Genomic DNA, 52,417 nt, shown 5'->3' with positions numbered 1-52,417 from the left:
CTCGCGAATGCGGTGTATCAGTCAAAAATTCTTGTCTGACGCACCGCATTCGCGAGCAAGCCCGCTCCCACATCTACTTTGTACTGGCCATAAACTTGTACACATACTTGTAACTATCGGTGCCATTTATATGTGCAATCCATATTACTCCGCACCAAAACGTAACACTCCTCTCCCCACACTCTATGCCTGTTGAATAGAGTGCTTTTCTGGCAAAAAATTAATTCCTGTTTAAGCGGTCAATTTATATCGCTTTAGATTCAACCGGTTATTAATCAAATCCGCTAAAACGAAATTAACCACAGTTTCCATAGATCAAAAACTGGCACGCAGTTGGCTTAGGGTGAAATGCGCTTTGTATACAATAAATACAAAACTTACATACACTTTGCCATCCGCCGCTTTGCTGCAGATGCGCTGGAGCCTGCCGGAATGCGTACAAGCCTCTCGAATCCCGTCGCACTGGATCTGCCCTCCTCCCCCCTGAGCCCCGGCCCGTTGGTGCTCAGCCCGCGCCTGCACAACAAGGACCTGGCGCCCACCAAGGCCGAAGGCCGACGCTGGGGGTGCTACAGCATCTTCGCGCTGTGGACCAACGACGTGCACAACATCGCCAACTATTCGTTTGCCATCGGCTTGTACGCGCTGGGCCTGGGCGGCTGGCAGATCCTGTTATCCCTCGGGATAGGCGCCGCGCTGGTGTACTTCTTCATGAACTTGTCGGGGTACATGGGCCAGAAAACCGGCGTGCCGTTTCCGGTGATGAGCCGCATCAGCTTCGGCATTCACGGCGCGCAGATTCCGGCGCTGATTCGCGCGGTGATTGCGATTGCCTGGTTTGGGATACAGACCTACCTGGCTTCGGTGGTTTTCCGCGTGCTGCTGTCGGCGATTCATCCCGGGTTTGCCGAATACGACCACAACGCTATCCTTGGCCTGTCGACGCTTGGCTGGGCATGTTTTGTCGCGATCTGGTTTGTGCAGTTGGCGATCCTTGCGTACGGCATGGAAATGGTACGCCGCTATGAAGCGTTCGCCGGGCCGGTGATTCTGGTCACGGTGGCCGCACTGGCTGGCTGGATGTACTTTCAGGTCGGCGGCAACATTGCCTGGTCGATACGCGAGCCGCTCAGCGGTGGTGAAATGTGGCGCAATATCTTCGCCGGCGGCGCGTTGTGGCTGACCATCTACGGCACGCTGATCCTCAATTTCTGCGACTTCGCCCGTTCCTCGCCGTGCCGCAAAACCATTCAGGTTGGCAACTTCTGGGGCCTGCCGGTCAACATTCTGGTATTCGCCGCGATCACCGTGCTGCTATGCGGCGGGCAATTCCAGCTCAATGGCCGGGTGATCGAGAGCCCGACCGAAATCATCGCCGCCATCCCGAATACCTTCTTTCTGGTGCTGGGTTGCCTGGCGTTCCTGATCGTCACCGTGGCGGTGAACATCATGGCCAACTTCGTGGCACCGGCGTTTGTGCTGAGCAACCTGGCGCCCAAGTACCTCAACTTCCGCCGCGCCGGGCTGATCAGCGCCACCCTGGCGGTGCTGATACTGCCGTGGAACCTCTACAACAGCCCGCTGGTGATTGTGTATTTCCTCTCCGGGCTCGGCGCGCTGCTGGGGCCGTTGTACGGGGTGATCATGGTCGATTACTGGCTCATCCGTAAAAGCCGGGTAGATGTGCTGCAGTTGTATAGCGAAGACCCGAACGGCGTTTATTACTACAGCCGCGGGGTCAATTTACGTGCGGTAGCGGCGTTTGTTCCTGCGGCGCTGATCGCGATTCTGCTGGCGCTGTTGCCCGGTTTCGCCAGCGTTGCACCGTTTTCCTGGATGTTTGGCGCCGGTATTGCAGGGCTGCTGTACCTGCTGATCGCCGAGCGCCAGCCGTTCTACGCCGATGTCAGCGGCGAAAGCATTGCAGTCGATAACGTCAGTCATTAATCAAGGACACTCCATGCGTATCCTCGTGGTCAACGTCAACACCACCGCATCCATCACCGAAACCATCGCCCAGCAAGCGCGAGCCGTGGCCGCGCCGGGCACCGAGATCGTCGGGCTCACGCCGTACTTTGGCGCGGAGTCGGTGGAAGGAAACTTTGAAAGCTACTTGGCGGCCATCGCGGTGATGGACCGGGTGATGGCCTACGACCAGCCGTTTGATGCGGTGATCCAGGCCGGTTATGGCGAGCATGGCCGTGAAGGCTTGCAGGAATTGTTGAATGTGCCAGTAGTGGACATCACCGAAGCCGCGGCCAGCACGGCGATGTTTTTGGGGCACGCTTATTCGGTGGTCACCACACTCGACCGGACCGTGCCGCTGATTGAAGACCGGCTGAAACTCGCCGGCCTCTACCAGCGCTGCGCTTCGGTGCGCGCCAGCGGCATGGCGGTGCTGGAGTTGGAAGAAGACCCGCGGGCGGCGATGGAAGCCATCGTGCGCCAGGCCGAACTGGCGATCAGTGAAGACAAGGCCGAAGTGATCTGCCTGGGCTGCGGCGGCATGGCGGGGCTGGATGAGCAGATTCGGTATCGCACCGGCGTGCCGGTGGTGGATGGCGTGACGGCGGCGGTGACGATTGCCGAATCGCTGGTGCGGTTGGGGTTGTCGACGTCGAAGATCCGAACCTATGCGACACCTCGGCCGAAGAAAATCATTGGCTGGCCGGGGCAGTTTGGGCGGTAGACCGCATCGCGGCCATCGCGGGCAAGCCCGGCTCCCACAGTTGATCGCGTTTCCAGCTTGAAACGCACTCCCCTGTGGGAGCTGGCTTGCCTGCGATAGCGGCACCTCGGTCCCCCGCCATGATCAAACCGCACTGAATCGCTGGCCCAAGCACTGCTCTGCAAACCGCTCAATGATGAAGTCCACAAAAGCCCGGGTCTTGCCGGGCAGCAGTTTGTGTTCGGCGTAGTAGATGGAAATGTTGCCGTCGTCGACGTACCAGTCAGGCAACACCCTCACCACCGCGCCACTGTCCAGAAACGGCACGGCCATCGGCATGCTCACCAGCGCAATACCCAAACCCTGGGCGCTGGCGCAGCAGGCGGCTTCGGAGTCGCTCATGGTCATGCCGGGCCTGAGCACCAGCGGGCGATGCTCGCGCTCCAGGCTGGTGAGGTGCCAGGAGCGCACGCGGCCGGTTTGCGGCGAGCGGATCAGAATGCCCAGGCAGCGCGACAGGTCTTCGGGTGTTTGCACGTTTGGGCGTTGTGCCAAGTAATCCGGCGACGCTACCAACACCCGATGCGCCGGCGTGAGCTTGCGCGCCACCACGCCTTGGGGCAGCTCAAAACCACCGCCGATCGCTGCATCAAACCCCTGGCCGATCAGGTCCACTTGGCGGTTATCGAAATGCCAGTCCGGGCTGATGTCCGGAAACCGCCGCATGAACTCCCCCAGCAACGGCACGACGTAACGATTGCCGAACACGGTGCCCATGCTGACCTTGAGCGTGCCCACCGGGCGCCCCTCGGCGCTGGCCAGGTTAGCCACCGCATTCTGGATGGTGGTGAGGCTGCCGCTGACTTCGTCGAGAAACAGCTTGCCGGCTTCCGTCAGGGTCAGGCGACGCGTACTACGCTGGAACAGCCGAACGCCCAGGCGTGCTTCCAGCTTGGCGACGCTTTTTCCCACTGCCGCCGGTGTCAGGCTCAAGTGCCGCGCGGCCTCGGCGAAGCTGCCACCTTCAGCGCTGCGCACAAAGCATTCGATACTGCCAAAGCTCTCCATACCGCCCCACTCTAAACTTTTGGTTTACACAGACTATAGCAATCACGGTCTACCGGGGCGCGGCGGTGAAGTCGATACTCGGTTTCAACAACAAGGCACTCCGCCTTGAACGACCAGGAGATCGACATGACCACACAAGACCTCAGCGGCAAAATCGCCTTGATTCAAGGCGGCTCCCGCGGCATCGGCGCCGCCATCGTCAAGCGCCTCGCCGCGCAAGGTGCAGCCGTCGCCTTTACCTACGTCAGCTCGGCGGCCAAGGCTGAAGAACTGCAAAACAGCGTGATCAGCGCTGGCGGCAGAGCCCTGGCAATTCGCGCCGACAGCGCCGATGCCGACGCGATCCGCCATGCCGTCAACGCCACCGTCGAAGCCTTTGGCCGCATCGACATTCTGGTGAACAACGCCGGCGTGCTGGCCATCGCGCCGCTGGAAGACTTCACGCTGGAAGATTTTGACCAGACCCTGGCGATCAACGTGCGCAGTGTGTTTATTGCGACTCAGGAAGCGGCCAGGCATATGGGCGAAGGCGGCCGGGTGATCAACATCGGCAGCACCAACGCTGAGCGCATGCCGTTTGGTGGCGGTGGGCCCTATGCGATGAGCAAGGCGGCGCTGGTGGGGTTGACCAAGGGTTTGGCGCGGGACTTGGGGCCGCGTGGCATAACGATCAATAACGTGCAGCCAGGGCCGGTGGACACCGACATGAACCCGGCGAACAGTGACTTTGCCGAAAGCTTGATCGGGTTGATGGCGGTTGGGCGGTATGGGCATGTGGAGGAGATTGCCAGCTTTGTGGCGTACCTTGCAGGGCCGGAAGCGGGGTATATCACCGGTGCAAGCTTGACCATTGATGGTGGTTTCAGCGCCTGAGCCAGCATGGAAGCTGGCTTGTGTGGGATCTGGCTTGCCTGCGATGGCGGTGTACCAGGGCCAGATGTATGGCTGACTCACCGCCATCGCAGGCAAGCCAGCTCCCACATTTTTTTGACTGCGTTTTGATCAGGGAAGTGGCGGCAAGCCATACGCAGCCAGATCAAAGTCCGCCAGTTTGCGGATGATCTGGTCAGCATGGTCGTACTTGCTGTCCGCCATGGCCTCATCCGGCACGGCGATCGCCGTCATGTTGGCGGCTTTGGCGGCGGTCACGCCAAACGGCGAATCTTCGAACACCAGGCAATCCTCGGGCGCAACGCCCAAGCGGCGGGCAGCGGTGAGGAAGATGTCTGGCGCAGGTTTGGCCGCGCCTACTTCAGGGTCATCCGCCGTGACAATAGTGCCGAACAGGCTAAACCACTCGCGGTGCTGCGTGGTCTTGTGGCCAAACGAATTGCGCGACGAACTGGTGCCCACGGCAATCGGAATGTTGTGCGCGTGCAAGTGCCGCACCAACGCTTCAGCGCCGGGCATGCCCAGCGCCTTGGGGAAACGCTCGCTCATCAGCGGCTCGCGAATCGTCAGAAACTCGGCCGAGGTGATCGGCAAGTCCAGCGCCTTGACCACGTAATCGGCCAGGTCCTGCGCGCCGCGCCCGATGATGTGCTGCTTGATGCCCCAGTCGTAGGTACGGCCGTAACGTTCGGCGATGATCTGCGTGACTTCGGTGTAGATGCCTTCGGTATCCAGCAACAACCCGTCCATATCGAAAATCACGGCCTTGATCGGACCGACTGCAGTACGTGGTGCATTCATCACAACAAAACCCTGGGCGAAGACTAAAAGGATTCAGCACAATAACGGCCGCGCTTACCGCCAGGCAACCCTTTAGACTGTCTGCCTGCCCTTTCGAAGTGCCCGCGATGCTCTACCGCCTAGCCGCCGACAGCCTGGTGCTGTTTCACCTCAGCTTTATCCTCTTCGTGCTGTTTGGCGGGCTGCTGGCCCTCAAATGGCGGCGCGTGATGTGGCTGCACCTGCCCGCCGCTGCCTGGGGCGTGGCGGTGGAAGTGTTTCACCTGCCCTGCCCGCTGACCCGGTGGGAAAACCTGTTTCGCTACCTCGCCGGGCAAGACGGTTACGGCGGTGGCTTTATCGAGCATTACATCCTTGCGCTGATCTACCCGGCCGGGCTGACCCCGAATATTCAATTGGTACTCGGGGCCGTTGTATTGCTGATCAATATAGCGGTGTATGTGCGCCTGATCCGACGCGCTTCGGCAAGCAGCCCAAACCACCACAGTTAGCGCATCCGCTAGCCACCCGTTTAACCAGCCACCCAGGGAAGGTTTGCTGCATTACGTACAGGATTGAGACAGCTGCGCTGGTGAAGAATCAGACTCCCTCATTCCGTTCGCAGACGCACCCATGTCCGAAGCCTTTGAAGTCCCCAGCCCCCACGAAAAACACGTCGAACACACCACCGAACATGCCCACGGCCGTGGTGACAATTTCGCCAGCCGCATCGCCGTAATGACCGCGCTGATGGCCACCCTCGGCGCCATGCTCAGCTATCAGGCGGGCTCCACCGAAAGCGAAGCGGCGATGGACAAGAACAACGCGGCCATCATCAAGACTGAAGCGGCCAACCAGTGGAATTACTACCAGGCCAAATCCAGCCGCCAGAACCTGGCGGAACTGGCCACGCATATTCCCGGCGTGGACGCGGCGCATTACAAGGATGAGATCGAGCGCTACAAGGGCCAGAAGGAAGAGGTGCGCAAACAGGCCGAGAAGCTTGAGGCAACGTCGAAGGAATGGGATGAGAAATCGGAAGCAGCGCTGCACCAGCACCACCGTTGGGCACAGGCGATGACCGCGATTCAGATCGCGATTTCGCTGGCGGCAATTACGTTGTTGACGCGCAAGGAATGGTTGAAGCGTATGTCGTATTCAGCCGGCGGCGTGGCCATGGTGTTAGGTGGTTTGGCTTGGCTGCACCTCTGACTGACTGAACGCGGTCAAACATGTGGGAGCTGGCTTGCCTGCGATGGCGGTGGTTCAGGAGCAAATGTGCAAGCTGACCCGGCGCTTTCGCAGGCAAGCCAGCTCCCACATTGGCTTTGCGGTGTTTTGGGAGTTGGGCTCGGCCATCGCATCGCTATATAGTGAAACGCCTAACGATCAGCGCAGCTTGAGTGCGAGGAACGCACGGTGAGTGCACAACCCGCATGCCAGGCTGTGGATTCCGGAAACCAGATCGCCCACCCGAGCAAGCCTTACGGCGCTTTTTACGAAGACTTACTCGCACAAGGAAACCCCATGGAACACTCCACCCAATTCCCCGAGCTGTTGTTTTCATACGGCACTCTGCAAGACAAAGCCGTACAACTCGCCAACTTCGGCCGCGAACTGGTCGGCCAGCCAGACGCGATGCTCGGCTATTCGCAAAGCTTTGTCGAAATCACCGACCCCGACGTACTCGCCACCAGCGGCAAGACCCATCACCCCATCGTCGCGCCCGCCACTGAACAGGCCGCCAGCGTTGAGGGCATGGTGTTTCAGATAAACGAGCAAGAGCTGGCGGCGGCGGATGCCTATGAAGTGTCGGACTACAAGCGGGTGTCGGTCGCGCTGGCGTCGGGCCTGACCGCGTGGGTGTACGTTCAGGCGTAAAAATGAAACTTTCGGATAATTGATTTCAATCTGCTATTGCGGCGATTAAAGTGGCGCCCCCTTCGAGAAGTGGATCTCGATTTTTTACCCATGGAGTTACCCCGTGAAGTACATCAGTAAAGTCGCTGCAGCCGCTGTTCTTGGTTTCACCCTCGCTGGCTGCACCGGCACCGCCATCAAATCCCCGCAATACGACCGCAGCCAATACACCGTGTTGGGCCACAGCGAAGCCAGCGCCACCGGCATCATGCTGTTCGGTCTCATCCCGATCGGCCAGAACAGCCGTTTCGTGCGCGCCCAGGATGCTGCTATCAAGGCGAAAGGCGGTGATGCACTGATCAACACTCAGGTGCAGGAAAACTGGTTCTGGGCGTGGGTACTCAGCGGCTACACCACCAGGATTTCGGGTGATGTGATCAAGCTGAAAACTGCGCAGTAAGCGTCATGGTTTGAAAAGTGCCGGGCATTGCCTGGTGTCTTTCTGGTGAGCGATAAAGCGCTTATTCAGAAATGAGAAAGGGCGGCCAAATCGGCCGCCCTTTTGCTTTGTAGAATGCTGCAATTGTTCCAGCGCCAGCCCCCTCCATGTCAGGTTCAAGCCTCAGGTGCCGAGGTGCGCATGCCAGAAGACCAAATCCATCAAATTGAGCAATGTCCTACACACCACTCAGAAGCGTAGGTCTGCCGCTTAAAAATCGCGAAGCTTATAGTCGCTCGGTCGCCCACAGGGCGATCGGGTTTGGCGACTCGACTACAAGACGGAATGCAAACGACGTTATTTCAGGCGATTGGCGTTTTTAGCCGTGGCTCATGAAAAAGCTTCGTTGTTATTTATCTTTGTCTTAATGGAGTCATTCATGAACCAATACATAGCCCTCACCAGCAACGACAGCGCCACCCCAGCCCTTTTTGTCGATACCACCGTGGCACTGGAAATCCTCCTCGACGCCGCAAGTTATCGGCTTCGTGCCGTTACTCAAGTGCTTGAAAACCTAGCACTCCGAAGTGAAATAAGCAGTGATGCGGTGGTCCTCAATGACTTTGCCCTGCTGTGCTCAATTCCGCTGCGCGATGGCTGCGATTTGCTGGATGTAATAGGACAGCGGATGGACACCCCGCAGACCTGAAAACGCTGCACTTCGCTCTAAAGCCGTGAAAAAAAAGGGGCTGATTTATCTATTCGCACAAGCGCGAACTCAAATAAATCGGCCCCTTTTTCAGTCGCAGGAACGCATTATGTTTCGAGGGCTTCCCGCAACTGATGCTCAACTCGGTTGCGCCCCAGTTTTTTGGCGCGATACAGAAAACAGTCGGCTTTTTCCAGCAGATCCATCGCTACCAATACGCCACGCTGGTGGCTGGAAATAACGCCTGCGCTGATGGTGAGCCTGCCAGCAGCGCTGCCAACGTGTTCAATTTTTGCAGCCTCTATCGCTGACCGCACTTGCTCGGCAACCTTCACGGCACCCGCAAGTTCTGTTTCTGGAAGCAGGATTACAAACTCCTCCCCACCATACCGGGCAGCGAGGTCGGCTGGACGATTTATATTTTTATCTATTAACGCTGCGACTTGCCTTAAGCATTCGTCGCCGACTACATGGCCATAGTGGTCGTTATATTGTTTGAACCAATCTATATCGATAAGGATGAGCGCTATGCTGTTTCCAGTGCGGCACGCTCTCGACCACTCTTGCGCCAGTGTCGCGTCAAAACACCTGCGGTTAGGTAACCCCGTAAGGCTGTCTGTTTTAGCAATGTGCTCCAAATTACCATGCGCAAGACGCAGCTCTTCTTCTGCCCCCAACAACCGTTGAATTTGTCGATAAAAGAGAAAGCCCAGGCTGGTCAGCACGACCATTATGAGCACCACCATAATCGATGCCTGATAGACGTACGTCCACCACGTTGCAAACACTGAGTCTAACGACAACCCTGCGGCAGCGACGATCGGGAGCCCGCGTATGCGGCTATAGGCATAGACCCGCTCTACGCCGTCCACGACGGACGTCAGGGTTGCTGTTCCGCTGTCGCTGTTTATTAAATATCGACTGTACAGCTCGCCTTTGGTGATATTAGTCGTCATTAGCGCGTCAATCATTGGTCGACGGGCCAGCAAATCGCCGCTGTTCAAAGCAAGCAGTATCACCCCTTGCTTGTCGACGTCCAAACGCTCAAAGAAACGTTGAAAGTATGCGACGGGTAACGTCGCCAAAACCACGCCACTGAAGCTGCCATCCGGGTATTCAGTTCGGCGGCTGACCGGGATAATCATGTCGCCAGTGGTGCGGCTTAAAATGACCTGGCCTATATGAATGGCCGTGCCAGGATGGTTTTTGTGGTAGATAAAATAGGAACGATCGCTGTTGTTCTTTGTGACCGTCTCCGAGGAAAACGAATTGACTACCCAGTCGCCGTTCTTATCGTAAATAAACAACCCTTGAATTCCGTCGATTGCCTCAACGTTGTCGGCCATTACTTTGGATAAACGAAGCCTCTGTTTGGCATCAAGTTCGTCATTTTCAACACGCTCTGCAAGGTTGCTGAGAATGTTCTCCGCCTGACGCAAGGTATCTCGAGCCTGCTGCTCGGAAGCCCGAACAATGTTGTGGACGGCAATTTTGGCATTTGCCATTCGTTCGTCCGCAGACTGCTTCAACTGCCAGGCAATTGCGCAAACCAGCATGACACAGACCAGAAGGATGAAAGCGATCAGGCCCACAGAGAGCGCTTTGGGTGTTAATCGACCAGACACGAACATTTTGGTTTTCATCAAACTCTTCTTAGTGTCGACGTGCTGAACCTGACGGTGAATATTTTCATTCACCAACAGCCAGGTTGAGCGTTCCCACGGCAATCAGGATACCGAGGCAATATGGGCTTAATAAGCCCATATTGCACGCTATGAACTAAGCAAGGCCAACGTTACGACACTGCTGGGGTGAGCATAGCCGGAACAACGGTGGGAGTTGGTACACCATCACGGGCCGTCTTTATTCCAAGGCACGCCGGTGTCTACGATCCCCGATGCAACCACCCGATTTGAATGGATACTCGAGGCGAGTCGTCTGGCGTTGCAGGACCAGCTCTCACAGTCATCCCTTGAACGGATTGAACGCTTCAAGAACGCCAGGAAAAAAAGCAATTCACGCTATAGACGACTGGTCTATTCGTTGATATTGTCACTGCACGTTCACTCGCCAGCAGGTCATTGTGATGAAAGCCCGCATCAGTCTATCGCCCTTGCATCCTCCTTAATGCTGAAGGTTCACCCGGACAATGCAGGTATCAACGAACTAATTAGACGCCCCACTAAGCAAGTGTTTTGAACACCGCCTGGCCGTTGTTTGCGCAACGGCATGACCACAGTACAGCCCACTGTAACCACCCGAGAACTGCGCTTATCCACCGATAGCGCAACGGGCGGCTTTTGCCTGGAAATGTCGCCCCCTAATTCACTGGAGCATCAAAACATGAACACTCTATGTACCGCCCGGCCGGTCGCCGCATATCAGGCTTCGGGCACAAAAGTTACTCAGCGTATCCACTTTTCCACTCCGGTTAATCAAGCGGAATTTGCCGAGAAGCCTCAAGGCCTTTCGATCACCCTCGCTGTCCTCTGCATCGTATTGGTGGCCCTCACACTGCGTCCCGCCATTGTTTCCGTCGGTCCGTTGATGCCTGGTTTGCTTCAGACTTTTGCGTTGTCGCACACCCAGGCCGCGCTGCTGACCGCCATTCCGACCTTGCTGATGGGCTTGCTGGCACTTCCCGTTCCCTGGCTCGCCCGCCGCTTCGGTCGTGACCGCGTCATTCTGGTAGCCCTCGCTGTACTGTGTGTCGCAACCGGGCTGCGCGCCTTCGTGGGCTCCATCGGGTTGCTGTTTCTCAGCACCGTAGGCGTCGGCGCAGGCATCGCAGTGGCCGGGGCCTTAATAGCCGGTTTTGTCAAAGCCAGCTATCCCAAGCAAGCCGCGATGCTAATGGGTGTATACGCCACCGCTCTAGCGCTTGGCAGCACCGTTGCCGCGGCACTCACCGGGCCATTGGCGGTTTGGGCCAACAATTGGCGAGTCAGTGCGGGCTTCTGGGCACTACCGGCGGTGATCTCGTTCGTCGCCTGGCTGTATATCGAACGCAAGGGACGCAGCGCTGAGCAGAGCAACATCACCACCACTCCACACAGCATGCCGCTGCGTAACCCGACGGCGTGGCTGATTGCAGTATTTTTCGCCTGCAACAATTTCATTTTCTATGCGTACATTTCCTGGATTGCTCCGATGTACGTTGATTTCGGTCGTACGCCGACGTCTGCGGGGTTAGTCCTGGCGAGCTTTACCCTGGCGTTTATGGTCGCCAACCCTGTGTTTGGATTATTGAGCCGAAACGAAGATCGGCGCGTGCTTTTAGCCGTGAGTTCAGGTATCGCACTCTTGGGCATAATCGCGACAGCAATAGCACCGCAGGCAATGCCTTTTGTGATGATCCCGATTATTGCGTTCGGGACGGGTGGGGCATTCACTTTGGGAATGACGTTGCCGTTGGACAACACCAAAACCTCAGGAGAGGCAAACGCGTGGAACGCGATGATATTGTTGTTCAGCTATGTTGTTGCAGCGGCAGGACCTTTATTGATGGGGTATTTACGAGACTTCACTGGCAGCTTCCACCCGTCTCTTTGGCTCATGGTGGGCGTAAGTTTGGTGATGGTGGTGCTCACACCGTTTCTGCAGCCGTATCGAGCACGCAGTAATGTTGTCTCTACGGTCGCGCTGCAACAGGTACCTGCTTAATGAGGGGCGCGATAAATGTGCAGGGTGCCATGACTCTGTCAACGCGCCTTTTCCATGATTCCTTAAGCCCCCGGCACATCGAGCCGCCAGGAACACGTACGCTTTGCGGGCTGATCGAGTCGGCCGGGGTCTTACCATCGACTCTCGGTCACGCGTCAGTGAGGTCGGCTATTTTTGTTGCCGATTGCCACTGAAATCTCTCAAATCTCTTACCGGCTCGAGTGCTTGCCAGACTCAACTCTGCGTCGCGAAACCTAGTCGCGCCCGCAACCCAGTGTGCTTTTCGCGATGTCTCATTCGTTTGAAATAGCCATGAGAAAAGCCGCGCAAAAAACTTTAAAATAACTGTAGACGACCGGTCTAATTGACCCTACAGTAGCCACACATTCACCCACCCAACAAAAGGAACACAGCGATGAACACCCGGACCAAGCTGGCTGCACTCATCTCCTCATTGGCGTTCATCGCCCATGTCGGCATCGCCGCCGCCCAGGACACCGCCGCGAGCGCACCGGCCAAAACCGTGGTGCTGGTTCACGGCGCCTTCGCCGACGGCTCGTCCTGGAACAAAGTGATTCCCCTGTTGCAAAAAGCCGGCTTGAAAGTCGTCGCTGTGCAGAACCCGCTGGACTCCCTGGCCGGCGACGTAGCGTTCACCAATCGCGCTATCAACGATGCCGACGGTTCGGTCGTGCTGGTGGGGCATTCCTGGGGCGGCGCGGTGATCACCGAAGCCGGTAACAACGACAAAGTTCACTCGCTGGTGTACGTCGCGGCTTTTGCTCCAGATGATGGTCAGTCCGCACTGGATACCGTCAAGGGCTATCCGAAGAGCTTGGGCCAGTCCTCTTTCGTCAAGGACGCGGCGGGTTATGTAAAAGTCAGCGATGAAGGCGTTGCCAAGTATTTCGCTGCGGATCTGCCACGCGAAGAACAAGTACTGGTGGCCGCCACCCAAGGCGCCCTGAACAGCCGCGCACTGAGTGAGCCGGTCCAGCACGCGGCTTGGCACACAGTCCCCTCGTTCGCCTTGATCGCAGGTAACGATGCAATCATTAACCCGCAACAGGAGCGGGATCAGGCCAAGCGCATGCATGCGGTGTCGGTAGAAGTACCCTCGAGCCACGTAGCGATGCTGTCCCATCCGCAACAAGTCGCGGACCTGATCATCAAGGCTGCCAAGTGATTTAATGCTGCCTACTTAATAGACGACCAGTCTAGTTGCAAGGCAATTGAATACATGCGGATCACCCGCTAAACCGGGGTTCGTCCATCAAGACGTGCAGATCCTGATTTCCCGACTCAATCAACTCAACATCATCAATTAAGGAAAAACACCATGCAAACGCTCTATACAGCAGTCGCTACCGCAACCGGTGGCCGTGATGGCCGCGCTGTTTCCAGTGACAACATTCTCGACGTAAAACTCTCCACTCCAAAAGCACTCGGCGGCGCCGGTGGCGAAGCTACCAACCCGGAGCAACTGTTTGCCGCGGGCTACTCGGCCTGCTTTATCGGTGCGCTGAAATTCGTCGCCGGTCAGAGCAAGCGCAGCATTCCTGCCGACGCTTCGATCACGGCTCATGTCGGCATTGGCCAGATCCCAGGCGGTTTCGGTCTGGACATTGACTTGAACATCAACCTGCCGGGTCTTGAGCAAGCCGACGCACAAGCGCTGGTGGATGCAGCTCACCAGGTTTGCCCCTATTCCAACGCCACTCGCGGCAACGTTGATGTGCGATTGCACGTAACCGTCTAACTCCACTGACCAGGAAGGATATGAACATGAATACTGTTGGCAAAATTTTGGCTGGCTCGCTTGTTTCTTTGTCGATCGGCAATGCTTTCGCAGCGACCGACACTGGCGTTGAGCACACCACCCAAGCGTTCCTCGATGCACTGAATGCCGGGACCGGCAAACCCATCGAGCAGCTTTCACCCAAGGATGCGCGGGCTGTTCTGACCGGAGCACAAGCCTCGGTCAAGCTGACCCTCCCCAAAGCGGATGTCAGCCAGAAGACAATTTCGGTCGATGGCCAAAACATCAGCCTGACCATCGTGCGTCCGGCAGGCGTGAAAGGCACGCTGCCCGTGTTCATGTACTTCCACGGTGGCGGTTGGGTGCTGGGCGACTACCCGACACACGAGCGGCTGGTGCGGGATTTGGTCGCGGGCTCCGGTGCTGTGGCGGTGTTCGTCAACTACACGAGCTCACCGGAAGCGCATTACCCGGTTGCAATCAACCAGGCCTACGCAGCAACCCAATGGGTGGCTGAACACGGCAAGGAAATCAACGTGGACGGCAAACGCCTGGCCGTTGTGGGTAACAGCGTCGGCGGCAACATGGCGGCCGTCGTCAGCCTGATGGCCAAGGACAAGGGCACCCCGGCAATTCGCTATCAGGTGCTGCTGTGGCCGGTGACCGATGTCAACTTTGATACCGGTTCCTACAACCAGTTCGCCGAGGGCCACTTCCTCACTCGCAACATGATGAAGTGGTTCTGGGACAACTACACCACGGACACTGAACAACGCGCCCAGATCTACGCATCCCCCCTGCGCGCAACCTTGGATCAGTTAAAAGGGCTGCCACCTGCTCTGGTGCAAACCGCCGGTGCCGACGTCCTGCGTGACGAGGGTGAGGCTTACGCTCGCAAACTGGATCAAGCCGGCGTGCCGGTCACCGCGGTTCGCTACAACGGCATGATTCACGATTACGGTCTGTTGAACGTGGTCAGCCAGGTCCCAGAAGTACGGTCTGCGATGTTGCAAGCATCGCAAGAGTTGAAGGCTCACCTTAAGTGACAGCGGTACTGGCCGGATGAGTCTTGACTGCCTCGCCTGCCCAGAATGCCGACATTAACTCGGTGATTTTCACCACCACACCTGCAGAGGCTTGAACATCATGAACTGGTAATCGAAGCACTCATCCTCCATGAAATGCCGACCTTTATGGTCGGCTTTTTCGTTACCCGCCTGAGAGTCCACTGCGTGAGCATCACTGCCAATCCGCTGTATGACGCGCGTAAAATGAAACTCTTAGTAGACCGATCAACTATTAGGGACTACCATTTCTCTATGAATATTCCAAAGACTCGCGAAACATCCGACGTCCGCCAGGGAATACTCGATGTAGGCCAGCGCATAATGGCCGCCAAAGGGTATTCCGCCGTGGGCCTGAACGAGATCCTGGCCACCGCCGGTGTGCCTAAGGGCTCCTTTTATCACTATTTCGGTTCCAAAGACGCGTTTGGCGAAGCCATGCTCGAGAGCTATTTCGAGGCCTACCTCGATGATATCGATCGCACGCTTGCTCAGCCCAACCTGACGATGGCGCAGCGGCTACTGAACTACTTTCACCTCTGGCAGGACACCCAGTCCTTTCATGATTGCCAGGGCAAGTGCCTGGCGGTGAAGTTGGGCGTGGAAGTTGCCGACCTGTCCGAAGCCATGCGTGCTGTGCTCATGCGAGGTACGGCCGGGATTGCCGATCGCCTGGCGAACGCCATTGAGATCGGTGTGGCTGAGGGTTCACTGACCATCACCGGTAACCCTCATGACGTCGCGCAGAGCCTCTATCAATTGTGGGTCGGGGCCAGCGTTATGGTGAAGATCACCAAGAGTGTCAAACCCTTCGACACTGCGATGGCAATCACCCGCCAGATTCTTAACCTGCCTTGATTCATGACGTGAGCAGTGTGTCGCTCATCGCGGCGCTGCAGTGCACTGCTCACAGTCATCTCCAACATTAATTTATCGCCTTTTCGCTGCTTCTCTGTCCCTGGTAACAACCCTCGGAAAGCGTCACGCGAAAAAACCTTAAAATAAGTGTAGACGACCGGTCTAGTTGATCTTAGAGTAGCCACACATTCATCTACCCGACAAAAGAGATACCGCGATGAACACCCGTACCAGGCTGGCCGCACTCATCTCCTCATTAACGTTTGTCGCCCATGTCGGTATCGCCGCCGCCCAGAACACCGCCGCAAGCGCACTCGCCAAAACCGCGGTGCTGGTTCACGGCGCTGCCCAGTAATTTAATGTTGCACACCATATAGACGACCAGTCTATTTAATTCGCTCGAAAATTTGTCGTGATCCCACGATCCCACACTGAAAACAGGACGCTCAACATGAAAATTCTTATGGTACTGACCTCCCACGACACCCTGGGCAACACGGGCCGCAAGACCGGTTTCTGGCTGGAAGAGCTGGCAGCCCCCTACTACGCCTTTCTAGAAGCCAACGCCGACATCGTCCTGGCCTCGCCAAAAGGCGGCCAGCCACCACTGGATCCGAAAAGCAACGAGCCATCGTTCCAGACCGACGTGACCCGCCGCTTCGAGAAAGACGCCGCGGCGACCGCACAGCTCGCCAACACCGTGCGGCTGGACAGCGTTTCGCAAGCTGATTTCGACGCCGTGTTCTACCCAGGCGGCCACGGCCCACTGTGGGACCTGGCGGAAGACCCTAAGTCGATTCAACTGATCGAAGCATTCCTGGCTGCCGGCAAGCCTGCTGCCCTGGTGTGCCACGCTCCCGGCGTACTGCGCCACGTGAAAAAGCCTGACGGCACTCCGCTGGTCGCTGGCAAAAAAGTTGCTGGTTTCACCAACACCGAGGAAGAGGCGGTAGGCCTGACCAACGTCGTGCCCTTCCTGGTTGAAGACATGCTGATCGCCAATGGCGGCGTCTACTCCAAGGGCGCTGACTGGTCCTCCTACGTCGTCAGCGACGGCCTGCTGATTACCGGCCAGAACCCGGGTTCTTCCACCGAAGCCGCTCAGGTCCTGATCGCCAAGCTGAACTCGCTCAAGGCCTGAGCCCGCCCCCACGGGACTTGTCTTAGCTATCCGCAGCCCCATCCGGGACTGCGGTGCCAGCCACTCGATACCCTGGAGGCACCACGATCACGTTCAATCTGGAACGCATCAAAGCCGCCGGCTGGCTTAAGGAGCCAACTACATCGGTGATCAGTGGGTAGCGGCGGATCATGCAATGTCTACGGTGTCATTGACCCGGCCACCGAAGCACAATTTGTACAAGCTTCCTCGGGTTGTGCTCGGCAATATGAGCGGTGGTGAAACTGATAGTTATTTGCTATCGAAGCCTAAGATTTGATGAATTTGTAGATATCATTTCGATGATCAATAATCCTTCCAAGCCGACTAGCCGGCAGCTCCACGTCCGACCTGAGAGAGATTGAGCATGAGCCAGAACAAAGTCCTTACAACCGCCAGCGGTGCTCCCGTTGCAGACAACCAGAATTCCCGTTCCGCCGGCCCACGTGGCCCCTTGCTGCTCGACGATTTTCACCTGATCGAGAAGCTTGCTCACTTCAACCGTGAGAATATCCCCGAGCGTCGCGTACACGCCAAGGGCTCGGGTGCTTACGGCACCTTCACGGTCACTCAAGATATTACGCAGTACACCAGCGCCAAGCTGTTCGACTCCGTCGGCAAGCAAACCCCAACCTTCCTGCGATTTTCCACCGTCGGTGGTGAACGTGGTTCGGCTGATACCGAGCGCGACCCACGTGGTTTCGCCCTGAAGTTCTACACCGAAGAAGGCAACTGGGACATCGTGGGCAACAATACCCCCGTGTTCTTCATTCGCGACCCATTGAAGTTCCCCGACTTCATCCACACCCAGAAGCGCCTGCCGCAAAGCAACTTGAAGAGCGCGCAGATGATGTGGGACTTCTGGTCGCACTCCCCAGAGGCGCTGCACCAGGTCACTATCCTGTTTTCGGACCGTGGTATCCCTGATGGCTATCGCCACATGCACGGCTTCGGCAGTCACACCTACAGCCTGATCAACGCCAAGGGCGAGCGTCACTGGGTCAAGTGGCACTACAAGACCAAACAAGGGATCAAGAACCTGGCACCGGCTGAAGCTGCACGCCTGGCCGGTACTGATCCGGATTACGCCCAGCGCGATCTGTTTGGTGCGATCGAGCGCGGTGATTTCCCGAAATGGCGCGTCTGCATTCAGATCATGACCGAGGCCCAGGCCAACGCTCATTACGAGAACCCTTTTGACGTGACCAAGACCTGGTCGCAGAAGGAGTTCCCATTGATCGAAGTCGGCGAGTTGGAACTGAACCGCAACCCGCAGAACTACTTCGCTGAAGTCGAGCAGGCTGCGTTCGGCCCAAGCAACATGGTTCCAGGTGTAGGCCTGTCGCCAGACCGTATGCTGCAAGGTCGCGTTTTCGCGTATGCGGATGCTCACCGTTACCGCGTCGGTACCAATCACCAGCAACTGCCGGTGAATACCCCGCGCAACCCAGTGAACAGCTACCAGCGTGATGGTTCGATGGCCTTCGGCAGCAACGGTGGTGCTGCGCCTAACTACGAGCCAAATAGCTACTCGGATGCACCGAAGCAGGCGCCACAGTACGCAGAGCCGGCATTGGCCCTTGGCGGTGCTGCTGATCGCTACGATCATCGTGAAGACGACGATTACTACAGCCACGCTGGCGCGCTGTTCCGCCTGATGAATAATGAGCAGAAAGCCTTGCTCACCAACAACATCGCCGGCGCGATGGCCGGGGTTTCCCGCGACGTGGTTGATCGTCAGCTGCAACACTTCTTCCGCGCTGACCCGGCGTACGGAGAAGCTATCGCAAAGGCATTGGACGCACAGGCTAACTAGCCTTAACGAAAAGCAAAACCGCCCTCATCCGGGCGGTTTTTGCGTTATTCAAACAACTTTTATAAGAATGCCTTCGCTTTTATCGCGCACGCGGCGTAATCAAATCTGACGCCAAAATCCAGCCCTGCACTTCTTCCCCCACCCAGCCAACCCAACGCGCGCCCAGCGAGACTGATTTAGGGACGGTACCTTCGTCGATGTACCTCTGACGGCCCAGACCACGATTAAAAAAGAATAGTTCGTACGATGGCAGGCTTAAGGGGCCCTCGAAGCGGACCGCGCGAAATCTGAGAGGGGGGACAAATGGGGGGGACAAAATCATCAGACAAGAAAAAGCCCCGTAAAACGGGGCTTTTTCTTAATAATGTGGCGGTGAAGGAGAGATTCGAACTCTCGATACAATTTCTTGTATACACACTTTCCAGGCGTGCTCCTTAAGCCACTCGGACACTTCACCGTATCTCGTCAAACCAGTTCAGTCTGTCGAGGCGCGCTAATGTAGTCGAAAGCCTTTCTGATGGCAAAGGTTTTTTTTAGAATTTTCATGCGCTTAGACGGCTATGCCGTGACGCGCCCGGCGAGGGCGTTGATTCTGCCATTCTCCGGCATCGGCGGCAGGTGTTTGGGGCGGTTGCTGCGCCCTGCCCAAGGGTGTCTATGCTTGGGGATGCAGGAAAAGTCTGACTGAGCAGTCAGTCACGGCGCTTTACCGGGGCGGGCGTGGTGGGTAACGTCTGCGCATGCATGCCTATAAACAGCCTCTCTATAACAAGCCCTACAAGGAACCGCGTCATGAGTGAGTTGATCTCCTACCACCTCGAAGACGGTATCGCGACACTGACCTTGAGCAACGGCAAGGTGAATGCCATTTCTCCGGCGGTGGTCGCTGAGTTTAATGCGGCGCTGGATCAGGCCGAGAAGGATCGGGCGGTGGTGATCATCACTGGCACGCCGGGGATTTTGTCGGGTGGTTATGATTTGAAGGTGATGACGGCCGGGCCTAAAGAGGCGATTGGCTTGGTGACCTCCGGCTCTACGCTGGCGCGTCGTCTGTTGTCGCATCCGTTCCCGGTGATTGTGGCGTGCCCTGGGCATGCGGTGGCCAAGGGCGCGTTCCTGTTGTTGTCGGCAGACTACCGGATTGGCGTGGAAGGCCCGTTCAGCATTGGCCTGAATGAGGTGGCGATTGGCATGACCATGCACCACGCCGGGATTGAGCTGGCGCGGGATCGCCTGCGCAAGTCGGCGTTTCATCGTTCGGTGATCAATGCGGAGATGTTTGACCCGCAGGGCGCGCTCGGCGCGGGCTTCCTCGATAAAGTGGTCGCTCCCGAAGAACTGCCCGCGGCGGCGCTGGAAGCGGCGCGTCAGTTGAAGAAAATCAATATGAATGCGCACAAGCACACCAAATTAAAAGTACGCAAGGCGCTGCTGGAAGCCTTGGACGATGCAATCATCCAGGATCAGACTCACTTCTGAATCGATTCCTACATCAGCTATGCCAAAGCCCGACCTTGAGTCGGGCTTTTTCTTACAACTTAATCAGAAATGGCCGTAGCCGCTCTGGCTGGGCTGTGCTGGCACTTGTTGAAACATATGCTTAAACATCGCCTATCTCCCACGTCAGTCGGGGCAATTGCCGAATACAGTGCACAACCGTACACTGCGCCAAATTTTGTCCCGACGGGCTGTGTCGATGCTTTTTGTGTTTCGTATGTTGTTGATGGGCCTGCACTTTATGCTCGCCGGTGTGCTGGGCGTGCTGCTGGGGATTTGTCGGCCGTTCAATCCGGATAACGGTCGCCTGTGCGCGCGCCTTTATGGGGTGCCTGCGATGTGGTTGTTGCGGCTGAGGGTTAAGGCGGATGTCGATTCGCTGCGAAACAAGCCCGGCAGTTGCGTGATCATTGCCAACCATCAGTCCAACTACGACCTGTTTGTGCTGGGCACCGTAGTGCCTTACCGCACGGTGTGTATTGCCAAGAAGAGCCTTAAATGGGTGCCGTTGTTCGGCCAGTTGTTCTGGCTGGCGGGCAATGTGTTGATCGACCGGGGCAATGCGCACAAGGCGCGTCGCGCGATGTTGACCACCACGCATACCTTGCAGCATGAGGACACGTCGATCTGGGTGTTTCCGGAGGGCACGCGCAACCTGGGCAAAGGGTTGTTGCCGTTCAAGAAAGGCGCGTTTCATATGGCGATTGCGGCGGGTGTGCCGATTGTTCAGGTGTGCGTGAGCAATTACGTCAACCATATGCAGCTGAATCGCTGGGACAGCGGTGATGTACTCATACGTTCGTTAGCGCCGATTCCTACGTCTGGCATGACTGCAGATGACGTGCCTCACTTGATGCAGCGTTGTCAGGAACAGATGGATGAATGCATCCAGGCAATGGACCGCGAGTTGCAAGCCGCTTGGATGCCGGCGCGCTTGTAATTTGGGGGGGCTTCGCACCCCGGCGCAAGCAAGCTTGCTCGCCACAAAAAACGCGTCTCTACCACCGTAACAACGGAACGTCATTCAGGCTAAGCTGCCCAACATCAGTCCTCCCAACAAGAAGCGATCAGCACCATGGGTAGAGTTGTTGCGGCAGCTGTCTACAGCGCCGGTAAGAAAGTCACGGATATCACCCTCGACGAGGGCGCAGCGTGGGCTGCCAAACCCGGTCACTTTGTGTGGATCGGCCTGGAAGAGCCCGACGCCCAGGAGCTGGCCAACTTGCAACGCCAGTTCAACCTGCATGAGCTGGCCATCGAAGACGCCCTGGAAAAACACAGCCGCCCGAAGCTTGAAACCTTCGGCGACGCACTGTTTATCGTCACCTATTCACCGGTGCGCGAGAACGGCAAGCTGGAGTTTATCGAAACCCATATCTTTGCCGGCAGCGGCTACATCATCACTGCGCGCAACGGGCATTCGGCGTCCTACGGCTTTGTGCGCCAGCGCTGTGAGGCGCGGCCGCTGTTGCTGGAGCATGGGGAAGATTTCGTACTCTATGCGCTGCTGGATTTCGTCACCGAAAACTACCAGCCAGTGAGCGAGGCGATACACGCCGAGATCGATGAGCTGGAGCGTAATGTGCTGTGCAGCTCGCTCAGTGAACGCGACATCCAGAAGATCCACGGCCTGCGCCGCGATGTGCTGCGGCTCAAGCGTTATGTGGCGCCAATGGTAGAGATCAGCCAGGAATTGCAGAAACTGAGCTTTCCGTTTATCGACAAGAACATGCGCCCGTATTTCCGGGACGTGCAGATCCACGTGACGCGGCAGATGGAAGACCTCACCACCCTGCGCGATATCGCCAGCCAAACCATCGAGATCGGTGTGTTGCTGGAGGCTTCGCGGCAAAGCGTGGTGCAGCGCAAGTTCGCCGCATGGGCAGCAATTTTGGCGTTCCCCACGGCGGTGGCGGGGATTTATGGGATGAACTTCCAGAACATGCCCGAGCTGCAATGGCACTACGGCTACTTTGCGGTGCTCGGGTTTATTGCGGTGGGCTGCACCAGTTTGTGGGCCAGCTTTAAACGGTCGGGCTGGCTTTAAGCGCCAGCTTCCGGCTTGTGCGCCACGAAGCGCATCATCCACTCCGCCACGGTGGCGCCGTGGTGGTCGCGCTCAAGGCTGGCGACACCGTGGGTGTATACCTTTTCTCCGAGGGTTGTCTGAAGAATCTCCAGCAGCTCGCGGGAATAGTCGTGGACGAATTCCGGGTGGCCCTGGAAGCACAGCACTTGGTCTTCGATGTGGTACGCCGCAAACGGGCAAAAATCGCTGGAGGCGATAACTGTGGCGTTTTCCGGCAAGGTGGTGACCTGGTCCTGATGGCTGATCAGCAGGGTCAGTTCTTCCACCACCGGGCTCATCCACGGCGCCTTGGCGTTCAGTTTGTAGTCATGGATGCCCATGCCCCAGCCTTTGCTGGCGCGCTCGGTTTTGCCGCCCAACAACAGCGCCAGTAACTGGTGACCGAAGCAGACGCCGAGCAATTTGTCACCGCGTGCGTAGCGCTCAAGCAGGTAGGTTTTGAGGGTTTGGATCCACGGATCGGTGCCGAAGGAATCGGCCTTGCTGCCAGTGATGAGGTAGGCGTCGAACACTTCATCATCCGAAGGGTATTCACCCTGCACCACGTTGTAGACCACAAACTCGGCGGCAATCGGCTGTTTGGAAAACAGACGCTTGAACATCTGCCCGTACCCTTGGTACTGATCGATCAAACCTGGACGCAGGATATCGGTTTCCAGGATACAGACGCGTAGCGACATAAAAAATACCTGACACGGTGATGGGAATAATGCACACCTCAGAGCCTGCCTTGAAATACCCCTGCAAAGCAAGTCCCAGTGGATGCTCCCACATTTTGATCATCGAAAGGCTTCTCCTCGTGCGGCCTTCTCCAGCAACAGCGCCGGCGGCGCGAAGCGTTCACCGTATTGCTCGGCCAGATACCTCGCCCGCGCGATGAAGTCGTTCAAACCGTATTGATTAATAAACTGCAACGCGCCACCACTCCACGCCGCAAAACCAATGCCGAAGATCGAACCCACGTTGGCGTCAGCCGTGGACATCAACACGCCCTCCTCCACACAACGCACGGTTTCAATCGCCTGGATAAACAGCAACCGGTCACGCACATCCTGCGGCGATATCTGTTTGCCGGGTTGTTCGAAGCGGGCTTTCAGCTCGGGCCACAGGTGTTTCGGCCCGCCCGCCGGATAATCATAAAACCCGCCGCCCGCCGCTTTGCCTGCGCGGTTGTACTCGTTCACCAGCAGATTGATCACCACTGTCGCCGGGTGCGCGGGCACCGCCTTGCCTTCGGCCTGCAGATCCTTCGCCGTTTGCTGTCGGATATGGCTCATCAAACTGAGTGACACTTCATCCGACACCGCTAAAGGCCCCACCGGCATACCCGCCTTGCGCGCTTCGGTTTCGATCATCGGCGCGGCCACGCCTTCGCCGAGCATGGCGATGCCTTCGTTGGTGAAAGTGCCAAACACCCGAGAGGTAAAAAAGCCTCGGCTGTCGTTGACCACGATCGGGGTTTTGTTGATTTGCAGGACGAAATCGAAACCTCGGGCCAGGGTTTCGTCGCTGGTCTTAGCGCCTTTGATGATTTCAACCAACGGCATTTTGTCGACCGGGCTGAAAAAATGCAGGCCGATGAATCTGGCTGGGTCGGGCACCGCAGTCGCCAAGCCGCTGATGGGCAAGGTCGAGGTGTTGGAGGCGATTACCGCGTCGGCACCCACCACGCTTTGCGCGGCCGCCGTCACGCTGGCTTTGAGTTCACGGTCTTCAAACACGGCCTCGATGATCAAGTCGCAGCCGGCCAGGTCGGCAACAGAGGCCACGGGATGAATCCGCGCGAGAATGATTTCGCGCTGTTCGGCGGTCATTTGCCCACGGCTGACTTTCTTGTCGAGCAACGCGGCCGAGTGCGCCTTGCCCTTCTCGGCGGCGGCCAGGTTGATGTCTTTGAGCACCACCTCAACGCCCGCACTGGCACTGACATACGCGATGCCCGCGCCCATCATGCCGGCGCCCAGCACGCCGACTTTGCGCGTGACATAAGGCGTGAACCCTTTGGGCCGCGAGCTGCCCGCGTTGATTTCATTGAGCTGGAACCAGAAGGTGCCGATCATGTTTTTTGCGACTTGGCCGGTCACCAGCTCGGTGAAGTAACGGGTTTCGATCAGGTGTGCGGTGTCGAAATCGACCTGCGCGCCCTCAACCGCGGCGCAGAGAATTTTCTCCGGCGCGGGGAAACAGCCATTGGTTTTACTGCGCAAAATCGACGGCGCGATGGCCAGCATCTGCGCAACTTTTGGGCTCGACGGTGTGCCGCCTGGAATCTGATAGCCCTTGTTGTCCCACAGCTGTTTAGCCTCAGGATTGGCCAGAATCCAGGCGCGGGATTTGGCGAGCATTTCGTCGCGGTTCAACGCCAACTCATCGATCAACCCCGACTGCAACGCCTGCTGCGGCCGGACCTTTTTGCCTTCGAGCAAATACGGCAAGGCCTTTTCCAGCCCCAACAAACACACCATGCGCACTACTCCGCCGCCGCCCGGCAACAGCCCCAGCGTAACCTCGGGCAACCCCAGCTGTACCGACTTGTCATCCAGCGCGACGCGGTAATGGCACGCCAGGCAAATCTCCCAGCCGCCGCCGAGTGCGGCGCCATTGATCGCGGCCACCACCGGCTTGCCGAAGGTTTCCAGGCGGCGCAGTTGCGACTTCAGTACCACCACGCCGTCGTAAAAATCCTTGGCGTGCGCCTTGTCGACCTTGATCAGTTCATTGAGGTCGCCGCCGGCAAAAAAGGTTTTCTTCGCCGAGGTGATGACCACGCCGGCAATATTTTCTTTCTCCGCTTCCAGGCGCATGACAGTGGCCGCCATGGCCTCGCGGTACACACCGTTCATGGTGTTGGCGCTCTGGCCGGGCATGTCGAGGGTCAGCACCACGATCTGGTCCTGGCCTTTTTCGTAACGAATGGCTTCGGTCATGACAACTTCCTTGGGCTCAGAGGCGTTCGATGAGGGTGGCGATGCCCATGCCACCGCCGACACACAGAGTGGCCAGGCCGTAGCGCTGCTGGCGCATTTCCAGTTCGTCGAGCAGCGTGCCGAGGATGGCGCAGCCGGTGGCGCCCAACGGGTGGCCCATGGCGATGGAGCCGCCGTTGACGTTGACACGCGCGGCGTCGATGCCCATGTCTTTGATGAATTTCAGGACGACAGAAGCAAACGCTTCGTTGACTTCGAACAGGTCGATGTCTTCCACGCGCAGGCCGGCTTTGGCCAGGGCTTTGCGGGTGGCCGGCGCTGGCCCGGTGAGCATGATGGTGGGGTCGGTGCCGGTGACGGCTGTCGCTACGATCCGCGCGCGCGGTTGCAAGCCGAGTTCGCGGCCCTTGGCCTCGGAGCCGATGAGCATCAGCGCAGCGCCATCGACAATGCCGGAACTGTTGCCCGGTGTGTGCACGTGATGGATGCGCTCCACATGGCTGTAGACGCGCAACGCGGTGGCGTCGAAACCCATCTGGCCCATCATTTCAAAGCTCGGCTTGAGTTTGCCCAGGCCTTCGAGGGTGCAGTCGCCGCGGATAAATTCGTCGTGGTCGAGCAGTACGATGCCGTTTTGGTCCCTCACCGCGATCAGCGATTTATTGAAGGAACCGTCTGCGCGTGCCCGTGCCGCTTTCTGCTGGGACTGTAGGGCAAAGGTGTCGACGTCGTGGCGCGTGAAGCCCTCCAGGGTGGCAATCAGGTCCGCACCAATGCCCTGGGGCGTGAAGTGGCTGTGCAGGTTGGTTTGCGGGTCAAGCACCCAGGCGCCGCCGTCGCTGCCCATGGGCACGCGGGACATCGACTCGACGCCGCCGACCACCACTAAATCCTCAAAGCCTGAGCGCACTTTCATCGCGCCGAGGTTCACCGCTTCGAGGCCCGAGGCGCAGAAGCGGTTGATCTGTACACCGGCGACGCTGATGTCCCAGTCCGCGACCAGTGCGGCGGTCTTGGCGATGTCGGCCCCCTGGTCGCCCACGGGGGTGACGCAGCCGAGGACGATGTCATCCACCTGGTGCGTGTCGAGGTCGCTGCGACCCGCCAGCGCCGTGAGCAGGCCCGCCACCAGATTGACCGGTTTGACGCTGTGCAGGGCGCCGTCGGCCTTGCCTTTACCCCGGGGCGTGCGTATCGCATCAAAGATCAAAGCTTGGGTCATGACATCCTCGAACCGCAGTGCGTGTTCTTCTACCTTAGGCCCGATTGACACGGTTTCAATGACGGATGCGCTCATCTGTTTTGACCCCCACGCTCGGACGAACGGTACTCAGCTAAGGGAAAGTGCTGATTAATCGTTTTAGCTGTCTAGCCAAGGCATTGGCGCCAACATGGCGTTAAGCCTCATGCCCTTTTAAGTCGAAATGCTGATCAGCTGATATGAAATGGATCTAAGCCACAAAGAACGAGGGCTCTAAGGTTGAATCAGTAAGAGACTGCTGCCGGGTTTTGCTGGAGCGGTTGTAAGAAAAGTGCAACGTCACATCGCGATACTGAATTTATCCGACACGCGTTTGACGCTCAGGAATAACAACAAAAGGCAGTCAGCCATGTTCAAACAATCAAAAGTACGTCAGGCGGGACTTATTCTCTTCGCCACCACACTGATTCTGATCTTGCCCAATTTAACCAAGATTATTGGGTGACGACTCGCGCCTCACCTTCTGTGCACGCGTTGCACCAGAACTACAGCTTTTGACAGCACCTGCCGGGACGTTGCGAATAGCGGTCCTGTTGCAGGGGCTGTCTTTTTACGTGCAGATTTCCGGTATCGTGGGCCTCACCGCCACTTCGATCCGGGCTCTCTCTTGAAATCCACCTTCGCCTTTCTCGCCTTGCTGATCGCCCTTCCGGGTTCGGCCGCGCAGTTGACCCTTGAGCTGGACCACAGCAGCAAAACCTGGCAAACCGCCGAGTTGCTGGCGCGCAAGGATGTGCAGACGGTGCAGGTCCCTGATGACGTTTCCTACAAGCGCACCATGACGTATCGGGCAGTGCCACTGGCCGCTCTCTTGCAGGGCCTGAAGCCTGTGAACCATCTGCAAGCCGTTGCCCTCGATGGTTTTGCCGCTGAGCTCAGCGCTGCGCCGTTGCTGCAAACCCACGGCGCCCGCGCGTGGTTGGCGGTGGAAGATCCGGCCCATCCGTGGCCTGCGCTGGCGGACGGCAAGCCGAGTGCAGGGCCGTTTTACCTGGTGTGGACTGACCCAAAAGCCGGAAATATCAGCCCCGAGCAGTGGCCGTTCCAGCTGTCGAGGATCAAGCAGATGAAGACGGTGGCCGAGCGGTTTCCGGCGTTGCTGCCTGACCCGACATTGGCCGCGAATGATCCGGTGAATCAGGGTTTTGCGGTGTTCCAGAAGAACTGCCTGGCCTGCCATCGCTTGAATGGCGCCGGCGATGCGCAAGTGGGGCCGGACCTGAATGTGCCCTACAACCCGACTGAATATTTCAGCGGCGATTTTCTCAAGCGTTACATCCGCGACCCGCAGAGCCTGCGGCACTGGCCGCAGGCGAAGATGCCGGCGTTTGCGGCCAGTGTGTTGCCGGATGGCGAGCTGGATTTGCTGGTGGGGTATTTGAAGCATATGGCGGGGCGCAAGCAGCAGCCCTGAAAAGCACACCACCCACTGTGGGAGCTGGCTTGCCTGCGATAGCGGTGGGTCAGCTGCATCTGTATCAACTGGCAGGCAGCCATCGCAGGCAAGCCAGCTCCCACATTTGGCCTGCTTCGTTCTGGAGATTATTGCTGCTGGACTGAAATCACCGGCGTCGGCGCCACAAACACTTTCGCATGCATCTGCTCATGCCCGCCGCCACGGCGCATGCCGCGCACCGGGCACGCGTCGAGGTAATCCAGGCCCACGGCCAGCTTGAGATGCCGTTCCGGGCGCGCCAATTGGTTGGTCACGTCAAAGCTGTACCAGGCGTCATCCAGCCAGGCTTCGGCCCAGGCGTGGCTGGCGAGGTGCGCGGTGTCCTCAGAGTACAAATACCCCGACACATACCGCGCTGGAATCCCCAGGCTGCGCGCGCAGGCCAGGAACGCATGGGTGTGGTCCTGGCACACACCCGCGCGCCCGGCGAAAGCCTTGGCGGCGCAGGTGTCGACCTCGGTGGCGCCGGGTGTGTAAACCATGGCTTGGTTAAGCGCGTGCATCAGGTCAATTAACGCAGTGCGGTCACGCCGCTGATGGCAATGCTGCCCGGCAAAGCCACGCAAGGCTTCGTCGGGTTCGGTCAGGCGTGTGCTGCGCAGGAACGGAAAGGCGGACTGGCTCTCGTGTTCCGCCTCGCGCAACTCGTCAATATCCACTTGGCCACGGGCGCCGATGATGATTGCGTCGTGGGGCTCGTCCAGGGTCAGCACGTGCAGGATGTTGCCGAAAGGATCGACTTGCGCGCGCACCGGGCGCGGCAGGTCAAGTTGCCAACTGATGACACGCTGGCGCTCGCTGTCGTGGGGCGTGAGGCGCAGGTACTGAATGCTCGCACGCACCTGGTCTTCGTAGTGGTAGGTGGTTTCGTGGCTGATGGAGAGTCTCATGCGGCCTCCAGGTAGGAACTGTAGATGGCGTCGCCCAACTGGCGCACCAAGGGGATAAAGTCGGTCAGCCAGGCGTGCAGGCCTTCCTCGAGAATTTCGTCGATCGCGGTGAAGCGCAGACGCGCGTCCATTTCGGCGGCCAGGCGCTGGGCCGGTCGGCCATTGAGGCCGGGCAAGCTGGCGAGGATCTGGTCGATCTCTTCGCTGCACGCCCTCAAGGACCGCGGAACGTCGGCGCGTAACAGCAGCAACTCCGCCACTTGCCGGGCGCCAGGGGCGTCGCGATAGATTTCGGTGTAGGCCTCGAACGACGACAACGCACGCAGCAAGGCGCTCCACTGATAGTAGGCGTGGGCTGTGCCGTCGGTGACGGCAGCGGCCTGGTCGCCGGCCATTTCGTAGCGCGCATCGAGCAGGCGCAGGGTGTTGTCGGCGCGTTCGATAAACGTGCCCAGGCGAATAAAACGAAACGCATCGTTACGCATGATGGTGCCGTACGTGGCGCCCCGGAACAGGTGCGAGCGTTCCTTGACCCACTCACAGAACCGGCTCATGCCGTAACGGCTGAGCCCTTGCTGGGCGATGTCACGAATATCCAGCCAGGTGGCGTTGATGTTTTCCCACATGTCGGCGGTGATTCGCCCACGCACCGCATGGGCGCTGGCCCGCGCAGCGCCGAGGCAGCTGTAGATGCTCGCCGGGTTGGCGGCATCCAGAGCAAAAAAGTGCAGCAAACGTTCGGCGTCCAGTTCGCCATGACGCTCGTGGTAGTCCTCCAAAGTGCCGGTGATCAGCAGCGGCATGGCCAGTTCGTGCAAGCCATCGCCACGCCCGTCCTGAGGCATCAGCGACAGCGAATAGCTGACATCAAGCATGCGCGCGAGGTTTTCCGCACGCTCCAGGTAACGCGACATCCAGTACAAATCCGAGGCAGTTCTACTCAACATGGCATCAGTCCTCGACCACCCAGGTGTCTTTGGTGCCGCCGCCCTGTGACGAATTGACCACCAGCGAACCTTCACGCAGGGCCACGCGGGTCAGGCCACCGGGCACTACGCGGGTTTCCTTGCCGGACAACACGAACGGACGCAGGTCGATATGGCGCGGTGCAATACCGTTTTCGACGAAGGTCGGGCACGTGGATAAGCACAGGGTCGGCTGGGCGATATAGGCGTGGGGTTTGGCTTTGATGCGCTCACGGAAGGCTTCGATTTCCGCCTGGGTGGATGCAGGCCCCACCAGCATGCCGTAGCCGCCGGAACCCTGGGTTTCCTTGACCACCAGGTCCGGCAGGTTGGCCAGCACGTGGGACAACTCGTCGGGCTTGCGGCACTGAAAAGTAGGAACGTTCTTCAGAATCGGCTCTTCATCCAGGTAAAAACGGATCATCTCGGTAACGAACGGATACACCGACTTGTCGTCCGCTACCCCGGTGCCGATGGCATTGGCCAGTACCACATGGCCCGAGCGATAGGCCGCGAGCAGGCCGGGCACACCGAGCATGGAGTCCGGGTTGAAGGCCAGCGGGTCAAGAAAAGCGTCGTCAAGACGGCGATAGATCACGTCCACCGCCTTGGGGCCGTCGGTGGTGCGCATGTACACGCGGTCGTCGCGCACGAACAGGTCGGCGCCTTCCACCAGTTCCACGCCCATCTCTCGGGCCAGGAACGCATGTTCAAAGAACGCGCTGTTGAAACGCCCAGGGGTCAGCACCACCACGCTGGGGTTATCCAGCGGGCTGGCGCTTTTCAGGGTGTCGAGCAGCAGATTGGGATAATGGTCGATGGGCGCAATGCGCTGGGCGGCGAACAGTTCGGGGAACAAGCGCATCATCATCTTGCGGTCTTCGAGCATGTAGCTGACGCCGCTCGGTGTACGCAGGTTGTCTTCAAGCACGTAGTACGTGCCGTCGCCATCGCGTACGAGGTCGACACCTGATACGTGGGAATACAGGTCACGGTGCAGGTTCAAGCCCTGCATCGCCAACTGGTATTGCTCGTTGGCCAGCACTTGTTCGGCGGGAATGATCCCGGCCTTGATGATGCGTTGCTCGTGGTACAGGTCGGCGAGAAACATGTTCAGCGCCTTGACCCGCTGAATGCAGCCGCGTTCGACAATTTGCCATTCACTCGCCGGAATGCTGCGCGGGATGGTGTCAAACGGGATCAGCCGTTCGGTGCCCTGCTCATCGCCGTAGAGGGTGAAAGTGATTCCGGCGCGGTGGAACAGTAAATCGGCCTCACGCCGACGCTGCGCGAGCAACTCGGGAGGGGTTTCAGCTAACCAGCGGGCGAACTCGCGGTAATGGGGGCGGACTTGCCCTGCCCCGTCGTACATTTCATCGTAATAAGTGCGGATCATGCCGAACTCCTTGTCACCCGGGCGAAAGAACCATCGCAAGGCCCGTGCCAGCGGCATAAACACTTAAGAATCAGTGAGTTGAATAAAGGCGAAGATTTCATCGCACCGTCCTGGTGCATGGAATGCCCGCCGTCGTACCCCGCGCTTCATCCGAAGGCGGGTTTTGACTATCAACAGCATAGTCAGAGTTGATTTCACTGCCCGGTTGCACCTGCGGATAATCACCAACATCTGCTGAAAAGGATGCGTCCTACACCTTCAGCGCACCGATCTTCCCTTTAGGCCACCCTCTTTGGGTGGCTTTTTTTTGGTGCAGAAAAAGTTCGCGCATGGTCCGAATACCTTTCCACTACAGATACAAAAACGGCCGACCCAAAGGTCAGCCGATACGCTGCGTTGCTCATAAAATCCAGCTACATGGGTAACCCACGCACCTCCTGCTTGACGCCCCATCCTTCGATGATTCCGCCCAGCGGCTCGACCACCGCGCCAAAGTCTTGCTCAAAGTCTCCTATGCCGTCGTAGGTGGCAGACATGATTTTGCTCAGCTCCAGGTACCAGGCGCCGTCATCGCGCGCGCTGACCTGGGCATTCAGTGACTCTCCACGAAACCGACCCGCAGCCCTGCGCGCGCATTCCTCATCCGGGAAAATGGCGTAGAACTCGATGGGGTGGAAACGCGAAAAGTCGAAGCCGCCTTCTTTCATGCGGCGCAGAACGTTGGTGCTGATGTCTTCTTGATAGGCTGTGCTCATGAAACGTCCTCCTCAAACTGATGGATAGACTTTCCGTGCTTCCCCGGCCCGCGCCCTACTGGCGCGGGGCTGCGACATTGACATCGCTTGGGGCAATAACAACACCGAGGGAAAACAAGCATGTAGCTGACAAGACCAGACCTTAGCGATTCATTCGCTGATCTCGATTGCAGAGTAGCGCGAAGCTATCACCTCCACCAGAGGGGTTTGGAGGGTAGTCAGCGAATGTTCAGGCGGCGGGAGAAATGTCGATGATTTCAATGCTGTTCTGATCCTTGAGGATCTTGACGGTAGGCTCGGATACACGGTCTTCCAGATCATTGAGATCCAGCTCTGCAGCGACCGGCACCAACTTGTTGCGAATCATGTGCGCAGCATCTTCGAGGCTGGGCTTGTTTTCGCAGGTGAACTGCTCCACGGCCTGAACGCCATGATCATCAACGAAGGTAATTTGCCACTTTTGCATCGGTGCCTCCTCGAAAAAGCCCGCGTGTGGGCTCACATGTATCTGGACCTTGAGGGATCGGAAAACGTTCCACTCAAGGCCCGAAGCTGCGGACCCTATGCGCTTATTTTTCAGCGTGTTCCTTCAAGGCTTTCAAGGTGTTGAACGGTGCGTCCACCACAAACTTGTTCGCCAGCCACGACGGCACGCTGCCACCTGGCTCGGTGTGTACCTGATAGGTCACTTCGGTTTCCGTGGGGCTCTTTGGCACCAGTTTCCAAAACCCGTCCACTTGGGACACACGCACGTAGCCTTTCTCTTCCGGCTGGTAGGTCGGCACCTCGAGCAAGGTGCGAGTCACGCTGCCATCAGCGCCTTTGGTGGTGGTGATTTTGAGGATCGAATCACGATTACTCACGGGGAACGGCGCATTGAACTGGGAATAGGTGTAGCTGACGTCGCCTTCGTGTTTCAGCAGCTTTTGCGATTTGCACTCGTGAATCCAGGAACAGGCGCCGGCCACATCTTCCTGCAGCGCGATGATCTTGGCCATGGGCGCCTTGATCACGGTCACACCGCGATAAGCCTTGTACTTGGAGCCGGCAACTTCACTCAGCGAGACCTTGATACCGTCCTCATCCTTGGCGACCTGCCAGTCTTCAGCCTGGGCAGTGGCGGCAAACAACAGCGTAAAACCGCACACCACAGCCACTCGTTTCAGCGAACCCATTGTTGTATTCCTTATTGTTGAAGTTCCAATCGTAAACCCCATCAAGCCGCCGTCATTTGCTCCCACCAGCCGATCAAGCGGATCGCATCGGCCTGGTCGGTGCCACACACATCCAGATCCGCCTTGAAGTTACTGCACACCGCGGGGCGTTCCGGTTGACCAAACAGCTGGCATAGCTGTTCGACCGACAGGTGCAGGCAGCGTTCGCCGGCAGGTTTGCCCTGGGGCATTCCCGGCAGCGGTGAACTGATGGAGGGGGCGATGCAGCAAGCGCCACAGCCTTCACGGCATTTCATGAACAGCAGGTCCTCGACGACTCAATAGGGATGGCCGGGCTAGGGTACGCCCTTAAACAGCCGTTTTAAAATGGCCTGACAGACGTTTTTCGCACAAAAGAAATGTGACTGACCGGTCTGCGACAGATGGTCGATGGCTCTCGTCATCGTTGGGAAAGGTTATCGCTTGAATTCGAAATCCAGCGCCGCGCCTTCCACTTCTCGGCGCTCATCGTTACGCAATTGCAGTTTCATTTCATTGCTGAGCAAGCGGCCGTTGATCTGGAACGCGCTGTTATCGTTTGGCTTATCGCCAAACATCGGCGGCAACAGCGGCACGCTTTTGGGTTTGGGCATGGTGCCAATCGGTTGCAGGTGCCGGACCATGTCCGAGGGCAGGGACAGGTCCAACTGTGCCGGTGGCAGCTTGGTCTGGGCCACTTCACGGGCCGATTTGGATTTGCTCGCGATAGGTGCGCGTTTCTTCACCACGGAGGCTTTTTTCTTGGCTGCCGGGGCTTTTTTAACCGGTGCCGGTTTCTTCGCGGGAGGCTTCTGCTGGGTGCTCGACGCTGGCTGGCTATCAGCCACAGGGGCTGCCGCCAACACGGTGCCGACGTTACACAGGCTTAACAGGCCAATTACCACAGCAGCACGAAAAATAGAGGTCATATCGCCAACAGCATTAACGGCAGAAGGCCACATGCTCGCTTGTTGTGCGCGGCATGACAAGTCTGGAGATTATTCAGCAGTCGAGAGTGTCCCCATTACGCGCCTCAAAGGCCGGCTGCCGTTTCCAGGCATAACTGGCTGGCGAGCATTCCCAACGTCATCAGCGCGCGCTCTGCCTCGCGGTTCCACGGCGTACCGCAGTTGAGGCGAATACAGTGATTGAACTGTTCTGTATTACTGAATATTACGCCAGGTGCAATGCTGATGCCCTGCTGCAGTGCGCGCACGTGCAGTTCCTGGGTATTGACCCTTCCCGGCAAACTGACCCACAGGATGAAACCACCGGTCGGCCGGGTCATCTGCGTGCCCTCGGGAAAATACTGCTGCACCGCTAACTGGAAGGCGCTGAGGTTTTTACGGTACTCCTGACGGATGTAGCGCAAATGCCGGTCGTAGCCCCCGTTCTCCAGGTATGCCGCGACGCCCATTTGGGTGACGCTGCACGCTGAGTGGGTGCTGAACATCTGTAGCCGCTGGATTTCCTGCTGGTACTTGCCGGCAATCATCCAGCCGATGCGAACGCCGGGGGACAAGGTCTTGGAAAAGCTTGAGCAGTAGATCACCCGGTCAAGGCGGTCATAGGCTTTCAGGGCCTTGGTGCGGCCGAGTTCGAACATCAATTCGCCGTAGATATCGTCCTCGACGATCTGGATATCGAAGTCCGAGGCCAGCCGCAGCAGTTGTTTCTGACGTTCTTCAGGCATGGTCGCGCCCAACGGATTACTCAGGCGCGTGGTCAGTACCAGCGCTTTGATCGACCACTGGTTGGCCGCCAGTTGCAGGGCTTCCAGGCTCATGCCGGTGGCCGGGTCGCTGGGTATTTCGATAACTTTGAGGCCCAGCAGGTCGGCCAATTGCAGCAACCCGTAATAGGTCGGTGATTCAGCGGCGATCAAGTCGCCGGGGCGGGTCAACACGCGCAGGGACATCTGCAACGCATCGACGCAGCCGTGGGTGATCACCACTTCGGACGGGTCGACCACGACGCCGGCATCACGCATGCGAATCGCCACCTGACGACGCAGCGGTTCAAACCCTGGGCTGAACATGTAACTGAATGCCCGTGGGCTCTGAAAGCGCGTGACCTTGGCCAGTTGCTGGTGCAGTGCGCGCACCGGCAAATAATCGACGCTCGGCACGGCGGCGCCCAGCGGGAACACGCCTTCGCGGCGCGACTCGACCAATACCTGCTGGATGATGCTGCTGCGGGTGACCAACCCCGGGCGTTCAACGCGTGCGATGTCGGGCGTGGGCGCCGTGAGCGCCGGCGTCTGGTGCACGTAGTAACCCGATTGCGGCCGCGCCCGGATCAGCCCCTGATCTTCCAGGTTGGCGTAGGCCTGCAACACGGTTGCGTGGCTGACGTTGAGCTGAGAGCTCATCTTGCGCACCGAAGGCACACGCTCGCCGGGTTGATAGACACCGCGTCGGATGTCTTCAGCCAGTTGCTGGGCGATACGTTGGTAGAGCAACAGATTGGTCATGACGCAGCACTCGATTTCACGGGTATTTTATTTTTGTGTGAAACATACCGGCACAGTTTAGAAGTGTACGGGGACAGTTGCCACAATAGTCGAGCGCGGGCGGCAGTGATAGAAAAAACTGTAAGGGTACGGGCATGAAAAACCCGATCAGCGATCGGGTTTGCTTTGGGTGGGAGCTGGCTTGCCTGCGATAGCCGCAGCTCGGTACATCTGGCGGACCGAGGCGATACTATCGCAGGCAAGCCAGCTCCCACAGTTTTTGTGTGCACGAGCGCCTAGCGAGCAGCGCCCAGTTGGCCTTTTTCGTCGGAGAAGACGATCTCTACCCGACGGTTCTGCGCGCGGCCCCGCTCGGTGGCGTTTACGTCCACCGGGTACTGGTCGCCATAGCCTTCAACCTGGATGCGTTTTTCGTCGATCCCCAGATCCATCAGCACGTCGGCCACCGATTGCGCACGGTCGCGGGACAGTTTGAGGTTTTCCTGCTCGCCACCGGTGTTGTCGGTGTAGCCCTCGATACGCACCACGCGCTTGGGGTTCAGTTGCAGGAACTGCACGACTTTCAGCACGATGCGGTTGGCCGAGTTTTCCAGTTGCGCATCACCGGTGTCAAAAAGCACATCGCCCAGGGTCAACACCAGGCCGCGGTCGGTCTGGGTGGTGGTCAGGCTGGCGATTTGTTCTTCCAGCCACTTGCCCTGCTGCTGCACGCTGGCCAGTTTGTTTTCACGCAGGGCCAGTTGCAGGCGCTGGCGCTCCAGTTCGAGCTTGGAGCCTTTCTCGGCATTCAGGCCTTGCTCGGTGTGTTCGCGGGCAATCGCGCTGTAGCGCTGGCTCAGGTAGGCGTAATGCACCACGTCGGCGCCGCTGCCCCAGTAGCTGGACAAGCGATCGGCACGGGCCAGGGATTCACCGGCGCGAATCACGTCTTTGGGCGCAAAGCGCAGCACGTTGGCGTCTTCCTTGACGTGCTGGAAGTCATTGCCGGCCTGTTGCAAGGCCTGTTCGCTGCTCGGTTGGCTGGCGCAACCGCCGAGGGCGGCGCCTGCCAGCAACACGGCGCAGCTCAAACCACGGGTGATCAGGCTCATTGGGCGTCTCCCAGCTGCAATTGCTTGCGCAGGCGGGTGATGCGCGTGTTGAGCACGTCCAGTTGTTCCTGGCTTTTGCGGGTCAGCACTTTGGCTTCGGCCAGCCGCGCATCCAGCTCGGCCTGCTCGGCGCGCATGCGGGCGTGTTTGTAGGACTCATCAGCCATGTCAGCCTTGGCCCGGACGAATTTGTCTTCGGCGAGTTTCAGCTCAGGCGATTCGTCAGTGCTGGCACCCACGGCGCCGGCTTGTTCGAGGGCCTGCTGGGTCAGGCGAATTTGTTCATTCGGCGCAGGATCGGCTGCACATCCCGCCAAAGCGACAACGGCGAGGGCCGCGAAAAGAGGTCGAAGAGTCACTGTAAATCCTTACTTTGCTGGGGTGCCGACGGGTTGCTGCAGTTGCGCTTTCCAACGCTCAAGATTGCGCTGTATGGCTTCTTGCACCACACCGGACGCGGGCAATTCTGTCATCTTTTTGGTCAGCTGTCCGCGCAGCCACGGATCATTGCAGGCCGAGTTGTGGGAGATAGCCAGGTACAGGCCGGGCCTGTCGACCGGTATTTCATGGGCGATCAGGTCATTGCTCATGCCCAGCGTCTGGGCCATGGCCATGCCGGAGTAACGCCCGGCGAGCACGTAGTCCACCTCGCCCAGCAGCAGTTTCTGGAAGGCTGGCGTCAAGGTAGGCAGGCGTTGCAGGCTGAGTTGCTGGCCGGCCAAGATGTCGAAACCGGCACTCAGCCGCGCACGTTCCGAGACCGCGCCCTTGAGCCCGTGCAGGTCGGCGGCGGTGGTGTAAGTCAGTGGCGAATCCTTGCGGGTCCAGACCAGATAGTCGATCTGCATCAGCGCCGGGTGGATGTAGTCGAGGGTGTCCAGCTCGCCCAGGTTCAGCGGTGCGTCGGCAAGAATGTCCATGCGCCCGCTGCGCACTTCGTCCAGGGCCAGTGAGCGTTTGCCGCCGTAGAGCAGGTCGATTTTAAGCCCCAGCTCTTTGCCCACCTGTTGCAGCACGTCGGCGGTGGCGCCGATCAGGTGCGTCGGGTCTTGCGGGTCACGCCATAGCAGCGGCGGTGCATCGGGGCTGCCGGTGATCACCAGGCGATCACATTTGCCGGCCGCCAGCGCCAGGCCTGGCAAGAGCGACAGGGCCAGCAATATGGGGCGCAGATCCATGGCGGTGTCTCCAGATTAAAAAGGGGCGCGCAAAAAAAGCCCGGTCACAAGGACCGGGCTCTTTATAAGTGAAGCGGCTGGATTAGACCAGCTTCTCTAACTCGGGTACGGCTTCGAACAAGTCCGCCACCAGGCCGTAATCAGCCACCTGGAAGATCGGTGCTTCTTCGTCCTTGTTGATCGCAACGATCACTTTGGAGTCTTTCATACCGGCCAAGTGTTGGATCGCGCCGGAGATACCGACGGCAATGTACAGCTGTGGCGCAACGATTTTGCCGGTCTGGCCGACCTGCATGTCGTTGGGTACGAAACCTGCGTCAACCGCAGCGCGGGAAGCGCCGACGGCTGCGCCCAGCTTGTCTGCCAGGGCGTACAGGTGCTTGAAGTTGTCACCGTTCTGCATGCCACGGCCGCCGGAAACGACGATCTTGGCAGCGGTCAGCTCAGGGCGGTCCGACTTGGCCAGCTCTTCGCCAACAAAGCTCGAAGTACCCGCATCGTGCGCAGCCGCCACAGCTTCAACGGCAGCCGAGCCCCCGTCTGCAGCAACCGGGTCGAAACCGGTGGCGCGCACGGTGATCACTTTAATGGCAGCGGTGGATTGCACGGTGGCAATGGCGTTACCGGCGTAGATCGGGCGCTTGAACGTGTCAGCGCTTTCAACCGAGATGATCTCGGAGATCTGGTCAACGTCCAGCTGCGCGGCAACGCGTGGCAGGATGTTTTTACCGTTGGACGTGGCGGCAGCCAGGATGTGGCTGTAGCCAGCGCCCAGCTCTGCGACCAGAGGGGCAACGTTTTCCGGCAACTGGTGAGCGTAAGCGGCGTTGTCGGCCAGCAGTACTTTGCTCACGCCAGCGATTTTCGCGGCGGCATCAGCCACGGCGGAAGCGCCCTGGCCAGCAACCAATACGTGGATATCACCACCAATTTTAGCGGCGGCAGCCACGGTGTTCAGGGTGGCCGGGGCCAGCACCTTGTTGTCGTGTTCAGCGATTACGAGGATACCCATGATCAGATCACCTTCGCTTCGTTTTTCAGTTTCTCGACCAGTTCAGCCACCGACTTGACCTTGATGCCCGCGCTGCGTGCAGCCGGCGCTTCAACCTTGACGGTCTTGTTGGTGGAGGCGGTGGAAACGCCCAAAGCTTCTGGAGTAACCGACTCAAGCGGCTTCTTCTTGGCTTTCATGATGTTTGGCAGGGACGCGTAGCGCGGCTCGTTCAAACGCAGGTCGGTGGTGACGATGGCCGGCAGTTTCAGGGAAACCGTCTGTGCGCCGCCGTCGATTTCACGGGTGACGGCAACGCTGTCGCCGCTCACTTCAACCTTGGAAGCGAAGGTGCCCTGGCCGTAACCGGTCAGTGCAGCCAGCATCTGGCCAGTCTGGTTGTTGTCGCTGTCGATGGCCTGTTTGCCGAGGATCACCAGCTGAGGCTGTTCCTTGTCGACAACGGCTTTGAGCAACTTGGCCACCGCCAGGGAGGTCAGCTCTTCAGCCGACTCAACCAGGATGGCGCGGTCGGCGCCAAGTGCCAGGGCGGTACGCAGCTGCTCTTGAGCAGTGGTCGGGCCGATGGAAACCACAACGATTTCAGTTGCCACGCCTTTCTCTTTCAGGCGGACAGCTTCTTCCACAGCGATTTCACAGAAAGGGTTCATCGACATTTTGACGTTAGCAAGGTCGACGCCGGAATTGTCCGCCTTGACGCGAACTTTCACGTTGTAATCGACAACGCGTTTGACAGCTACAAGAACCTTCATGGATTCCTCGTTACTCTCCGGTGAAAAGAAAGTCGCCTAGGCGAGCCTGGCGGTTGATGCTCATCGGCACACAAGGGCACCTCCAAAAACGTCGGCGGATGGCCTTGCTCACGGGAAGTGATGACCGTTCGTCAGTGGTGACTGAGAGGTCATTCTTTATCGCGGCGTGTAAACTGCGCGCCATTATTTAAGCGCGCGTCACCCGTCTTGCTTTTGGACGTGCTCTTGAAACCTGCGGTATGCCTACGGTTAGCGCAAAACCGACCGTATCTTGACCGGAACGCCTATTCTGGTCAATACGGCAAAATAGCCAGTCATAAGCCGCGTCTCTTTGATTTACCTAGCCTGCGGGCAATTCAAACAAACGTTTGTATTGGACGCTGACAGTGGTGTAGATATAATGCGCCACCCAGAGAGAAAGGTGGGTCATGTCTTTGCGCAGACGTCACCGAAACTCCACCCATTAGAAAAAAAGCCTGTTGAGCCTTGAGTAGGAGATAGCCTGTGGAACGCGAATACATGGAATTCGACGTGGTCATCGTCGGCGCTGGCCCGGCAGGCCTGTCTGCCGCCTGCCGACTGAAGCAGAAGGCCGCCGAAGCCGGTAAGGAAATCAGCGTCTGCGTGGTGGAAAAAGGCTCCGAAGTCGGCGCTCACATCCTCTCCGGTGCCGTGTTTGAACCCCGCGCCCTGAACGAATTGTTCCCGGACTGGAAAGCGCTCGGCGCCCCGCTCAACACCCCCGTGGTGCGTGACGACATCTATGTACTGCGCAGCGCCGAGGCCTCCACCAAGGTGCCTGATTTCTTTGTGCCCAAGACCATGCACAACGAAGGCAACTACATTATCTCCCTCGGCAACCTGTGCCGTTGGCTCGCCCAGCAGGCCGAGAACCTGGGCGTGGAAGTCTACCCAGGCTTCGCCGCCCAGGAAGCGTTGTTCGACGAGAACGGCGTGGTGCGCGGGATCATCACCGGCGACCTCGGCGTCGACCGCGAAGGCAACCCGAAAGAAGGCGTGTACACCCCTGGCATGGAACTGCGCGGCAAATACACGCTGTTCGCCGAAGGCTGCCGTGGCCACATTGGCAAGCAATTGATCAAGCGCTTTAACCTGGACATCGACGCCGACGCCCAGCACTACGGCATCGGCCTGAAAGAAATCTGGGAAATCGACCCCGCCAAGCATCAGCCAGGCTTGGTGGTGCACACTGCCGGCTGGCCGCTGGATATCATGAGCACCGAAAACACCGGCGGCTCGTTCCTTTACCACCTGGAAAATAACCAGGTTGTAGTGGGCCTGATCGTCGACCTGTCCTACAGCAACACCTTCCTGTCGCCGTTCGATGAGTTCCAGCGCCTCAAGCATCACCCGGTGCTGGCCCAGTACCTCGAAGGCGGCAAGCGCATCAGCTACGGCGCGCGCGCCCTGGCCAAAGGCGGCATCAATTCGTTGCCGAAGATGGTCTTCAAAGGCGGCGCCTTGATCGGCTGCGACCTGGGCACCATGAACGTGGCCAAGATCAAAGGCAGCCACACCGCCATGAAGTCCGGCATGCTCGCCGCCGACGCGGTGGCCGAGCGCCTGTTTGCCGAGTCCGAAGGCGGTGATGAGCTGACCAACTACGTCGACAGTTTCAAAGCCAGCTGGCTTTATGAAGAACTGTTCGCCAGCCGCAACTTCGGCCCGGCGATGCACAAGTTCGGCCCGATCATCGGCGCTGGCTTTAACTGGTTCGACCAGAACATCCTTGGCGGCAAAATGCCGTTCACCCTGCACGACACCAAGCCGGATTACGCCTGCCTGAAGCTGGCCAAAGACAGCAAGAAGATCAACTACCCCAAACCCGACGGCAAGCTGAGCTTCGACAAGCTGAGCTCGGTGTTCATCTCCGGTACCAACCACGAAGAAGAGCAGCCGTGCCACTTGAAGTTGAAAGACCCAAGCATCCCGATCGGCACCAACCTGCCGCTCTACGATGAACCGGCGCAGCGCTACTGCCCGGCCGGCGTGTATGAAGTGATCACCAGGGAAGACGGCGAGAAGCGCTTCCAGATCAACGCCCAGAACTGTGTGCACTGCAAGACCTGTGACATCAAGGACCCTTCGCAGAACATTACGTGGGTCACGCCGGAAGGCGCGGGCGGGCCGACTTATCCGAATATGTAAGTCAATAGCTTGAACAGAAGGCTCCCGGACGGGGGCCTTTTTTGTGGCCCATCCAGATCCAGTGTGAAAGCTGCTTTCTGTGGGAGCCGGGCTTGCCCGCGATGCAGGCAACTCGGTTTGTCAGTAAAACCCAGGTGATGCCATCGCAGGCAAGCCAGCTCCCACATTGACCGTGCAGTATTACGCGACTCGCTCTTCGCCCGGACTGCGCAAAAAGTAGCGCTTATATTCCCGACTAAACTGCGACGTACTCTGATACCCCACGTTATGCGCCGCCTGCGCCACTCCCATCCCCTCCACCAGCAATAATTGCTGCGCCTTGAGCAACCGCAATCGCTTCAAATACTGCACCGGCGACAGCAACGTGCAGCGCTTGAAATGCTCATGAAACGTCGACGCACTCATGTGCGCATACCCCGCCAGCGTCTCGATATTCAGCGGCTCGCCATAATGCGCATGCAGGTGATTCAACGACGTGGCAATTCGCGAAAACTGCCCTTGCTGTTCCACCAATGCACGCAGCACATCAGCCTGAGGCCCGCGCAAGGCGGTGAACAGTAATTCACGTACTCGCGCCGGCCCCATGATCCGGCTTTCCAGCGGATCGTGCAGGCACTCCAGCAAGCGCTCGACGCAGCCGCGCATCGCATCATCGAGCACCACCGAACTCATCGATTCCAGCGTCTGCGCCGTCGGCGGCGGCCCGGCCTGAATACCCATGGCCATCACCAACTCACCCAGCACCACGCGATCGATGCCCACCGTCACGCCGTACAGCGGCGCGTCCGGTGCCATGGCAAACGTCTCGCACTCGAACGGCACCGGCATCGCCTGGATCAGGTAATGCCCGGCGCCATACTCCAGCGTGCGCGGACCGAGGTAGGCAACCTTGCTGCCTTGGGCGACAAACATCAGGCTTGGCTCATAGATCTGCGGCCCACGCGCCACGTCGCAACTGGCGCGCAATACCTTCACGCCGGGCACATGGGTCGGGGAGAAACCGTCGCAAGGCGTCAGGCCTTCAATCAAGGAAACCAGCGCAGCATTGGCGTCGAGATGGCGGGTCAACAACATGGCAAAAAACTTCGCAAAAAGGGGATCAAAGCATCTTCGCAGGTCTGGGTCCAGAGGGATCAAAACACAGGGCACTCCCGGACGAATAGGCATGAGACTCGGAGCAATCGCCATGGCCGCACAAGGGGTCGGCGCCCAGAATACGCCGCCTCCACAGTTCATTGCTTTTGCGAGGTTTCCTCATGTACACCGCCATCGGTTACGCCGCCCAGTCGGCCACCACTCCCCTCGCCCCCATGTCGTTTGAACGCCGCAGCCCGCGCGCCGATGACGTGGCCATCGAGATTCATTACTGCGGCGTGTGCCACTCCGATATCCATCAGGCACGCAACGAGTGGGGCATCGCCGTGTACCCGCTGATGCCGGGCCACGAGATCGTCGGCAAGGTGACCGCCGTCGGCGCCAGCGTCACCACGCACAAAATCGGCGACCTGGTCGGCGTGGGCTGCATGGTCGATTCGTGTCGTCATTGCGACGCTTGCCACGCCGACCTCGAGCAATACTGCCTCGAAGGCCCGACCATGACTTACGCCACCCCGGACCGGGTTGACGGCAGCAACACCATGGGCGGCTACTCCGACAGCATCGTGGTCAGCGAACACTTTGTGGTGAAAATCCCGGCCAGGCTCGACCTGGCCAGTGCCGCGCCGATCCTGTGCGCCGGCGTCACCATGTATTCGCCCATCAAGCACTACGGTATCAAGGCTGGCGACAAAGTCGGCGTATTGGGCATGGGCGGTCTGGGCCATATGGGCATCAAGCTGGCCAAGGCGATTGGCGCCGAAGTGACGCTGTTCACCCGTTCTGCGAGCAAGGCCGAAGAAGGCCGTCGCCAGGGCGCTGACCATGTGATCGTGTCCACCGACGCCGAACAGATGAAAGCCGCCGCCGGGCACTTCGACTTCCTGCTGGACACCATCCCGGTGCAGCACGATCTGAACCCCTACCTCGACGTGCTGCGCTTTGACGGCGTGCATATCCTCGTAGGCCTGATCGAGCCGGTCGACCCTCCGGTCAACGCCGCGAAGCTGATCATGGGCCGCAAGGTGCTGGCCGGTTCCTTGATCGGCGGCATTGCCGAAACCCAGGAAGTCCTGGATTTCTGCGCCGAGCATGGCATCAGCTGCGACATCGAAATGCTCGATATCCGCAACATCAACGAAGCCTACAGCCGCATGATCGCCGGCGATGTGAAGTACCGCTTTGTCATCGACATGGCGACCCTGAAGGCCTGATCAGGCCTTCGCGCCCAACTCCGCTGACAGCCGCGCTGCCACCTGTTTGATCACAGGGATCAGCTCGGCCATTTTCTCCAGCGGCATGTAGGGCACGGTACTGGCGATGCTCAGCCCGGCGACAATGCGTCGGCTGGCATCGCGCACCGGTGCCGCGACACAGCGGATCGACGGTTCGTTGTCTTCCAGATCAAACGCATAACCCCCCACCACGTACTCGCGCATGCGCTGCTCGAACTGTGCCCAGGATTGTTCCGGGTGCTGCGGCCACTGCTGGCTCTTGCCGCCCTCCGGCAAGCTGGCTTCGTAGAGGCGCCGCCATTCCTCAGCCGAGTCATCCAGCAACATGGCCTTGCCAACCCCGGTACGTGCCAGTGGCATGCGATGACCAACCCGCGAACGCATCTCCGGGCCATAACGGCCAGGGTTCTTGTGCAGGTAGAGCACGTCGTCGTATTCGCGAATGGCCAGGTGGATGGTGTCGCCGGTCAGCGCCGACAGCTCGTCCAGGTACGGAATGGCCAGGGTCACCAACGGCAATTCTTCACGCGCCTGAAACCCCAGCTCGATCAACTTCGGCCCCAGCAGGTAACCGACTTGCGGCACCACGCGCAGGTAACGCTCTTCCACCAGGCAACTGGCCAGGCGGTGGGTAGTGCTGCGGGTGGTGCCGATGCGCTTGGCGATCTCTTTCAAGTCGCGCGCACCGGCCGCCACCGCTTGAACCACGCCCAGGCCACGCAGCAAGGTCTGGGTGCCCGTGGGCGCGGCGTCTTTGACGGGAGTGTGGGCGTTTTCCTGCATATCGGGCCTATAAATGTAAAAGCGGCTGCATTATGGCAAATACCGTCCTTCAAAACAGTGGAGATCCACTGTGGGAGCTGGCTTGCCTGCGATTAGGGAGTGTCAGCCAATAAACCGGTAACCTGACACATCGCTATCGCAGGCAAGCCAGCTCCCACATTTTGATCTCCACAGGTTCGGACGTCAGCGCTGTTTCATGCGGTCGATAATCACCGCCAGCAACAGGATCGAACCCCGAATCACATACTGATAAAACGTGTCGATGTTCTTCAGGTTCATCGCGTTTTCGATAATCGCCAGAATCAGCACCCCGGCAATTACATGCCGAATCATCCCAATGCCACCGCTCAGCGACACCCCGCCCAGCACACAGGCAGAAATCACAGTCAGCTCAAACCCCTGCCCAATCATCGGCTGGCCCGAAGTCATGCGCGAGGCCAGGATTACCCCGGCCAACGCGCCGATCAGCCCGTGCACGGCAAAGATGATGATCTTGGTGCGATCAACGTTCACCCCGGCCAGCAGGGCCGCTTCCTGGTTGCCGCCAATGGCCATGGTGTTGCGCCCGTAGGTGGTGTAGTTGAGCAGCCAGCCGAAGAACACAAAGCACAGCACGGTGATAATGATCGGCACCGGCACGCCCATCAGTTGGCCGTTGCCGAACACGAAGAAGCGTTCGTCCATCACCCCCACCGCTTTACCGCTGGAGAAAATGTAGGCCAGGCCACGCACGATTTGCATGGTCGCCAACGTCGCAATCAACGCGTTGATGCGCAGCTTGGCAATCACGATGCCGTTGATCAGCCCCACCACCAGGCCCATGGCCAGGGCGGCCGAGACGCCGAGCAGCATGCTGTCGGTGTCGCGAATCACAATACCGGCCACTACCCCGGCACAGGCGATCACCGAGCCCACCGACAAGTCGAAATGCCCCGACGCCAGGCAGAACAGCATGGTGCACGCGGCAATGCCCACCGTCGAAATCGCCAGGCCCAGGCCGCGCATGTTCAGCGGCGAAAGGAAGTTGTCGATGAACAGCGCGCTCAGCGCAAAGATGGTCAATGCGGCGAGCAGCATTACCCAATCATCAAGGAACTTGCGCTGATTGAAACCCGGCCAGAAGCCCTTTGCAGTTTTTACCTGTGACATGCCTACACCCTCGAATTCTTCAAGCCCGCGAACGCGGGAGAGCCAGTTGCAACAGCCGTGCTTCATCCGCCTGGTCGCGGGTCAGTTCGCCGGTCAGGGCGCCTTCGCTCATCACCAGAATGCGGTCGGAAATACCCATCACTTCCATCAGGTCGCTGGACACCACGATCACCGCAATGCCACTGGCCGCCAGGTTATGGATGATCTGGTAGATCTCCGACTTGGCGCCGATATCGATGCCGCGCGTGGGTTCATCCAGCAGCAGCACTTTCATCGGCATCGACAGCCAGCGACCTAAAATGGCCTTCTGCTGATTGCCGCCGGACAAATACATGATTTTCTGTTCCGCGTTCGGCGTTTTGACCTTCATCGCCTTGATCTGCTGGTCGGCGTTGCCCTTCTCCCAGCCATCACGCAACAGCCAGCCAAACGTGGCATGGGCACCGCGCGCACTGATGTTGATGTTCTCGGCAACGCTGGACAGCGGAATGATGCCTTCCTTCTTGCGGTCCTCCGGGCACAGCAATACCCCGGCGGCGATGGCATCGCGCGGCGAGCGCAATGGCAGGGCTTCGCCGCAGAGTTCCAGGCGCCCGGCGGTGGAACGCGTAAGGCCGCTGAGCAGCCGGAACAGCTCGGTACGCCCTGCCCCGACCAACCCGAACAGCCCAAGGATTTCGCCCTTGCGCACCTGAAAACTCACCGGTTCGCGCAAGCCTGGGCCGAGCAGGCCTTCGACCTTGAGCGCGACTTCAGCCTGCTCGCGCGGGCGGTAGTCATAGATATCCTGAATGTCGCGGCCGACCATGCACGTCACCAACTGGTCATGGGTCAGCGCGGCCATGTCGTCAAACGTGCGCACGAAGCGGCCGTCCTTGAACACCGTGACCGCATTGCAGATGCGGAACACTTCCTCCATGCGGTGGGACACGTACAGCACCACTTTGCCCTCATCGCGCAGGCGCGTGATGATCGCCATCAGCCGGTCGATCTCCCGCGCCGACAGGCTGCTGGTGGGTTCGTCAAACGCGATCACGTGCGCGCCACGGGACAACGCCTTGGCGATTTCCACCAGTTGGCGCTGGCCCAGGGACAGGCGACCGAGTTTTTCCTCAGGGTCGATTTCATCGGCCAAGCCTTTGAGGCAGGCCAGCGCCTGCTCACGCAAACGGCCGCGATTGACCACGCCAAAACGTGACGGCAAATGCCCGAGGAACAGGTTCTCGGCGACGGTCATTTCCGGCACCAGGTGCAGTTCCTGGTGGATCACCGCCACACCGCTGGCAATGCTGTCGGCGGCGTTTTTGAAATCCATGGTCTGTTCGCCGATCTGCAGCGTGCCGCTGCTCGGGATGTAGGCGCCGCCGAGGATTTTCAGCAAGGTCGACTTGCCCGCGCCGTTCTCGCCCATCAGCGCGTGAACTTCGTGCGGCCGCGCTTCAAAGCTGATCTGCGACAGGGCTTTCACACCGGGAAACTCCTTGCCGATGCCATTGAACCGCAAGGCCGCGCCGGTCATTTCCACAGTCCGATTTTGCTCAACTCTTCCTTGAAGTTGGCGCGGGTGATCAGGGTCACGTTGTCCAACGCTGTGAACTTGGCAGGCTCGGTGCCTTTGGTCACCCACTCAAACATTGCGGTGGCGGTTTTGTAGCCGGAAGCATCCGGGCTCAGCAACATGGAGCCGTAGAAGCCGGTGTCGGATTTTTTCAGTTCTTCAATTGCGTCGGTGCCGTTGATGCCAACGCCGATCACATTGGCCGCCTTGAAGCCGGCGCTTTCGGTGGCGCGCACGCCGCCGAGCACGGTGCTGTCGTTCATGCCGCCGATAATCAGGTTTTTCGCGGTGCCCGGCAGTTTTACCAGCGCCGAGTTGGTGGAATCCATGCTGCCCGGCACATCGAGGGTTTTCTGTGCGCTGAACAGGATGTGGTCAGCCGGCAGGCCTGCGGCCTTGAGGCCTTCTACCGAACCGTCGGTGCGTTTCTTGCCGGTTTCCAGCTCGTCAAAGGTGTTGATGACGGCGTAGGTGTCTTTCCAGTCCCAATTGCGATGCTTGGCTTCGGTGGCCATGGCTTCGCCTTGCTTCTGGCCGATCTTGTAGGCGTCCAGGCCGACGTAAGGCACGTCTTCCATGGGCTTGCCCTTGGCGTCGACGAAACGGTCATCCACCGCCAGCACTTTCAACCCGTTGAGCTTGGCCTTGGCCATGATCGCCGGGCCGAGGGACACGTCCGGCGGGCAGATCACAAAGCCTTTGGCGCCGTTGGCGGCAAGGGTGTCGATGGCCGAGAGGGTTTTCTCGCCATCAGGCACGGCGATCTTGATCACGGTGAAACCCTGGTCCTTGCCGGCTTTTTCAGCGAAGGCCCATTCGGTCTGGAACCAGGGCTCTTCTGCCTGTTTCACGAGAAAACCGATCTTCACTTCTTCGGCAGATGCGAAACCGCTAAAGGCCACCGCCAGTGCTACGGCGCCTAAAGTCTTCTTGAACCTGTTTTTGACGAGCATGGGGCACCTCTTATTGTTGGATTAATCGTGGTACATCACGGAACGCCCGCCATCGATCATCAGGCAGGTTGCATTGATAAAGGGGGCTTCGTCGGTCGCCAGGAACAGCGCCGTCATCGCCACTTCAACCGGCTGGCCGATGCGCTTGGGCGGGTGCAGGTCGAAGGCGCGCTGACGCTCGGCGTGGGGGTCGGGAAAACCGTTCCAGTAATCGACGTTGAGCTGGGTTTCGATGTAGCCCGGCGCGATGGCATTCACGCGAATCCCCTTGGGCGCGTATTCGATGCCCAGAGCGCGAGTGAGCCCGAGCAAGCCATGCTTGGCGACGGGGTACGGAAAGCAGCCGGGAATGATGTGGCTGGAATGGGTCGAGGCAATGTTGATGATGTTGCCGATGCCCTGCTCGATCATGTGCGGCAACACGGTGCGGCAGCCAAACCAGGCACCGTCGAGGTCAATGGCGAAGCAGCGGCGCCAGTCTTCGTAGGTCATTTCCAAAGGGTCGCGGAATACGTTGACCCCGGCGCAATTGATCAGCACGTCCACGCGACCAAAACGCTCGATGGCCACATTGACCAGCGCCTGCCATTGCTCTTTGGAAGTGATGTCGACGGCTTGCGCGACAATGTCAGCGCCGCGTTCGCGCCAGTGGGTCGCGACTTTTTCGACTTTTTCGCCCTGGATATCGGCGATGACCAGGCGCGCCTGCTGGGCCTGGAAGCACGCGACGATTGCCTCGCCAATGCCTTGGGCCGCGCCGGTGATGATCACCACTTTGTTCTTCAGCCGCTCGCCACAGGTTGGCTCGGGCACGGGGGGTAGTGACAACGGTTGGGGCTGCATCGCTTCACCTGTTTTATTTTTGGTAGTGAGTGCTGATGCTGCCGACTATAAACCTATCGTTTGAAATATCTCAATATATAAATTTGCATCCCATATAGTGAGCAATGCGCAAAAAAATGTGGGAGCTGCTCTATGTGGGAGCTGGCTTGCCTGCGATACAGACACCTCGGTAATTCAGTGGCTCCGAGGTGATGCTATCGCAGGCAAGCCAGCTCCCACATAGAGCAGCTCCCACAGTTGATATTCAGTGTTTCAGCCCTGGGCAAAATCGCGCAGCGCGTTGCCTTCCATGCGGTAGCGCACCCACTCCTCCTGCGGCTGCGCGCCGATGGACTTGTAGAAAGCAATCGCCGGTTCGTTCCAGTCCAGCACGCTCCACTCGAAACGCCCGCAGCCGTTGTCGCAGGCGATCCTGGCCAGGTGGCGCAGCAACTTCTTGCCGGCCCCGCCGCCGCGTTGCTCGGGGTTGATGTAGAGGTCTTCGAGGTACAGGCAGTTGCTGCCCAGCCAAGTGGAGTAGCTGAAAAAGAACACCGCAAAACCAATCGGCAAACCGTCCCGCGAGCAGATCAGGCCATGGGCGGTGGCGCCTTCGCTGAACAGGCTGCGCTCGATGTCCACCACGCTGGCGATCACTTCATGCCGGGCTTTTTCGTACTCGGCAAGCTCAGTGATGAAGGCCAGGATCTGCGCAGCATCGCTGGGCACGGCGGGGCGAATCTCGATGGTCATGGGCGAGCCTTGGGCAAATTCAAAGCACACATACTAAGGCGCTTTCATGACCGATTGCAGCGCAATTTTATCGCGTCGAGGGGCGTTACTCCGTTGCGGGGTAACGCAAGCACCATCAACCTCAGAACACACGGCGTCGGCGTGCATGCTAAACATCCGGCATGACTTCCATGACTTTCAGGCGGCCCCATGCACTCCACGTCCCCGCTCAGCACGAAGCTGTTCGCCCTGTTTTGCCTTGCCAGTTTCCTGTTGTCCTTGTCTTACGGCTCGACGTTTTTGCTGTCGTTGCTGATTCACGCCCGTGGCGGCAATGAACACGACGCCGGCAGCGTGATTTCCATGGCGATGCTGAGCACCATTGCGGCGGTGCTGGTGTCCGGGCATCTGGCGGACTGGCTGGGGGCGGCGCGCTCGATTGCCGTGCTCGGCCTGCTGCTGACAGTGGCGTGCCTGGGCTTTGCGCTGACGCCGGGGTTTGGTGAAGGCTTGATGCTGTTCGGCCTGGCGTTGGGGCTGGGCTGGGGCGTGTTTTACACCCTGGGGCCGATTATCGTGGCCATGCTGGTCGAACCCCAGCACAGGGCGCGCTACTTTGCGCTGTTGTCGGGCAGCATGTTGAGCGGCATCGGCTCGGGCCCCTTGCTGGGGCGAGCGGCGAGCGCGCTGGGGCTGCCGCTGACCAGCGCCTTCTATATCGCCGCGGTGGCCAGCATGGTCGGCGTGCTGATGTTCTGGCGCTTGGGCAAGCACCTCAACCGACAAGCCAATACTCCGATGGCAAAAATATCCTGGGCCGCGACCCGCCAGGTGCTGTCGTCCAAAGCGGCATTCGCGATCCTGATGGTCGGCTTGGGCGGTTGCGTATTCGGTGGCTTGTCTTCGTTTCAGACCAGCTACGCGGCGGCGCATTCGCTGGATTATTCGCTGTTCTTCCTGGGGTTCCTCAGCGCGGCGATCACCAGCCGCCTGCTGATCGCAGGCTTTGTGGTCAAGCGGGATGCCTACAGCGCCGGGTGCGTGTTGTCGGGGCTGATGCTGGTGTCGGTGCTGGTGTTTGGCTTTGGGGTTACGGGCACGTTCAGCTATCTGTTGGCGGCGGTGACCCTCGGGGTGGGCTACGGCCTGACGTATTCGGTGATCAACGGGTTGGTGGCAAATGAAGCGCCAGCCGGCACCACGTCTCAGGCGTTGCTGTTGTTCAGCCTGGCTTACTTTGTGGGCGTGTTTGGCTTTCCGCTGCTGGCGGGAAAGCTCATCGTCGACTACGGCCTGCCGACATTGCTGGCAGTGTTGGTGGGCGTGGCGTCTCTGAACTGGCTGATCACCGTGGCGCGGCTGATCCATCGCCGAAGCAGGGCACACAAAATCTTACAGGTGGGTTGATACCGTTCGTCGCCATCAAGGCACAAATCGCAAAGGGGCGCGGACCAATAAAGGGTAAGGACATTAATCATATGGAGACACCCCATGAAGAATTCCAAGTTTGCTGCCCTCGCCCTCACCGGTCTGTTGTCTGCTGCGTCGCTGAGCGCATTTGCTGCCACTTCGTCGACCGGTAAGACCGATCCCGTTGGCAGCCCGCCAAGCCCCGCTACCCAGGAATCCCAGGACTCGATGGGCACCGGCCTGGACACCAACGGCGGCGCGATCATCGATAACAGCGCTGACCCTCGTACCAAAGGCAACGACACCCAACGCCAGGCGCCAGCTGCGGTCGGTAACGGCAAAATGGGTCCAGGCATCAGCAATGAGCCGAAGGTCAACAAAGGCGACGACTCGAACATCCCTGGCGCGCCAAAACAACCTGCGCCTTGATTCATCGTCTGCACGATTTACACCCGATCATTCCCCAGTGAAGAGGTACGCATGAACGTCGATCGTGACCTTGAGAAAGAAGTCCTCACCCGCCTGCTGCACGCCCACCCGCATGGTCTGGGCAAGGAGGTGCTGGATAACTACCGTGGCGAAAAGGTGGTGGCCAGTGCCTTGGCATTCCTTCAGGACCGCGGGCTCATCAAGGATGGACATGTGACCACCGACGATGACGGTGAATATTCGCTGAACCTGCCGATCAAGCTGACCGCGTCTGGTGTGGATGAGGCGCGCAAGCTGGACGGTAAGGCGGGCTAGCAGTCTCAAGGCAGCCCGAAATAAACTGTGGGAGCCGGGCTTGCCCGCGATGGCGGTGGATCAGTCAGTCAATTAAAGACTGATCCACCGCCATCGCG

The 52,417-nt window shown here is 58.8% G+C and carries 53 protein-coding genes and 1 tRNA gene; 25 read left to right on the top strand and 29 right to left on the bottom strand.

Annotated features, from left to right (window positions below):
• Nucleotides 1-432 precede the first annotated feature (432 nt).
• Together ACP7A2_RS21185 and ACP7A2_RS21180 are read left to right on the top strand one after the other, a co-directional pair.
• Nucleotides 433-1,947, top strand: a complete 1,515-nt coding sequence (locus ACP7A2_RS21185) for an NCS1 family nucleobase:cation symporter-1 (protein WP_426135797.1) — start codon at nucleotides 433-435, stop codon at nucleotides 1,945-1,947.
• A 13-nt stretch (nucleotides 1,948-1,960) separates the two neighbouring features.
• Nucleotides 1,961-2,689, top strand: coding sequence for an aspartate/glutamate racemase family protein (locus ACP7A2_RS21180; protein ID WP_426135796.1), 729 nt, complete (start codon nucleotides 1,961-1,963; stop codon nucleotides 2,687-2,689).
• 123 nt (nucleotides 2,690-2,812) lie between these two features.
• On the opposite strand, the gene ACP7A2_RS21175 is transcribed toward ACP7A2_RS21180, so the two are convergent.
• A complete protein-coding gene (locus ACP7A2_RS21175) occupies nucleotides 2,813-3,736 on the bottom strand; it encodes a LysR substrate-binding domain-containing protein (protein WP_426135795.1) in 924 nt (307 codons plus the stop codon).
• A gap of 126 nt (nucleotides 3,737-3,862) precedes the next feature.
• Between ACP7A2_RS21175 and ACP7A2_RS21170 the strand changes: the two genes are divergently transcribed.
• Nucleotides 3,863-4,609 (top strand): 3-oxoacyl-ACP reductase family protein, encoded by a 747-nt coding sequence (locus tag ACP7A2_RS21170; protein ID WP_426135794.1) that lies wholly within the window; start codon nucleotides 3,863-3,865, stop codon nucleotides 4,607-4,609.
• A 129-nt stretch (nucleotides 4,610-4,738) separates the two neighbouring features.
• Here the strand turns inward: ACP7A2_RS21170 and ACP7A2_RS21165 are convergent, their stop codons facing one another.
• On the bottom strand, nucleotides 4,739-5,428 hold the full coding sequence (locus ACP7A2_RS21165; RefSeq protein WP_426135793.1) for an HAD-IA family hydrolase: 690 nt from the start codon (nucleotides 5,426-5,428) through the stop codon (nucleotides 4,739-4,741).
• Between the two features lie 107 nt (nucleotides 5,429-5,535).
• Between ACP7A2_RS21165 and ACP7A2_RS21160 the strand changes: the two genes are divergently transcribed.
• The 5 genes from ACP7A2_RS21160 (at nucleotide 5,536) to ACP7A2_RS21140 (ending at nucleotide 8,415) form a co-directional block, all read left to right on the top strand.
• Nucleotides 5,536-5,919, top strand: coding sequence for a DUF2784 domain-containing protein (locus tag ACP7A2_RS21160; protein WP_426135792.1), 384 nt, complete (start codon nucleotides 5,536-5,538; stop codon nucleotides 5,917-5,919).
• 121 nt (nucleotides 5,920-6,040) lie between these two features.
• Complete coding sequence (locus tag ACP7A2_RS21155) at nucleotides 6,041-6,619, top strand: DUF4337 domain-containing protein (RefSeq protein ID WP_426135791.1); 579 nt, start codon at nucleotides 6,041-6,043, stop codon at nucleotides 6,617-6,619.
• 315 nt (nucleotides 6,620-6,934) lie between these two features.
• Complete coding sequence (locus ACP7A2_RS21150; RefSeq protein WP_348058928.1) at nucleotides 6,935-7,288, top strand: gamma-glutamylcyclotransferase family protein; 354 nt, start codon at nucleotides 6,935-6,937, stop codon at nucleotides 7,286-7,288.
• A 103-nt stretch (nucleotides 7,289-7,391) separates the two neighbouring features.
• Nucleotides 7,392-7,727: a hypothetical protein gene (locus tag ACP7A2_RS21145; RefSeq protein ID WP_426135790.1), complete on the top strand. Its 336-nt coding sequence runs from the start codon at nucleotides 7,392-7,394 to the stop codon at nucleotides 7,725-7,727.
• A gap of 418 nt (nucleotides 7,728-8,145) precedes the next feature.
• Nucleotides 8,146-8,415 (top strand): short-chain dehydrogenase, encoded by a 270-nt coding sequence (locus ACP7A2_RS21140; protein ID WP_426135789.1) that lies wholly within the window; start codon nucleotides 8,146-8,148, stop codon nucleotides 8,413-8,415.
• Between the two features lie 107 nt (nucleotides 8,416-8,522).
• Here ACP7A2_RS21140 and ACP7A2_RS21135 read toward each other — a convergent pair whose 3' ends face one another.
• Nucleotides 8,523-10,058 carry a sensor domain-containing diguanylate cyclase gene (locus tag ACP7A2_RS21135; protein WP_426135788.1) on the bottom strand — a complete coding sequence of 512 codons (1,536 nt, stop codon included), beginning with the start codon at nucleotides 10,056-10,058 and terminating at the stop codon, nucleotides 8,523-8,525.
• A 700-nt stretch (nucleotides 10,059-10,758) separates the two neighbouring features.
• On the opposite strand from ACP7A2_RS21135, the gene ACP7A2_RS21130 reads away from it, so the two are divergent.
• The 8 genes from ACP7A2_RS21130 (at nucleotide 10,759) to ACP7A2_RS21095 (ending at nucleotide 18,734) form a co-directional block, all read left to right on the top strand.
• Nucleotides 10,759-12,078 (top strand): CynX/NimT family MFS transporter, encoded by a 1,320-nt coding sequence (locus ACP7A2_RS21130; protein WP_426135787.1) that lies wholly within the window; start codon nucleotides 10,759-10,761, stop codon nucleotides 12,076-12,078.
• Nucleotides 12,079-12,493: 415 nt separating this feature from the next.
• The gene (locus ACP7A2_RS21125; RefSeq protein ID WP_426135786.1) at nucleotides 12,494-13,264 is read left to right on the top strand and encodes an alpha/beta fold hydrolase; all 771 of its coding nucleotides are present in this window, start codon (nucleotides 12,494-12,496) and stop codon (nucleotides 13,262-13,264) included.
• A gap of 153 nt (nucleotides 13,265-13,417) precedes the next feature.
• Nucleotides 13,418-13,837: an organic hydroperoxide resistance protein gene (locus ACP7A2_RS21120; RefSeq protein ID WP_426135785.1), complete on the top strand. Its 420-nt coding sequence runs from the start codon at nucleotides 13,418-13,420 to the stop codon at nucleotides 13,835-13,837.
• Nucleotides 13,838-13,863: 26 nt separating this feature from the next.
• A complete protein-coding gene (locus ACP7A2_RS21115) occupies nucleotides 13,864-14,883 on the top strand; it encodes an alpha/beta hydrolase (protein WP_426135784.1) in 1,020 nt (339 codons plus the stop codon).
• 273 nt (nucleotides 14,884-15,156) lie between these two features.
• Nucleotides 15,157-15,759, top strand: a complete 603-nt coding sequence (locus tag ACP7A2_RS21110) for a TetR/AcrR family transcriptional regulator (RefSeq protein ID WP_426135798.1) — start codon at nucleotides 15,157-15,159, stop codon at nucleotides 15,757-15,759.
• 217 nt (nucleotides 15,760-15,976) lie between these two features.
• Nucleotides 15,977-16,114 carry a hypothetical protein gene (locus ACP7A2_RS21105; protein ID WP_426135783.1) on the top strand — a complete coding sequence of 46 codons (138 nt, stop codon included), beginning with the start codon at nucleotides 15,977-15,979 and terminating at the stop codon, nucleotides 16,112-16,114.
• Nucleotides 16,115-16,210: 96 nt separating this feature from the next.
• Nucleotides 16,211-16,900: a type 1 glutamine amidotransferase domain-containing protein gene (locus ACP7A2_RS21100; RefSeq protein WP_426135782.1), complete on the top strand. Its 690-nt coding sequence runs from the start codon at nucleotides 16,211-16,213 to the stop codon at nucleotides 16,898-16,900.
• A 385-nt stretch (nucleotides 16,901-17,285) separates the two neighbouring features.
• The gene (locus tag ACP7A2_RS21095) at nucleotides 17,286-18,734 is read left to right on the top strand and encodes a catalase (RefSeq protein ID WP_426135781.1); all 1,449 of its coding nucleotides are present in this window, start codon (nucleotides 17,286-17,288) and stop codon (nucleotides 18,732-18,734) included.
• 79 nt (nucleotides 18,735-18,813) lie between these two features.
• Here ACP7A2_RS21095 and ACP7A2_RS21090 read toward each other — a convergent pair whose 3' ends face one another.
• Both ACP7A2_RS21090 and ACP7A2_RS21085 read right to left on the bottom strand, forming a co-directional pair.
• Complete coding sequence (locus tag ACP7A2_RS21090) at nucleotides 18,814-19,056, bottom strand: AlpA family phage regulatory protein (protein WP_426135780.1); 243 nt, start codon at nucleotides 19,054-19,056, stop codon at nucleotides 18,814-18,816.
• A gap of 45 nt (nucleotides 19,057-19,101) precedes the next feature.
• A tRNA-Ser gene (locus tag ACP7A2_RS21085) sits at nucleotides 19,102-19,191 on the bottom strand.
• A 335-nt stretch (nucleotides 19,192-19,526) separates the two neighbouring features.
• Here ACP7A2_RS21085 and ACP7A2_RS21080 point away from each other — a divergent pair.
• From ACP7A2_RS21080 to ACP7A2_RS21070, 3 genes are all read left to right on the top strand, one after another.
• Nucleotides 19,527-20,213, top strand: a complete 687-nt coding sequence (locus ACP7A2_RS21080; protein ID WP_426135779.1) for a crotonase/enoyl-CoA hydratase family protein — start codon at nucleotides 19,527-19,529, stop codon at nucleotides 20,211-20,213.
• A 217-nt stretch (nucleotides 20,214-20,430) separates the two neighbouring features.
• Entirely contained in the window at nucleotides 20,431-21,171 is a 741-nt protein-coding gene (locus tag ACP7A2_RS21075) for a 1-acylglycerol-3-phosphate O-acyltransferase (protein WP_426135778.1), read from the top strand.
• Nucleotides 21,172-21,306: 135 nt separating this feature from the next.
• Entirely contained in the window at nucleotides 21,307-22,278 is a 972-nt protein-coding gene (locus tag ACP7A2_RS21070; protein WP_348055866.1) for a magnesium and cobalt transport protein CorA, read from the top strand.
• Here the strand turns inward: ACP7A2_RS21070 and ACP7A2_RS21065 are convergent.
• The 3 genes from ACP7A2_RS21065 to ACP7A2_RS21055 all read right to left on the bottom strand — a co-directional run bounded on the left by ACP7A2_RS21065 (nucleotide 22,275) and on the right by ACP7A2_RS21055 (nucleotide 26,469).
• Nucleotides 22,275-23,000, bottom strand: a complete 726-nt coding sequence (locus ACP7A2_RS21065) for an amidotransferase (RefSeq protein WP_426135777.1) — start codon at nucleotides 22,998-23,000, stop codon at nucleotides 22,275-22,277. The two genes, ACP7A2_RS21070 and ACP7A2_RS21065, sit on opposite strands and share 4 nt — an antisense overlap.
• Before the next feature lie 99 nt (nucleotides 23,001-23,099).
• Nucleotides 23,100-25,247: a 3-hydroxyacyl-CoA dehydrogenase NAD-binding domain-containing protein gene (locus tag ACP7A2_RS21060; protein WP_426135776.1), complete on the bottom strand. Its 2,148-nt coding sequence runs from the start codon at nucleotides 25,245-25,247 to the stop codon at nucleotides 23,100-23,102.
• Nucleotides 25,248-25,263: 16 nt separating this feature from the next.
• A complete protein-coding gene (locus tag ACP7A2_RS21055; RefSeq protein WP_426135775.1) occupies nucleotides 25,264-26,469 on the bottom strand; it encodes an acetyl-CoA C-acetyltransferase in 1,206 nt (401 codons plus the stop codon).
• Between the two features lie 646 nt (nucleotides 26,470-27,115).
• On the opposite strand from ACP7A2_RS21055, the gene ACP7A2_RS21050 reads away from it, so the two are divergent.
• Nucleotides 27,116-27,922 (top strand): c-type cytochrome, encoded by an 807-nt coding sequence (locus tag ACP7A2_RS21050; RefSeq protein WP_426135774.1) that lies wholly within the window; start codon nucleotides 27,116-27,118, stop codon nucleotides 27,920-27,922.
• 128 nt (nucleotides 27,923-28,050) lie between these two features.
• On the opposite strand, the gene ACP7A2_RS21045 is transcribed toward ACP7A2_RS21050, so the two are convergent.
• The 14 genes from ACP7A2_RS21045 to ACP7A2_RS20980 form a co-directional block, all read right to left on the bottom strand.
• The gene (locus tag ACP7A2_RS21045; RefSeq protein ID WP_426135773.1) at nucleotides 28,051-28,854 is read right to left on the bottom strand and encodes a transglutaminase family protein; all 804 of its coding nucleotides are present in this window, start codon (nucleotides 28,852-28,854) and stop codon (nucleotides 28,051-28,053) included.
• Complete coding sequence (locus ACP7A2_RS21040) at nucleotides 28,851-29,801, bottom strand: alpha-E domain-containing protein (RefSeq protein ID WP_426135772.1); 951 nt, start codon at nucleotides 29,799-29,801, stop codon at nucleotides 28,851-28,853. The genes ACP7A2_RS21045 and ACP7A2_RS21040 overlap by 4 nt, the downstream gene beginning before the upstream one ends.
• A gap of 4 nt (nucleotides 29,802-29,805) precedes the next feature.
• Nucleotides 29,806-31,215, bottom strand: a complete 1,410-nt coding sequence (locus ACP7A2_RS21035; protein WP_426135771.1) for a circularly permuted type 2 ATP-grasp protein — start codon at nucleotides 31,213-31,215, stop codon at nucleotides 29,806-29,808.
• A 413-nt stretch (nucleotides 31,216-31,628) separates the two neighbouring features.
• The gene (locus ACP7A2_RS21030; protein ID WP_078738618.1) at nucleotides 31,629-31,970 is read right to left on the bottom strand and encodes a ribonuclease E inhibitor RraB; all 342 of its coding nucleotides are present in this window, start codon (nucleotides 31,968-31,970) and stop codon (nucleotides 31,629-31,631) included.
• Between the two features lie 229 nt (nucleotides 31,971-32,199).
• Nucleotides 32,200-32,436 carry a hypothetical protein gene (locus ACP7A2_RS21025; protein ID WP_426135770.1) on the bottom strand — a complete coding sequence of 79 codons (237 nt, stop codon included), beginning with the start codon at nucleotides 32,434-32,436 and terminating at the stop codon, nucleotides 32,200-32,202.
• A gap of 103 nt (nucleotides 32,437-32,539) precedes the next feature.
• Complete coding sequence (locus ACP7A2_RS21020) at nucleotides 32,540-33,145, bottom strand: START domain-containing protein (RefSeq protein ID WP_426135769.1); 606 nt, start codon at nucleotides 33,143-33,145, stop codon at nucleotides 32,540-32,542.
• A gap of 41 nt (nucleotides 33,146-33,186) precedes the next feature.
• Entirely contained in the window at nucleotides 33,187-33,441 is a 255-nt protein-coding gene (locus ACP7A2_RS21015; protein WP_426135768.1) for a YkgJ family cysteine cluster protein, read from the bottom strand.
• A 159-nt stretch (nucleotides 33,442-33,600) separates the two neighbouring features.
• Nucleotides 33,601-34,092, bottom strand: a complete 492-nt coding sequence (locus ACP7A2_RS21010) for a translation initiation factor 2 (RefSeq protein ID WP_426135767.1) — start codon at nucleotides 34,090-34,092, stop codon at nucleotides 33,601-33,603.
• A gap of 104 nt (nucleotides 34,093-34,196) precedes the next feature.
• Nucleotides 34,197-35,636, bottom strand: coding sequence for a PLP-dependent aminotransferase family protein (locus ACP7A2_RS21005; RefSeq protein WP_016973643.1), 1,440 nt, complete (start codon nucleotides 35,634-35,636; stop codon nucleotides 34,197-34,199).
• Between the two features lie 275 nt (nucleotides 35,637-35,911).
• Entirely contained in the window at nucleotides 35,912-36,727 is an 816-nt protein-coding gene (locus tag ACP7A2_RS21000; RefSeq protein WP_375067971.1) for an OmpA family protein, read from the bottom strand.
• The gene (locus ACP7A2_RS20995; protein ID WP_426135766.1) at nucleotides 36,724-37,086 is read right to left on the bottom strand and encodes a DUF4398 domain-containing protein; all 363 of its coding nucleotides are present in this window, start codon (nucleotides 37,084-37,086) and stop codon (nucleotides 36,724-36,726) included. The genes ACP7A2_RS21000 and ACP7A2_RS20995 overlap by 4 nt, the downstream gene beginning before the upstream one ends.
• Before the next feature lie 9 nt (nucleotides 37,087-37,095).
• Nucleotides 37,096-37,905 carry a substrate-binding periplasmic protein gene (locus ACP7A2_RS20990; protein WP_426135765.1) on the bottom strand — a complete coding sequence of 270 codons (810 nt, stop codon included), beginning with the start codon at nucleotides 37,903-37,905 and terminating at the stop codon, nucleotides 37,096-37,098.
• Between the two features lie 82 nt (nucleotides 37,906-37,987).
• Nucleotides 37,988-38,917, bottom strand: coding sequence for an electron transfer flavoprotein subunit alpha/FixB family protein (locus ACP7A2_RS20985; RefSeq protein ID WP_426135764.1), 930 nt, complete (start codon nucleotides 38,915-38,917; stop codon nucleotides 37,988-37,990).
• A gap of 2 nt (nucleotides 38,918-38,919) precedes the next feature.
• Entirely contained in the window at nucleotides 38,920-39,669 is a 750-nt protein-coding gene (locus tag ACP7A2_RS20980; protein WP_028617555.1) for an electron transfer flavoprotein subunit beta/FixA family protein, read from the bottom strand.
• Between the two features lie 504 nt (nucleotides 39,670-40,173).
• Between ACP7A2_RS20980 and ACP7A2_RS20975 the strand changes: the two genes are divergently transcribed.
• A complete protein-coding gene (locus ACP7A2_RS20975) occupies nucleotides 40,174-41,838 on the top strand; it encodes an electron transfer flavoprotein-ubiquinone oxidoreductase (RefSeq protein WP_426135763.1) in 1,665 nt (554 codons plus the stop codon).
• A 180-nt stretch (nucleotides 41,839-42,018) separates the two neighbouring features.
• Here the strand turns inward: ACP7A2_RS20975 and ACP7A2_RS20970 are convergent, their stop codons facing one another.
• The gene (locus ACP7A2_RS20970) at nucleotides 42,019-42,912 is read right to left on the bottom strand and encodes an AraC family transcriptional regulator N-terminal domain-containing protein (protein WP_426135762.1); all 894 of its coding nucleotides are present in this window, start codon (nucleotides 42,910-42,912) and stop codon (nucleotides 42,019-42,021) included.
• A gap of 182 nt (nucleotides 42,913-43,094) precedes the next feature.
• Between ACP7A2_RS20970 and ACP7A2_RS20965 the strand changes: the two genes are divergently transcribed.
• Nucleotides 43,095-44,147 (top strand): NAD(P)-dependent alcohol dehydrogenase, encoded by a 1,053-nt coding sequence (locus ACP7A2_RS20965; protein WP_426135761.1) that lies wholly within the window; start codon nucleotides 43,095-43,097, stop codon nucleotides 44,145-44,147.
• Here ACP7A2_RS20965 and ACP7A2_RS20960 read toward each other — a convergent pair whose 3' ends face one another.
• The 6 genes from ACP7A2_RS20960 to ACP7A2_RS20935 all read right to left on the bottom strand — a co-directional run bounded on the left by ACP7A2_RS20960 (nucleotide 44,148) and on the right by ACP7A2_RS20935 (nucleotide 50,186).
• Nucleotides 44,148-44,951, bottom strand: coding sequence for an IclR family transcriptional regulator (locus tag ACP7A2_RS20960; RefSeq protein WP_426135760.1), 804 nt, complete (start codon nucleotides 44,949-44,951; stop codon nucleotides 44,148-44,150). It abuts the gene before it with no gap.
• 183 nt (nucleotides 44,952-45,134) lie between these two features.
• The gene (araH, locus tag ACP7A2_RS20955; protein ID WP_348055905.1) at nucleotides 45,135-46,100 is read right to left on the bottom strand and encodes an L-arabinose ABC transporter permease AraH; all 966 of its coding nucleotides are present in this window, start codon (nucleotides 46,098-46,100) and stop codon (nucleotides 45,135-45,137) included.
• A gap of 19 nt (nucleotides 46,101-46,119) precedes the next feature.
• Entirely contained in the window at nucleotides 46,120-47,619 is a 1,500-nt protein-coding gene (gene araG / locus ACP7A2_RS20950; RefSeq protein ID WP_426135759.1) for an L-arabinose ABC transporter ATP-binding protein AraG, read from the bottom strand.
• Nucleotides 47,616-48,611 carry a substrate-binding domain-containing protein gene (locus tag ACP7A2_RS20945; protein WP_348055907.1) on the bottom strand — a complete coding sequence of 332 codons (996 nt, stop codon included), beginning with the start codon at nucleotides 48,609-48,611 and terminating at the stop codon, nucleotides 47,616-47,618. The genes araG and ACP7A2_RS20945 overlap by 4 nt, the downstream gene beginning before the upstream one ends.
• 21 nt (nucleotides 48,612-48,632) lie before the next feature.
• Complete coding sequence (locus ACP7A2_RS20940) at nucleotides 48,633-49,454, bottom strand: SDR family oxidoreductase (RefSeq protein WP_426135758.1); 822 nt, start codon at nucleotides 49,452-49,454, stop codon at nucleotides 48,633-48,635.
• A 252-nt stretch (nucleotides 49,455-49,706) separates the two neighbouring features.
• Entirely contained in the window at nucleotides 49,707-50,186 is a 480-nt protein-coding gene (locus ACP7A2_RS20935) for a GNAT family N-acetyltransferase (protein WP_348055911.1), read from the bottom strand.
• A 189-nt stretch (nucleotides 50,187-50,375) separates the two neighbouring features.
• On the opposite strand from ACP7A2_RS20935, the gene ACP7A2_RS20930 reads away from it, so the two are divergent.
• From ACP7A2_RS20930 to ACP7A2_RS20920, 3 genes are all read left to right on the top strand, one after another.
• Nucleotides 50,376-51,572 carry an MFS transporter gene (locus tag ACP7A2_RS20930; RefSeq protein WP_426135757.1) on the top strand — a complete coding sequence of 399 codons (1,197 nt, stop codon included), beginning with the start codon at nucleotides 50,376-50,378 and terminating at the stop codon, nucleotides 51,570-51,572.
• Between the two features lie 84 nt (nucleotides 51,573-51,656).
• The gene (locus ACP7A2_RS20925; RefSeq protein WP_426135756.1) at nucleotides 51,657-52,004 is read left to right on the top strand and encodes a hypothetical protein; all 348 of its coding nucleotides are present in this window, start codon (nucleotides 51,657-51,659) and stop codon (nucleotides 52,002-52,004) included.
• Between the two features lie 51 nt (nucleotides 52,005-52,055).
• Nucleotides 52,056-52,319 carry a hypothetical protein gene (locus tag ACP7A2_RS20920; RefSeq protein WP_426135755.1) on the top strand — a complete coding sequence of 88 codons (264 nt, stop codon included), beginning with the start codon at nucleotides 52,056-52,058 and terminating at the stop codon, nucleotides 52,317-52,319.
• Nucleotides 52,320-52,417 lie beyond the last annotated feature (98 nt).

This window comes from Pseudomonas sp. PWP3-1b2, assembly GCF_049896045.1.
Taxonomy (GTDB): Bacteria; Pseudomonadota; Gammaproteobacteria; order Pseudomonadales; family Pseudomonadaceae; genus Aquipseudomonas; species Aquipseudomonas antarctica_B.
This window is presented reverse-complemented; position numbering and strand designations above follow the sequence as displayed.

Excerpts from the sequence above, each read along its gene's own strand:
- ACP7A2_RS21185 (WP_426135797.1), top strand. The coding sequence starts at position 433 with ATGCGTACAAGCCTCTCGAATCCCGTCGCACTGGATCTGCCCTCCTCC.
- ACP7A2_RS21180 (WP_426135796.1), top strand. The coding sequence starts at position 1,961 with ATGCGTATCCTCGTGGTCAACGTCAACACCACCGCATCCATCACCGAA.
- ACP7A2_RS21175 (WP_426135795.1), bottom strand. The coding sequence starts at position 3,736 with ATGGAGAGCTTTGGCAGTATCGAATGCTTTGTGCGCAGCGCTGAAGGT.
- ACP7A2_RS21170 (WP_426135794.1), top strand. The coding sequence starts at position 3,863 with ATGACCACACAAGACCTCAGCGGCAAAATCGCCTTGATTCAAGGCGGC.
- ACP7A2_RS21165 (WP_426135793.1), bottom strand. The coding sequence starts at position 5,428 with ATGAATGCACCACGTACTGCAGTCGGTCCGATCAAGGCCGTGATTTTC.
- ACP7A2_RS21160 (WP_426135792.1), top strand. The coding sequence starts at position 5,536 with ATGCTCTACCGCCTAGCCGCCGACAGCCTGGTGCTGTTTCACCTCAGC.
- ACP7A2_RS21155 (WP_426135791.1), top strand. The coding sequence starts at position 6,041 with ATGTCCGAAGCCTTTGAAGTCCCCAGCCCCCACGAAAAACACGTCGAA.
- ACP7A2_RS21150 (WP_348058928.1), top strand. The coding sequence starts at position 6,935 with ATGGAACACTCCACCCAATTCCCCGAGCTGTTGTTTTCATACGGCACT.
- ACP7A2_RS21140 (WP_426135789.1), top strand. The coding sequence starts at position 8,146 with ATGAACCAATACATAGCCCTCACCAGCAACGACAGCGCCACCCCAGCC.
- ACP7A2_RS21135 (WP_426135788.1), bottom strand. The coding sequence starts at position 10,058 with ATGAAAACCAAAATGTTCGTGTCTGGTCGATTAACACCCAAAGCGCTC.
- ACP7A2_RS21130 (WP_426135787.1), top strand. The coding sequence starts at position 10,759 with ATGAACACTCTATGTACCGCCCGGCCGGTCGCCGCATATCAGGCTTCG.
- ACP7A2_RS21125 (WP_426135786.1), top strand. The coding sequence starts at position 12,494 with ATGAACACCCGGACCAAGCTGGCTGCACTCATCTCCTCATTGGCGTTC.
- ACP7A2_RS21120 (WP_426135785.1), top strand. The coding sequence starts at position 13,418 with ATGCAAACGCTCTATACAGCAGTCGCTACCGCAACCGGTGGCCGTGAT.
- ACP7A2_RS21115 (WP_426135784.1), top strand. The coding sequence starts at position 13,864 with ATGAATACTGTTGGCAAAATTTTGGCTGGCTCGCTTGTTTCTTTGTCG.
- ACP7A2_RS21110 (WP_426135798.1), top strand. The coding sequence starts at position 15,157 with ATGAATATTCCAAAGACTCGCGAAACATCCGACGTCCGCCAGGGAATA.
- ACP7A2_RS21105 (WP_426135783.1), top strand. The coding sequence starts at position 15,977 with ATGAACACCCGTACCAGGCTGGCCGCACTCATCTCCTCATTAACGTTT.
- ACP7A2_RS21100 (WP_426135782.1), top strand. The coding sequence starts at position 16,211 with ATGAAAATTCTTATGGTACTGACCTCCCACGACACCCTGGGCAACACG.
- ACP7A2_RS21095 (WP_426135781.1), top strand. The coding sequence starts at position 17,286 with ATGAGCCAGAACAAAGTCCTTACAACCGCCAGCGGTGCTCCCGTTGCA.
- ACP7A2_RS21090 (WP_426135780.1), bottom strand. The coding sequence starts at position 19,056 with ATGATTTTGTCCCCCCCATTTGTCCCCCCTCTCAGATTTCGCGCGGTC.
- ACP7A2_RS21080 (WP_426135779.1), top strand. The coding sequence starts at position 19,527 with ATGAGTGAGTTGATCTCCTACCACCTCGAAGACGGTATCGCGACACTG.
- ACP7A2_RS21075 (WP_426135778.1), top strand. The coding sequence starts at position 20,431 with ATGCTTTTTGTGTTTCGTATGTTGTTGATGGGCCTGCACTTTATGCTC.
- ACP7A2_RS21070 (WP_348055866.1), top strand. The coding sequence starts at position 21,307 with ATGGGTAGAGTTGTTGCGGCAGCTGTCTACAGCGCCGGTAAGAAAGTC.
- ACP7A2_RS21065 (WP_426135777.1), bottom strand. The coding sequence starts at position 23,000 with ATGTCGCTACGCGTCTGTATCCTGGAAACCGATATCCTGCGTCCAGGT.
- ACP7A2_RS21060 (WP_426135776.1), bottom strand. The coding sequence starts at position 25,247 with ATGACCGAAGCCATTCGTTACGAAAAAGGCCAGGACCAGATCGTGGTG.
- ACP7A2_RS21055 (WP_426135775.1), bottom strand. The coding sequence starts at position 26,469 with ATGACCCAAGCTTTGATCTTTGATGCGATACGCACGCCCCGGGGTAAA.
- ACP7A2_RS21045 (WP_426135773.1), bottom strand. The coding sequence starts at position 28,854 with ATGAGACTCTCCATCAGCCACGAAACCACCTACCACTACGAAGACCAG.
- ACP7A2_RS21040 (WP_426135772.1), bottom strand. The coding sequence starts at position 29,801 with ATGTTGAGTAGAACTGCCTCGGATTTGTACTGGATGTCGCGTTACCTG.
- ACP7A2_RS21035 (WP_426135771.1), bottom strand. The coding sequence starts at position 31,215 with ATGATCCGCACTTATTACGATGAAATGTACGACGGGGCAGGGCAAGTC.
- ACP7A2_RS21030 (WP_078738618.1), bottom strand. The coding sequence starts at position 31,970 with ATGAGCACAGCCTATCAAGAAGACATCAGCACCAACGTTCTGCGCCGC.
- ACP7A2_RS21025 (WP_426135770.1), bottom strand. The coding sequence starts at position 32,436 with ATGCAAAAGTGGCAAATTACCTTCGTTGATGATCATGGCGTTCAGGCC.
- ACP7A2_RS21020 (WP_426135769.1), bottom strand. The coding sequence starts at position 33,145 with ATGGGTTCGCTGAAACGAGTGGCTGTGGTGTGCGGTTTTACGCTGTTG.
- ACP7A2_RS21015 (WP_426135768.1), bottom strand. The coding sequence starts at position 33,441 with ATGAAATGCCGTGAAGGCTGTGGCGCTTGCTGCATCGCCCCCTCCATC.
- ACP7A2_RS21010 (WP_426135767.1), bottom strand. The coding sequence starts at position 34,092 with ATGACCTCTATTTTTCGTGCTGCTGTGGTAATTGGCCTGTTAAGCCTG.
- ACP7A2_RS21005 (WP_016973643.1), bottom strand. The coding sequence starts at position 35,636 with ATGACCAATCTGTTGCTCTACCAACGTATCGCCCAGCAACTGGCTGAA.
- ACP7A2_RS21000 (WP_375067971.1), bottom strand. The coding sequence starts at position 36,727 with ATGAGCCTGATCACCCGTGGTTTGAGCTGCGCCGTGTTGCTGGCAGGC.
- ACP7A2_RS20990 (WP_426135765.1), bottom strand. The coding sequence starts at position 37,905 with ATGGATCTGCGCCCCATATTGCTGGCCCTGTCGCTCTTGCCAGGCCTG.
- ACP7A2_RS20985 (WP_426135764.1), bottom strand. The coding sequence starts at position 38,917 with ATGGGTATCCTCGTAATCGCTGAACACGACAACAAGGTGCTGGCCCCG.
- ACP7A2_RS20980 (WP_028617555.1), bottom strand. The coding sequence starts at position 39,669 with ATGAAGGTTCTTGTAGCTGTCAAACGCGTTGTCGATTACAACGTGAAA.
- ACP7A2_RS20970 (WP_426135762.1), bottom strand. The coding sequence starts at position 42,912 with ATGTTGTTGACCCGCCATCTCGACGCCAATGCTGCGCTGGTTTCCTTG.
- ACP7A2_RS20965 (WP_426135761.1), top strand. The coding sequence starts at position 43,095 with ATGTACACCGCCATCGGTTACGCCGCCCAGTCGGCCACCACTCCCCTC.
- ACP7A2_RS20960 (WP_426135760.1), bottom strand. The coding sequence starts at position 44,951 with ATGCAGGAAAACGCCCACACTCCCGTCAAAGACGCCGCGCCCACGGGC.
- araH (WP_348055905.1), bottom strand. The coding sequence starts at position 46,100 with ATGTCACAGGTAAAAACTGCAAAGGGCTTCTGGCCGGGTTTCAATCAG.
- araG (WP_426135759.1), bottom strand. The coding sequence starts at position 47,619 with ATGACCGGCGCGGCCTTGCGGTTCAATGGCATCGGCAAGGAGTTTCCC.
- ACP7A2_RS20945 (WP_348055907.1), bottom strand. The coding sequence starts at position 48,611 with ATGCTCGTCAAAAACAGGTTCAAGAAGACTTTAGGCGCCGTAGCACTG.
- ACP7A2_RS20940 (WP_426135758.1), bottom strand. The coding sequence starts at position 49,454 with ATGCAGCCCCAACCGTTGTCACTACCCCCCGTGCCCGAGCCAACCTGT.
- ACP7A2_RS20935 (WP_348055911.1), bottom strand. The coding sequence starts at position 50,186 with ATGACCATCGAGATTCGCCCCGCCGTGCCCAGCGATGCTGCGCAGATC.
- ACP7A2_RS20930 (WP_426135757.1), top strand. The coding sequence starts at position 50,376 with ATGCACTCCACGTCCCCGCTCAGCACGAAGCTGTTCGCCCTGTTTTGC.
- ACP7A2_RS20925 (WP_426135756.1), top strand. The coding sequence starts at position 51,657 with ATGAAGAATTCCAAGTTTGCTGCCCTCGCCCTCACCGGTCTGTTGTCT.
- ACP7A2_RS20920 (WP_426135755.1), top strand. The coding sequence starts at position 52,056 with ATGAACGTCGATCGTGACCTTGAGAAAGAAGTCCTCACCCGCCTGCTG.